Genomic DNA, 57671 nt, shown 5'->3' on the forward strand with positions numbered 1-57671 from the left:
ACAGGCGACAACGTAGAAATCGTAGGATTAGCAGAAGAAGCAAGAACAGTAGTAGTAACAGGAGTAGAAATGTTTAGAAAATTATTAGATGAAGCACAAGCAGGAGATAACATAGGAGCACTTCTAAGAGGAGTACAAAGAGCAGAAATTGAAAGAGGCCAAGTATTAGCAAAGCCAAAATCAATAAAACCACATCTAAAATTTGAATCAGAAGTATATGTATTATCAAAAGAAGAAGGTGGAAGACATACACCATTCTTTAACGGATACAGACCACAATTCTATTTTAGAACAACAGACGTAACAGGAGACATAGCATTAGAAGAAGGCACAGAAATGGTAATGCCAGGAGACAATGCAAAGTTTACAATAGAACTAATTACACCAATCGCAATAGAAGAAGGATTAAGATTCTCAATTCGTGAAGGTGGAAGAACTGTAGGATCAGGAGTTGTAACTAAAGTTCTTGCTTAATTAAAATTAAAAAACAATATGTAGGGGAACCTAATTTAGGTCCCCCTATGATAACTAAAAAAAACTTAAGTTTTTTAAAAAAAAAGCTTGAGTTTTTAGTGGTTATGTTATAAAATATGTTAGTGTTCATTTTTAGACATTGCGATGATGCAAAAGGTGGCTGTTAAAAACAGGAAATTTTTGCTGAGAATGTCCGGTTTCAAATCGGGCGACTAGAATTGTAGTAGATTTTATTTTTTAATAAAACTACAACACACCAGGAGGTGTGTATCGGCAATTCTGAGTCGCATGTATTACAAATAGCATGCGATAGAGGGAGGGAACAAAATGTCAAATAACGGTAAACAAAAAATTAGAATTAGGTTAAAAGCTTATGATCACGAGCTACTAGATACTTCAGCTCAAAAAATTGTTGAGACTGCAAAGAGAACAGGTGCAACAGTATCTGGACCTGTGCCATTACCAACAGAAAAAGAAATAATAACTATATTAAGAGCAGTTCATAAGTACAAAGACTCTAGAGAGCAATTTGAACAAAGAACTCACAAGAGACTAATTGATATCTTAAATCCTAATCAAAAAACTGTAGATTCACTTATGAAATTGAATTTACCAGCTGGAGTAGATATAGAAATTAGGTCATAATTACTTAATATGATTACATTGTGTAATCCGCTGTAAGATAATAGGAGGTGTAGTAATGAAAAACATGATAGGAAGAAAAATTGGGATGACTCAAATTTTCAAAGAAGATGGATCTGTAGTTCCTGTAACAGTTGTTGAAGCTGGACCATTAGTGGTTGTTCAAAAGAAAACTGTTGAAATAGATGGATATAATGCAATCCAAGTTGGATTTGCTAACATAAAGGAACAAAGAATAAACAAACCTTTAAAGGGACATTTTAACAAGGGAAACATTGAGTATAAAAAATATTTAATGGAATTTAAAGTAGAAAACCCAGATGAATACCAAATAGGTCAAGAAATAAAAGCAGATGTATTTGCAGAGGCAGATATGGTAGATGTTACGGGTGTTTCTAAAGGTAAAGGTACTGCTGGTGTTATAAAGAGACATGGCTTTGGTAGAGGTAGAATGTCCCATGGTTCTAAATTCCACAGAAGACCAGGTGGTTTGTCAGCTGGTACTTACCCAGGTAGAGTATTTAAAGGTCATAGAATGGCTGGAAGAATGGGTAATGAAAAAGTAACAATACAAAACCTTGAAGTTGTTCGTGTAGATGTAGAAAAGAATTTAATCCTGATAAAAGGCGCAATACCTGGACCTAAAAAAGGAATAGTAACTATTAAGGCGACGGTTAAAAAGCAATAATTCAGGCGGAAAGGAGGATGTAAAATGCCTAAAGTAAATGTTTATAACATGTTAGGAGAACAAGTAGGTGAAATTGAATTAAGCGACAATATATTTGGAATCGAAGTAAACCAACATGTAGTTTATGAAGTTGTAAAAAACCAACTTGCAAATAAGAGACAAGGTACACAATCCACTAAAACTAGAGCAGAAGTAAGAGGCGGTGGTAGAAAACCTTGGAAACAAAAAGGTACTGGTAGAGCAAGACAAGGAAGTACAAACGCACCACATTTCACAGGTGGTGGAGTTACATTTGGACCAAAGCCAAGAGATTACAGTTATAAGGTGCCTAAGAAAGTTAGAAGACTTGCACTAAAATCAGCTTTAACTTCAAAAGTTCTAAACAATGAAATAATTGTAATTGATGAAATAAACTTTGATACTCCTAAAACTAAAGATATGGCTAACTTCTTAACTAAAATCAATGCTGATAAGAAAGCTCTAATCGTTATGGGAGAAAGAAATACAAATGTAATTAGATCAGCAAACAATATCCCAAATGTAGCAACTGCTCTTGTTAATACAATAAATGTTTATGATATATTAAAATACAATTCATTTATTATAACTAAAGATGCAGTAAGTAAAGTGGAGGAGGTGTATGCATAATGCGTAATCCACACGATATTATCATCAGACCAATAATAACTGAGAGAAGTATGGATGATATGGCATACGGCAAATATACTTTTGTGGTTGATAAAAAAACTAATAAGGCTGAAGTAAAAAAAGCTGTAGAAACTATATTCGGTGTAACAGTTGAAAAAGTAAGCACTATGAATATGCTTGGTAAAATCAAGAGACAAGGTGCTCATTCTGGTAAAAGACCAGATTGGAAAAAAGCTATAGTAAAATTAACTGAAGACTCTAAGAGAATAGAATTCTTCGAAGGAATGGAATAGAAGTTTTATAGAAGGAGGGAAAAACAATGAGCATTAGAAAATTTAAACCAACTTCCCCTGCACTTAGACAAATGACAGTTTCTTCATTTGAAGAAATCACAAAAACAGAGCCTGAAAAGTCACTAGTTGTTAATTTAAATAGAAGTGGTGGAAGAAACTCTCAAGGCCGAATTACTATTCGTCACAGAGGTGGTGGAGCTAAGAGAAAATATAGAATAATAGATTTCAAAAGAGATAAAGATGGAATACCAGGTCGTGTAGCTGCTATTGAATATGATCCTAATAGAACAGCAAACATTGCTCTTATATTTTATGTTGATGGTGAGAAAAGATATATACTTGCTCCACATAAATTAAATGTAGGAGATATGATAGAATCTGGAGAAAAAGCAGATATTAAAATTGGTAATTCTTTAAAACTAAAAGATATACCAGTAGGTACAACTGTTCACAATGTTGAATTGAAACCTGGAAAAGGTGCACAACTTGTTAGATCAGCAGGAGCATCTGCTCAATTAATGGCAAAAGAAGGGGAATTCGCACAACTTAGACTTCCTTCAGGAGAATTTAGACTAGTTAGAATTGATTGTAGAGCTACTATAGGTCAAGTTGGAAATTTATCTCATGAACTTATTACTATCGGTAAAGCTGGTAGAAGTAGACATATGGGTATTAGACCTACTGTTAGAGGTACTGCAATGAACCCTGTTGACCATCCACACGGAGGTGGAGAAGGTAGAGCACCTATTGGTATGGCTGCACCATCAACTCCATGGGGTAAACCAGCACTGGGACTTAAGACTAGAAAGAAAAGCAAGAAATCAAACAAATATATCGTAAGAAGAAGGACTAAGTAGTTTAATATCTGAAAGGAGGAGTAATCATGGGTAGATCTCTTAAAAAAGGACCCTTTTGTGATGATCATCTTCTAAAAAAAGTAGAAGAGCTAAACAAAAGCAATGAAAAGAAAGTTATAAAAACATGGTCACGTCGTTCAACTATATTTCCAGATATGGTTAACCATACAATAGCTGTACATGACGGAAGAAAACATGTTCCCATATATATTACTGAGGATATGGTAGGCCACAAACTAGGTGAATTTGTTTCAACGAGAACTTTTAGATCTCATATTGATAAAAACGAAAGATCATCTGGTGTAAGATAGAGAAGAAGGAGGGAAATATAGTGGAAGCTAGAGCTATAGCGAAATATATACGAATTTCACCTTTAAAGGTAAACTTCATATGTAGAGAAATTACAGGCAAGCAAGTAGACGAAGCCTTAGCGATCTTGAAGTTTACACCTAAAAGAGGAGCGAAAGTTCTTGAAAAGGTTCTAAACTCTGCAGTTGCAAATGCTGAAAACAATTTTAATATGGATAGAGATAGCCTTTATGTATCAGAAGCTTTTGCTAATGATGGTCCACATATGAAAAGATGGAGACCAAAAGCGAAAGGTATGGCTTATCCAATAATAAAAAGAAGTAGTCATATAGGAGTAGTAGTTAAAGAAAGAGATTAGAAAAGGAGGGATAGTTAATGGGTCAAAAAGTTAACCCACACGGTCTAAGGGTCGGCATAGTTAAAGACTGGGATTCCAAATGGTATGCAGATAAGAAAACATTTAATGAATATTTAGTAGAAGACCATAAAATTCGTGAGTTCGTTAAGAAGAAACTATTTATCTCTGGTATTTCTAAAATTGAAATAGAGAGAGCAGCTAATAGAATTAAACTTACAGTATTCACTGCAAAACCAGGAATGGTAATAGGTAAAGGTGGTTCTGGAGTAGAAGAACTAAGATTAGATATTGAAAGAATGACTAAAAAATCTGTAGTTGTAAATGTTGAAGAAATAAAAATTCCGGAGTTAGATGCTCAATTAGTTGCTGAAAACATTGCATCTCAACTTGAAAGAAGAGTTTCATTTAGAAGAGCAATGAAACAAGCAATACAAAGAACTATGAGATTTGGTGGAAAAGGAATTAAAACTCAAGTTGCAGGAAGAGTTGGTGGAGCAGATATGGCGAGAACTGAAGGCTATAGTGAAGGATCAATACCTCTGCAAACCCTAAGAGCAGATATAGATTATGGATTTGCTGAAGCAAATACTACCTTCGGTAAAATTGGTGTAAAAGTATGGCTATATAAAGGCGAAATTCTTCCTACTAAAAAGGTTGCAAAAGTAGAAGAAAATATTGAAAAATAGATTAAATGCCGTAGGAAGGAGGAAAATAAAATGTTAATGCCTAAAAGAGTAAAATATCGTAGAGTTCATAGAGGAAGAATGAAAGGTAAGGCAACTCGTGGTAATACAATTACTTATGGTGAGTTTGGTCTACAAGCTCTAGAGCCAACTTGGATTACTTCCAATCAAATAGAAGCAGCAAGAAGAGCTATGACAAGATATGTTAAGAGGGGCGGTAATGTTTGGATAAAGGTATTCCCAGACAAACCAGTTACAGAAAAACCTGCTGAAACACGTATGGGTTCTGGAAAAGGTTCACCTGAATATTGGGTAGCAGTAGTAAAACCAGGTAGAATATTATTTGAAATGGGTGGAGTATCTGAAGAAGATGCTAGAGAAGCAATGAGACTAGCTGCACATAAATTGTCAATAAAGACAAAGTTTGTTACTCGTGAAGAAGCGCAGGAAAAGGGTGGTGAAGCTAATGAAAGTTAAGGAAGTACGCCAATTATCAGAGGTGGAATTAAATAATAAGTTATCAGAATTAAAAACTGAATTATTCAACTTGAGATTTCAATTGGCTACTGGTCAATTAGACAATCCTTTGAGAATAAAAACAGTGAGAAAAGATATAGCTCGTGTGAAGACAATAGTTAGAGAACGAGAACTAGGCATAGGAAAGGAGGTTTAATCTTAGATGGAAAGAGGAAATCGTAAGGTTAGAATGGGCACTGTTGTAAGCGATAAAATGGATAAAACCGTGGTCGTTGCTGTTGAAACTTTCGTAACACATCCCTTGTATAAGAAACAACTAAAGCATACCACTAAGTTTAAAGCTCATGATGAAAATAATGAGTGTGGAATTGGTGACGTTGTTAGAATAATGGAAACAAGACCACTTAGCAAGGATAAAAGATGGAGAGTCGTAAATATAGTAGAAAAGGCTAAATAATTTTTTAACCTAGGAAGGAGGTATTCGAATGATTCAAACGGAAAGCCGTATGAGGATAGCTGATAATTCGGGCGCTAAAGAAGTATTAGTTATCAGAGTATTAGGTGGAACAAATAAGAAATATGCTAGAGTTGGAGATATAGTAATTTGTACCGTTAAAACAGCAACACCCGGTGGAGTTGTTAAAAAGGGTGATGTAATTAAAGCAGTAGTTGTAAGAACAAAATATGGTGTGAGAAGAAACGACGGATCTTATATCAAATTTGATGATAATGCAGCTGTTGTTATAAAAGATGACAAGAACCCAGTAGGCACTCGTATATTTGGACCTGTTACTAGGGAACTTAGAAGAGGAAACTTTATGAAAATAATATCCTTAGCACCGGAAGTACTATAGGAGGAGGTGTAAAGCATGCATGTAAAGAGTGGAGATACAGTAGTTGTTATTGCTGGAAAAGATAAAGGAAAAAAAGGCAAAGTATTAAAAGCGTTTCCTAAAGAAAATAGAGTTGTGGTTGAAAGCGTAAACATGCTTACTAAACATAAAAAAGCCCAAGGTCCTCAATCACCTGGTGGAATAATTAAATTTGAAGGAACAATTAATGCTTCAAATGTTATGCACTTTTGTGAGAAAGACAAAGCTGGCGTTAGAGTAGGTTATAATATATTAGCAGATGGCAAAAAAGTAAGAGTTTGCAAGAAATGTGGAGAAGTTCTAGATAAATAGTCTAATGTAGAGGGGAGGTAATAGGAATGGCTTCCAGATTGAAGGAAAAGTATACTAATGAAGTAGTAAAAGCACTAATGGAAAAATTTCAATATGAAAATATCATGCAAGTTCCAAGACTTGAAAAAGTGATAATTAATATGGGCGTTGGTGAAGCAAGAGATAATCCTAAAATACTTGAATCAGCCGTAAAGGAATTAGAAATTATTGCTGGACAAAAAGCTGTTGTTACAAAGGCTAAAAAGTCAATAGCAAATTTCAAATTACGTGAAGGTATGAATGTAGGTACTAAAGTTACTCTAAGAGGAGAAAGAATGTATGAATTCTTAGATAAACTAATGAATATTGCATTACCAAGAGTAAGAGACTTTAGAGGAGTAAGCGACACTTCTTTTGATGGTAGAGGAAACTATGCACTAGGAATCAAAGAGCAATTAATATTCCCAGAAATTGAATACGATAAAATAGACTCTATTAGAGGACTAGATATTGTAATAGTTACCACAGCGGAAACAGATGAAGAAGCAAAAGCATTCTTAGCACAAATGGGTATGCCCTTTAAAAAGTAAAGAAGGAGGGAAAAAATTTTGGCAAAGAAATCTATGGTTGTAAAACAACAAAAAAAACAAAAATTCAGTAGTAGAGAATATACTAGATGCAAAATATGCGGAAGACCACATGCTGTATTGAGAAAATATGGAATCTGCCGTATTTGTTTTAGAGAATTAGCATATAAAGGTCAAATACCTGGAGTTAGAAAAGCTAGCTGGTAGTAAGAGCTTATGAAAGGAGGTAACTAAATTATGATGACAGACCCAATCGCAGATATGTTAACGAGAATAAGAAATGGAAATAATGCTAAGCATGATTCCGTTGATGTTCCTGCTTCAAACATTAAGAAACAATTAGCTCAAATCCTATTAAATGAAGGATTCATTAAAGGCTTTGATGTAATAGATGATGAGAAACAAGGCATTATAAGAGTAGATTTAAAATATGGGAAACAAAAAGAAAAAGTAATTTCTGGAATCAAAAGAATTTCTAAACCAGGACTTAGAGTTTATGTAAAAGGTGACGAAGTTCCTAGAGTTTTAGGTGGGCTTGGAATTGCAATTCTTTCTACATCCCAAGGGATTATGACTGATAAAGTTGCTAGAAAAGAAGGTATAGGCGGAGAAGTTATTTGTTATGTATGGTAATAAATAATTAGATTACATGAAGGAGGTGCACTCATGTCAAGAATAGGATTAAAACCAATTGATATTCCATCTGGCGTTGAGATTAAAATAGATGATAACAATTTAGTAGAAGTAAAGGGTCCAAAAGGACAATTATCAGAAAAGATAAATTCTGAAATGACAATAAAAATAGAAGATGGTGTGCTTACAGTAGCTAGACCAACAGAGAACAAAAAGCATAGATCACTTCATGGTTTATCAAGAACTTTAATTTCGAACATGATAGTAGGAGTTACAGAGGGATATGCTAAAACATTAGAAATTGAAGGAACTGGATATAGAGCAGCTAAACAAGGAAGCAAATTAGTGCTTACATTAGGATACTCACATCCATTAGAACTTGAAGACCCAGCAGGTATTGAAGTAGAAGTTCCTGCACAAAATAGAATTATCGTAAAAGGTATCAACAAACAACAAGTTGGTAACTATGCAGCAAACATCAGAGATTATAGAAAACCTGAACCTTATAAAGGTAAAGGAATTAGATATTCAGGCGAAATAGTAAGACGTAAGGTTGGTAAGACTGGTAAGTAGAAGGGAGTGAATAATATTGCTAAAGAAAGTAAATAAGAATGAAAATAGACAAGCAAGACATGAGAGAGTTAGAAAAAAAATTAGTGGAACTCCTTCTAGACCAAGACTAAATATATTTAGAAGTGGCAACCACATGTATGCACAACTAATTGATGACTCAATCGGCAATACATTAGTTTCAGCTTCTACGCTAGATAAATCTGCAGACCTTACTTCCACATGTAATAAAGAAGCTGCTAAATATGTTGGAGAAACAATAGCTAAAAGAGCCTTAGAAAAAGGAATCGAAGAAGTAGTGTTTGATAGAAGCGGATATATTTATCACGGAAGAGTTAAAGAACTTGCTGAAGCAGCAAGAGGAGCTGGACTTAAATTCTAGTAGAGGAGGGGAATCAATGGAACGTTCATATAAAGCTGGAAACGAAGTAGAATTAAAAGAAAGAGTTGTTAGTATCAACCGTGTAACTAAGGTTGTAAAAGGCGGTAGAAACTTTAGATTCAGTGCTTTAGTTGTAGTAGGAGACGAAAATGGTAATGTTGGCGTTGGAATGGCTAAGGCATTAGAAGTACCTGAAGCAATTAGAAAAGCAATCCAAGATGCTAGAAAACATATGGTATCAGTTCCACTTGTTGGGACAACAATACCTCATGAGATAATTGGAGAATTTGGAGCAGGAAGAGTATTACTTAAACCATCTAAAGAAGGTACTGGAGTTATAGCAGGAGGAGCAGTTCGTGCTGTATGTGAATTAGCTGGAATAAGAGATATAAGAACAAAATGTTTAGGAACAAACAATCCTAGAAATGTCGTAAATGCTACATTAGCAGCTCTTAAAGGACTTAAGAGAGCAGAAGATGTTGCGAAATTAAGAGGAAAAACTGTAGAAGAAATATATGGTTAGGGGGGATTAAAGGTGGCTATGATTAAAATTAAGTTAGTTAAAAGCCTCATCGGGAAACCTGAAACCCACAAGAGAACAATAGAGGCTCTAGGATTTAAAAAGATTGGTCAGGTAGTGGAAAAGAATGATACCCCTCAAATTAGAGGTATGATACATCAAGTAGACTACATGGTTGAAGTATTAGATTAAGCTAAAAGGAGGTGTACCTATGAAACTAAATGATTTAAGACCAAATGCTGGTGGAGGAACTAAGACTAAGAAAAGACTTGGTAGAGGTATCGGTTCTGGTCTTGGCAAAACATCAGGTAAAGGTCATAAAGGTCAAAACGCAAGATCTGGTGGAGGAGTTAGACCAGGGTTTGAAGGTGGACAAATGCCATTGTTTAGAAGGATTCCAAAGCGTGGCTTTACAAATATATTTGCAAAAGAATATGCAATAGTTAACATTGAAGAATTAAATAGATTTACAGAAAATACTGTTGTTACTCCAGAACTTTTATTTAACGAAGGAATAGTTAAAAAAGGAAAAGCAATAGATGGAGTTAAGATACTTGGAGACGGAGAACTTAGCATCAAGCTTACTGTACAGGCACAAAAATTTAGTAAAACTGCCGCTGAGAAGATTGAAGCTGCAGGAGGAAAGGCAGAGGTGATATAAATGCTTTCAACCTTAAGGAATGCCTGGAGAGTACCAGAGATCAGAAAGAAAATTATATTCACATTATTAATGCTATTAGTTTTCAGACTAGGCTCTAGTATACCAGTGCCATACATGAATAAACAAGTTATAGCGGATATTTTTCAAGCATCTAAAGGTGGGATCTTGCAATTCCTTGACTTAATGGGCGGTGGAACATTTAGTAGCTTCAGTATCTTTGCTACTAATATTTATCCATATATTACTGCTTCAATTGTCATTCAATTACTGACTATAGCTATTCCTAGATTAGAAGAATTAGCTAAGGAAGGCGAAGAAGGCAAAAAGAAAATTACTAGATATACAAGATATGCTGCTATAGGATTAGCATTAATCCAAGCAATAGGTTATACCTATGGACTATTTAGTTCAGCATTAATGACTACAAGTAAAATTCAAGATGCGATAGTAATATTATCAATGGTAGCTGGTACTGCATTTTTAATGTGGATTGGAGATATGATAACAGAAAAGGGTATAGGAAATGGTATATCACTTATAATCTTTATTGGTATAATATCTAAATTACCAACAACAATGATAAACACATTTAACTTAATAAAAATAGGTCAACTAAATATAATAAAAGCATTAATTTTCGGTATAGTATTTTTAGCAATTATTGCTTTTGTTGTTGCATTACAAGAAGGGGAAAGAAGAATCCCTGTGCAATATGCTAAAAGGGTAGTTGGAAGAAAGATGTATGGCGGTCAATCTACACATATACCTATTAAAGTATCAATGTCTGGAGTTATGCCAGTAATATTTGCTTCGTCTTTGCTAGCATTTCCACAGACTATTGCCTTGTTTACTAAAGGTGGAGTATCAACATGGATTGAAAAATGGTTAACTCCACAAGGTAGCGTAGGTATTTGGATATACTCCATACTAAATATCATATTAATTATGTTCTTTACTTATTTCTATACAGCTATTCAATTTAATACTGTAGAATATTCAAAGAACTTACAACAAAATGGTGGATTTATTCCAGGTATTAGACCAGGAAGACCAACATCAGAACATTTAAACAGAACTGTAAATAGAATTACCTTTGTAGGTGGTTTAGCATTAGCAATTTTAGCTTCTTTACCTATTATATTGTCCAAGATATTTAACATGGACGTTAACTTTGGTGGAACAGCTGTTATTATAGTTGTCGGTGTTGCTTTAGAAACAGTTAAGCAAATCGAAGCTCAAATGTTAATGAGACATTATAAAGGATTCTTAAATTAAGCTATAGGAGACGATTATTGTGCGACTGATTTTACTAGGACCACCTGGTGTAGGAAAAGGTACTCAAGCATCAGCTATAGTTCAAAAATACAATATACCACATATATCAACAGGTGATATATTCAGAGCAAACATAAAAGAAGGCACTGAATTAGGAAAAGAGGCTAAAAGTTACATGGATAAAGGCCTTTTAGTACCTGATGATCTTGTGGTTTCAATTGTGAAAGATAGATTATCTAAAGAAGACTGCAAAGATGGATTTCTACTAGATGGATTTCCAAGAACAATTTATCAAGCAGATGCATTAGGCAAAGAGCTTAATGAAATGAGTATAAAACTTGATAAAGTTGTTAATATTGATGCAGATAAGGAAATTTTAATTGAAAGAGCTATTGGCAGAAGAATTTGCAAAAAATGTGGAGCTACTTATCATATTACATTTAATCCACCTAAGAGTGATAATATCTGTGATTTTGATGGGGAAGACTTATTCCAAAGAGATGATGATGTTAGAGAAACAGTGGCTACTAGGATAGAAGTATATCTAAAAGAGACACAACCTCTAATTGATTATTATCAAGGAAAAGGGCTAATACTTAATGTAAATGGAACTAGACCAATAGACGAAATCTTTGCAACTATAGTAAAAGCTTTAGAGAACTAAAACAATATACACTGTGTTAAGCAGCTCAAAAAACTATTATAAAGAGGTGAATTTATAATGGATTTAAGTAACCACATAAGCATTGGTCAAGTGGTTAAGTCGAGAGCTGGAAGGGATAAAGGAAGAATTTTCCTAGTCATTAATATAATCGATGAGAAAAATGTATTGATTGTAGATGGGGACTTGAGAAAATTAGATAATCCAAAACAGAAAAAATTAAAACATTTAATTATATACAACACTGTTGTATCAGAATTAAGCTATCAATTAGACAATAATATTGAGATTAATAATGCATATATTAGAAAAATATTAGAACCTTTCAATAAGAGTTTCTAAATTTGTGTGAACAGGAGGTTCGAAAACCTAATGCCTAAAGATGATGTTATTGAAGTTGAAGGTACAGTAGTAGATGCTTTACCTAATGCTATTTTTAAAGTAAAACTAGAAAATGGTCATGAAATACTGGGACATATTTCTGGTAAACTAAGGATGAATTATATAAGGATACTTCCTGGAGATAAAGTAACAATAGAACTGTCACCCTACGATTTGACTAGAGGCAGAATAACCTGGCGAAACAAGTAGCATAGGAGGGATTTAAATGAAGATTAGACCATCAGTTAAAAAGATGTGTGAGAAATGCAAAATAATTAAAAGACATGGAAAAGTCATGATTATTTGCGAAAATCCAAGGCACAAACAAAAACAAGGTTAATTATTTAATTATAATACGCAGCTGCTTATGTATATGTAGATTTTATAGGAGGTGTAAACATTAATGGCTAGAATATCAGGTGTTGACTTACCGAGAGATAAGAGAGTCGAAGTTGGTCTAACTTATATCTTTGGAATTGGGAGACCAAGATCAAATGAAATTTTAATAAAAGCTGGTGTTAATCCAAACACTAGAGTAAAAGATTTAACAGAATCTGAAGTAGCAAGCCTAAGAGCTGTTATAGATGGTTACCATGTAGAAGGTGACCTAAGAAGAGAAATAGCTTTAAATATTAAAAGACTTAGAGAAATCAACTGTTATAGAGGAATTAGACATAGAAGAGGACTTCCAGTAAGGGGTCAAAGAACTAAGACTAATGCAAGAACGAGAAAAGGTCCTAAGAGATTAGTGGCTAAAAAAGGTAAGAAGTAGGAAAAGGAGGGGAAATAAGTGGCAGTTAAAAAAGGCAAAGTGACTCGTGTTAGAAGAAGAGAGCGTAAGAACATTGAGAGAGGTCAAGCACATATCTCATCAACATTTAACAATACAATGGTTACCTTAACTGATATGCAAGGAAATGTATTGTCATGGGCAAGTGCTGGACAGTTAGGCTTTAGAGGTTCTAGAAAATCCACTCCTTTCGCAGCACAACAAGCAGCTGAGGAAGCAGCTAAAAAAGCTATGGAACATGGCTTGAAGAGTGTAGAAGTATTCGTTAAAGGACCTGGATCAGGAAGAGAAGCAGCTATTAGATCATTACAAGCAACAGGACTAGAAGTAAATATGATTAAAGATGTTACTCCAATTCCTCACAATGGTTGTAGACCACCAAAAAGAAGAAGAGTATAATAGGAGGTGTAAATAGATGGGAAGATATACAGGTCCAGTTTGTAGACTATGTCGTAGAGAAGGTATGAAATTATTTCTTAAGGGAGATAGATGTTACACTGATCAATGCGCAATAGTAAAAAGAAATTATGCACCAGGACAACATGGACAATCAAGAAAAAAAGTAACTGAATATGGAATGCAACTTAGAGAAAAACAAAAAGTTCGTAGATTCTATGGTATTTCTGAATCTCAAATGGTAAAATATTTCAATATGGCAGATAAATCTAAGGGTAAAACAGGTGATAACCTACTTAAAACTCTTGAACTTAGATTAGACAATGTAGTATATAGAATGGGCTTTGGTTCATCAAGAGCAGAAGCTAGACAATTAGTTACACATGGTCATTTCTTAGTAAATGGTTCTAAATTTGATATACCTTCAGCACTTCTTTCTGTTGGAGATGTTGTTCAGGTAAAAGAAAGAACTAAAGGTAGTGAAAAAATTAAAGGGTTAATAGATAATCATAATGGAAACACTGTTAAATGGATAAGTATGGATCTTGATCAATTAAAGGGTAGCATAGTAGCTGAGCCAACTAGAGAGGATATAGATATTCCAGTAGAAGAACACTTAATCGTTGAGTTATATTCTAAATAATAGTATTCAAAACAAAATCAGTTGCCCTCATACTTTAACAAACCAAATTTTAAGGAGGGTTAATGTTAATGATAGAAATTGAAAAACCAAGAATTGAAATTCTAGAATTGAGCGATGATGAATCTTATGGAAAGTTTATGGTAGAGCCTCTTGAGAGAGGTTATGGCATTACTTTAGGAAATTCACTAAGAAGGGTATTATTATCTTCATTACCTGGTGCAGCTGTATCCTCAATTAAAGTTCAAGGAGTGCTGCATGAATTTTCTACTATACCAGGTGTATTAGAAGATGTACCAGAAATAATATTGAATATCAAAGGTATTGCTGCACGATCATATTCTGATGAGCCAGTTACATTAAGAATAGAGGCTCAAGGGGCTCAGACTATAACTGCAGGAGATATTATTACAGGTTCAGATGTTGAAATTATAAATCAAGACCATCATATTGCTACCATAAATGAAGATAGTAATCTATACATGGAACTTGAGCTTATGAAAGGTAGAGGTTATGTAGTAGCTGATAAAAACAAGAAGGATGGTCAACCAGTAGGTATCATACCTGTTGATTCAGCTTTTACACCAGTAAGTAAGGTCAATTTCAATGTAGAGAACACTAGAGTAGGTCAAATAACAGACTATGACAGGTTAGTACTAGAGGTATGGACAAATGGAACTATGGGCGCAGATGAAGCTACTTCCTTAGGAGCAAAAATACTTACAGAACACCTAAACCTTTTTATTGGGCTAACTGATCATGTCAGTGAAGTTGAAATAATGGTAGAAAAAGAAGAGGACAAGAAAGAGAAAGTTCTAGAGATGACAGTTGAAGAATTGGATCTTTCTGTTCGTAGCTATAATTGTTTAAAGAGAGCAACTATAAATACAGTTGAAGAGTTAACTCTAAAGACTGAAGAAGATATGATGAAAGTGAGAAATCTTGGTAAGAAATCCCTTGAGGAAGTACAAAGAAAACTTGCTGAATTAGGATTAGGCCTTAAAAAATCTGATGAGTAACAAGGCATGAAGGAGGGATAAATGTGACAACTTTAAGAAAACTTGGTCGCCCTACAGATCATAGAAAAGCAATGCTTAGAAATCTAGTAACATCCTTGTTAAGAAGCGAAAGAATAGAAACAACAGTTACAAGAGCTAAGGAAACAAAAAGAATGGCAGAAAGAATGATTACCTTAGCAAAAAGAGGAGACTTACATGCTAGAAGACAAGTTTTAGCTTATGTATATGATGAAGATGTAGTAACAAAACTATTTGAAGAAATTGGACCAAAATACAAGGACAGAAACGGTGGCTATACTAGAATAATGAAGGTTGGACCTCGCCGTGGAGACGGAGCTGAAATTGCAATATTAGAATTAGTATAAAAAGTAGGGGATTAAGTTAAAGCTTAGTCCCTTTTCTTATGACCTAACACAGCGAAGGTACTGAGCTGATGTAGGTCAAACGCAATGAGCACCAAATCTATACGACCGATAGGGAGTAAATAGATTTGAGTTGCGAAACTGAGGGAAATGACCTAAATCTATAATAATGTGAATTGAAGATTGAATTAGGGGTATTCTTATGTTATATTAGATAATGGAAATAATAAAAGGTCGAGGGATAAAAATGGATAATATAATGATTCAAATTGAAGATGTAACATATGAGTATAAATCCTTAATTGATGAAAGCGTTCAGCAAGCAGTTAAAAATATAAGCCTAGAAGTAAAAAAAGGAGAATTTTTAGTGGTACTTGGTCATAATGGATCAGGCAAATCCACTTTAGCAAAACTCATGAATGGTCTAATACTGCCTACTAGGGGTAAGGTTTATGTCATGGGTATGGATACTGCAGACAATGATAAAATCTGGAACATAAGAGAAAAAGCAGGGATGGTATTTCAAAATCCAGATAATCAAATAGTTGCAACTATTGTAGAAGAAGATGTAGCCTTTGGTCCTGAAAATCTTGGTGTGCCACCTTTGGAAATAAGAAAAAGAGTAGATGAATCCTTAGCCATAGTAGAGATGTCAGAGTATAAAAAGCACGCACCACACCTATTATCTGGGGGACAAAAACAAAGGGTAGCTATAGCTGGAATACTGGCTATGGAGCCAGATTGCATTATTTTTGATGAGCCAACTGCCATGTTAGATCCAACAGGTAGAATAGAAGTCATGAATACAATAAAGAAATTAAATAAAGATGAAAATAAAACAATAGTTTTGATTACTCATTATATGGATGAAGCAGTTGAAGGAGATAGAATTCTTGTAATGGAAAAAGGGGAAATAGTTATGAGAGGAACTCCAAAAGAAGTATTCAAGCAAGTAGAAAAATTAAAAGAACTAGGACTAGATGTACCTCAAGTAACAGAATTAGCGCATGAACTCCGAAAAGAAGGATTAGAATTAAATGGAGATGTTTTATCAATAGATGAGTTGGTGGAATTACTATGATAATGAAAATAAATAACTTAAACTATATATATAATCCTAACACACCCTTTGAAAAAAAAGCCTTAGATAATATTAATGTAGAAATAAACCAAGGCGAGTTCATTGGGTTAATAGGGCATACAGGCTCTGGGAAATCTACTTTAGTGCAACATTTGAACGGTTTAATGAAGCCCACATCAGGAAGTATAATAATAGAGGATGTAAATATCACTGAAAAAGATGCGAACCTTAGATTAGTCAGGCAGAAGGTTGGGTTAGTATTTCAATATCCTGAACATCAACTATTTGAAGAAACCATATATAAGGATATTGCTTTTGGACCTAAAAACTTAGGTTTAAATGAAGAAGAAATCTTAATTAGAGTCAAAGAATCTATGGAGCAGGTAGGCTTAGATTTTGAAAGCCTAAAAGACAGATCCCCCTTCGAACTTTCAGGTGGACAGAAAAGAAGAGTAGCAATAGCAGGGGTACTTGCTATGAAACCTAAGATATTAGTATTAGATGAACCAACAGCTGGATTAGATCCTAATGGAAGAGATGAAATTTTAGGGGAGATAAGAAAGCTCTATGAAAAAGAAGGCATAACCATTATACTAGTATCCCATAGTATGGAAGATGTAGCGAAACTAGTTAATCGAATATTAGTCATGCATAGAGGGAAGTTAGCCATGGATGACGAAACTAGAGAGGTATTTAAAAGAGCAGATGAATTAGAACAATTAGGATTAGGAGTACCACAGATAACAAAGTTTATGAAGATATATAAGGACAAGGGTAATGATGTAAAAGACACTATCTTAACTGTAGAAGAGGCAAAAGAAGAAATAATAAAGTATTTAAGGAGAAAGAAAGATGCTTAAAGATATAACCATAGGTCAATTTTTTCCTGGGGATACAATAATTCATAGATTGGACCCAAGAATAAAAATAATTATAGTATCATTATTCATAGCATCCCTATTTTTTGTAGATAGTTTTATACCATATATATTTGTCTTAGGATTTATACTTGCTGTAGTTAATATATCAAAGGTGCCACTTAAGTTTATATTAAAGGGATTAAAACCACTTTTATTTATTATATTGATAACTTTCATCATAAATGTTTTAATGACTAAAGGAGAAGTATTAGTAGAATTTGGTCCATTGGTCATAACTAAAGAAGGATTGTATCTTGCGGTATTTATGGCATTAAGACTTGTATTTCTTATAACAGGTACATCGCTCCTTACATTAACTACATCCCCAATTGCTCTAACTGATGGAATAGAAAAACTCTTATCCCCATTTAAAAAGATTGGACTACCAGCTCATGAACTAGCTATGATGATGACAATTGCTTTACGATTTATACCTACCTTACTTGAAGAAACTGATAAAATAATGAAGGCTCAAATGGCAAGAGGAGCAGATTTTGAATCAGGCAATATACTAAGTAGAGCTAAAAATCTAGTACCCTTATTAGTACCATTGTTTATAAATGCATTTAGGAGGGCAGATGAGCTTGCAACTGCCATGGAGGCACGATGCTATAGAGGTGGAGACAACAGAACTAGACTAAATGAATTGAAACTAAAAAGATTAGATATAGTATCTTTAATATCTATGACAATATTTTTTGGACTTATTATTTATACTAGATATATATAGGAGTAATTATGAAAAATATTAAGCTTACCATTGAATATGAAGGTACAAATTATTCTGGATGGCAAAGGCAGAATAATTGTATAACGATACAAGGAAAATTAGAAGAAGCCCTAGAGCAAATGACCAAAGAGAAGATAAACCTCCTGGGATCAGGTAGAACTGATGGTAAAGTCCATGCACTAGGTCAGGTAGCAAATTTCTTTACCAATTCAAATATTCCAGGGGATAGATATAAATATGCATTAAAATATCTATTACCTGAAGATATTAGTATAGTTGAATCAGAAGAAGTAGATTTAAACTTTCATTCAAGATTTAGTGCCACTAAAAAAAGATATAAATACATTGTTTATAATGGCAAATTGCCAAAGGCCATATATAGGAATTTTTCTTATCATGTATCGCATAATCTTGACATAAATGCAATGAGAGAAGCTTCAAAGCACTTCATTGGGACTCATGATTTTTGTTCTTTTATGACATCTCATGCAAATGTACACAGTACAATTAGAACAATTAACGAAATAAAAATTGAAAAAAGCAATAATTTAATAGAATTTACTATAGAAGGAAATAGCTTTCTCCACAATATGGTAAGAATAATGGTAGGAACCTTAATTTTTGTTGGCATTGGCAGATTTGATAAATCTGAAATACCGAGAATAATATTGGAAAAAAATAGAAAAGCAGCAGGGCCTACAGCCCAACCACAAGGGTTATTTTTAGAAAAAGTTTATTACTCTTAAAAACATCTTGACATAGATGGTTACTTGTATTAGAATAGATTAGAGTGTTTTAAAAAAGACCCGGAAACTTTTTTAATATTGACTGCTCAACTGTTGGTATAAGGAGGGAAATTGATGAAAAGCTTTATGGCTAAGACAAACGAAATTGATAGAAAATGGTATGTAATAGATGCTGAAGGTAAGGTGCTAGGAAGACTAGCTACAGAAGTAGCTAATATATTGAGTGGAAAAAACAAACCAATATATACTCCTCATGTAGACACAGGAGATTTTGTTATCATTATCAACGCAGACAAAATTAAATTAACAGGTAAAAAATTGGATCAAAAGCATTATGTATATCATACAGGACATCCAGGCGGATTAAAGGAAATACCATATAGAAGATTAATAGTTGATAAACCAGAATTAATTATTCAACTAGCAGTAAAAGGAATGCTTCCAAAAAGTAGCCTTGGTAGAAATATGATTAAAAAATTAAAAGTATATAGTGGAGCTGAGCATAATCACGAAGCTCAACAACCTGAAATATATGAAATTTAATGCTCACGAGAAAGGAGGACTGTAAGTGGCTAATATACAATTTATTGGAACAGGAAGAAGAAAGACTTCCATAGCTAGAGTAAGATTAGTACCAGGAAATGGTAATATTACTATAAATAAAAGAGACATAAACGAATATTTTGACTATGAAACATTAAGAGTAATTGCAAAAGAACCTTTAGTTATCTCTGAAACAGCAGATAAATATGATGTTTTTGTAAATGTTGAAGGTGGAGGATTTACAGGTCAAGCAGGTGCGATTAGACATGGTATCGCGAGAGCACTAATAGAGTCTGACCAAGAATTGAGACCAATACTTAAAAAAGCAGGACATTTAACTAGAGATTCAAGAATGAAAGAAAGAAAGAAATACGGCTTGAAAAAAGCAAGAAGATCACCACAATTCTCAAAGAGATAATATTTACGAAATACAAAATCTCTCAAACATTTATGTTTGGGGGATTTTTTTATGCTTTTCCACGATATGAGCCATACTTTTAGTGTAAAACCTACAAAAGGGTGAGATGGTACTAATCTCCCTCACTTTGGATGCTTGCCTGTTTTTGCGGTTATCATCTTATATAATGTTTCGTGTCGAAAAAATCATGTTTCATGCATCGGACGGTTTTTTTCGAGAAACATCAGCTACAATGAAAACACGATAGTAAAACAAAAAATCAAGGAGGAAAAATAATGAAAAAACGAATTATGGGCATACTACTCACCCTGTGCATGGTACTCTCCATACTGCCGATGACGGCTTTCGCCGGATGTCCCATGGATGTGTTGATCGGAACAAATGAGCCATGGGCGATGACGAGAACCTTTGTCGTAGGCGATGCCTTTGACGGAATAGGGGAGATTTATGAACATAAAAAAGGTGGAATCATCTCCCATACCAAAAATAGGGAGTGGTGGGCAAATGGCGTTCAAATAAGGCAGGGCGACGTTTTCAAGCAGGTAGGGATGTATGAAATGATCATGCGATCGGGTAATATTGTGGCAACGCCATATAATTTTGAAGTTGTCCCTCGCTTAGACCACGGATGGCAAAATGTCAGTGAACTTACACTTATCACACCGCCGAAAACCACCTATCGCCAAGGGGCGGATCCTTTTGACCCAAGGGACATTGTCGTACGGGTTACTTTTAGGAACGGTCAGACACAGGATTTGGGCCACGAGGATTTAATGATTTTCGCAGGTTCCCGGGGTATGCGAAGTTACAAAGACGGGGTACGGGTTCTTCAAGGCTTCCGCTTTTTTGAAGCAGGAGAAAAAGATTTTATTGTAAAAGTGGCAAGTAAGCAGTTAACAATTCCATTTACAGTTACACCTTTTGTTACTTCTGTAGAATTAACTCAGCAACCTCAGAAAGGCGGCAACCGCACAGATACAACGATTCGTTCAAGCGACTTTGAAGTCCGTGCCACCTTCATAGACGGTAGTTCACAGCTTATTAACGGCGACTGCCTCCGTATATTAGGAAACGGCAACCGACTTTTTTTCGGCGGAGAGTACGATTTCGGCACAAGTCCGGTTACAGTAAATATAACTATGGGTAATTTTTCTAAAAAATGCGTACTTCATACTGTAGCAGGGCTTAACATCCTGTCATTCCCTAAAAAAACCACCTATAGTATAGGAGAGGGATTTGACATTACAGGTTTTAATGCAGTCATAAATGATAAGGGTAAAGATATAAATGTAAATGATAGAATTACATTCTATATGGATAACGTGCAACTGACCCAGGGAAGGGGGTTCACAACTGCAAGAAAAAACAGAATAGTGGAAGTAAGGTACGCCGGTAGAAAGGTGGGAGAATATACCATTCATGTATATGACAAGACTGAATCTCTTCAATCTGCACCAGTATCTGCTCCGATAAAATCACCCGCAGCAGCTGTAACAGTACCAGAAGTAAAAGTTCTTAATAACAAAGAATATGGCGGTGCACCTTACCGTGACAAGCCAGATGGCAAAGTTTTAGGTACAATCCCACAAGGTACAAAGGTTTTATTATTGGAGAAAAGAAATGACGGATATGCATGGGTTCGATGGAATGGCATGGAATATTATGTTTGGGCTGAAAGAATAGAAATTCCTTCTTCTGCATCAACAACATCAAAAGCCCCAAATGCTAATGCTATTGTATTAGAATCCGGAGATTACTATATGAAGATTGGCGATAGATATATTTATCCTGCAGGAGGAAATAATTACTGGCTTGAGCTTTCAGATAAGAAGCCCCAAAAACCATTTAGCGTTAAACTTATTAAGAACAGTGCTGACCGTGGATCTGAATACACAATCATGTATGACAGTCGCTATGTGTATATGGAAACAAGCTGCCCGACATCTATGCAATTGCACTCCAATAATGTACCCCATTCTTGGAGAATCAACACATATTCTAAATTCAGTACAATCAGGGATTACAAAAATCAATCGCTACTTGTAAACACTTTTGGAGGAGCAGTATTCGTTGCTTCCATCAGTGGTTCTGCTCCTGAATTAGGCAAAATCGTTTTCATCAAAGCTGATTAACCCCTAAATTCATGTTTCATGCAGTGGGCGTGGATTTATTATCCTTCCTCTGGCCATTTTTAAACTTCTGATTCATAAATTAAGGGATGAACACCACTTTTATCGATGTGAAGCTTGAAACCTGGCCTGCGGACGGAAGACCCATAACCGAGAAAAGACTGTAGAAAAAGCATACGAAGCGTCATAAGCAACTTACACAAGATTTACACATGGTTAGTGATATGCGCCATTGAAATATCAATATTATAGTGCTAAGGATATTGAAAACACCATTGTATATAGTGTGTTTTGGACTATTTAATTCAGTACATCAATTATGTAAGAGATAATATTTATAATATTAAAGTCAAAGAGTCACATAAATGTGGCTCTTTTATTCTGCTTAGAACATGCTATGATAAAAATGCACCCTGTCATTTATATGACAGGGTGCATTTTAAAATTATTATAAACTTAAGTATTCTTTATATTTGATTATTATATTGTTAAAAATTATCGATCTTCATCCTTTATCATTGCAACCATTCTGCCCTTTATTCCACCATCTTTTAGTTTATCAAGACCTTCTGCAATTTCATCAAAACCAATTTCAATTATTTCAGGTTGAAGATCTCCTGAGGCAATAAGCTTATAAACTTCAGCTATATCTTGAGCTGAACCGCCATTACTGCCCACAACTTCAGCTTGTTTAGTAATTAGAGTCATAATATTGAGAGTAGTTTCTAGTTTTGCCATACCTACAACAACAACACGACCGCGTTTCTTAACAACTTCAAGAGCTTGCGCCGTTGATTCACCTGAACCAGCAAAATCTATAATAACATCTAGATCAAATTGAGCCAATTGGTCTACACTTTCAACTACTTCTTTGCATCCTAAAGCAAGAGCTTTTTCACGAGCTACAGGATTTCTTGATGAAGCATAAACTTCACAACCTTTAAGAACAGCTATACGAGCACCAATTTGTCCTAATCCGCCTATACCAATCATACCAACCTTCATACCTGCTTCTACCTTACCAATATTAACTACAGCGTGGTAAGAAGTCATTCCAGCATCTGTTGCAGCAGCTGCCTCAGCAAAATTTACTCCCTCAGGTACGGGAACTAACATTTCAGCTGGAACTGCTGATTTTGTAGCATAACCTCCATCTCTACCATAGCTTGGCCCAGTTCCGTCTGACGCAAACATAGGACAAACACCAACTTTATCTCCTACTTTATATCCTTCAACTCCAGGGCCTATTTCACTTATAACTCCTGCAAATTCATGGCCAAGTATACATGGTCGTTTAGTTATAAGACCTAGCCATCCTTCATCTTCTAAAGCACCTACATCTGAATGACACAAGCCTGTTGCCATAACATCCAAAACAACATATCCTTCTTTTGCTATGGGATCTTCCTTTTTAATTAATGTTAGTGGTTCATGTGTAGTAGTAAATTGCCAACCTTTCATAATAAACCTCCTAAGATATTTATTTTGCTAACTCCTTGTTAATTATATATTTAACGAAAAATATAAACAATAGACAAAAATGCTAAGTGAAGGAAACATAAAAAACACTTTTGTCAATAATCAATTTATGCACGGTCAGAAATGATAAATTTAAAATTATCAATATATAGTGTTAGTAACCTTGATATTAGTACTATATATAATGTATTTAAGAAATATTAGTTTCGTACATCAATTCTCAAAGAGATAATCAAAAGCACTGGACTAGCAGTGCTTTTTCTTATGTTTATTTTTTACTATGGAATATACTCAATATAATTGCAATATATTTCTATAGGAGGGGGTAGAATGAGAATAATAATAATTAGGAAGAAGTATCTGCTCTTGTTTATAATGATTATATTTATGATTATTGGTTATAGACATATATCACAAAAAGGAAGAAAAGCTATACCTGTAACTTATTTACCGATTTCTAACAAAATAATAGTTATAGACCCTGGACATGGAGGGGTAGACCCTGGAGCAGTCAGTAAAAATGGTGTTAAAGAAGATGAAATCAATTTGATAATAGCTTTAAAACTAAAGAGATTAATAGAGCAAAGTGGTGGAATAGTTATTATGACTAGAGAGACAGATAAAGGATTATATACCTCGGAGTCAAAAACACTTAGGCAAATGAAAACAGAAGATTTGCATAATAGAAAGAAGCTTATAGATGCTAGTGAAAGTGATGTATTTATATCAATACATTTAAATAGCTTTATCAGATCAACATATTATGGTGCTCAAACTTTTTATAAAGAGGATTCAAAGGAAAGTGAAAATTTTGCATTAACTATACAAAAAGAACTAAGAAATATATTAGATAAGGAAAACAATAGGCAGCCACAACATAGAGACGATGTATTTCTCTTAAATGAAGTTAGCATTCCTTCAGTATTAGTAGAATGTGGATTTCTCTCAAATAGCAAAGAAGAGGAACTATTAATAGATGAAACATATCAAGAAAAAATTGCTTGGTCAATATATATTGGTTTGATGAATTATTTTAGTCAAGCAGATATAGATTAATAAATTTATATGTTAATAAAATCTGTGGATATAACTTATTGATTGTGAATATCAATTAGATAAAATTGAAAATACACTATAATTCATATTTATAAGAAGGACTATGGTTTACATAAATTATCCACCGACGATTGTGGATAATGTGGATAAAGTGGACTATATAAAAGGAAGGGTTATTAAACCCTTCCTTTTATGAAATCTATTTTAATACAAGATCTGCATCTTTTAAGTGCTTAATAATATCTAGATGTTGAGGGCATACAGATTCGCAAGCACCGCATTCAACACATTTACTGGCATCTATTTCTTGTTCAATATATCTGCTATAGCTATCCTTTGATACAGTCTCAGTACCATAGACATATATATTATTATATAATTCAAAGATGTTTGGTATAGAAACTTTCTGTGGACAAGGTAAGCAGTATTCACAGCTTGTACATCCTACTTTCACATTCTTTTCATATAAAGCAGTTACTTCATCAACGATCTTTAGCTCTTGATCAGTCAAGGAATTAGGAATTGCATCATTAGCAGTCTTTACATTTTCAATTACATGATCCATAGTTGACATTCCAGATAATACAACAGATACCTCCTCAAAATTATAAATCCATTTTAAAGCCCATTCAGCGGGAGATCTTTTAATATTACTCTTATTCCAAATAGCTGATATTTCTTCAGAAGCATTTGACAATTTTCCACCTTTAATAGGCTCCATTATCACTAAGGATATTTCTTTTTCGGCAGCATATCTCATACCCTCAAGTCCTGTCTGATATTGGCGATCCATGTAGTTTAATTGAATCTGACAAAAATCCCAAGGATACGAGTCTACAATAGTTTTAAAGATGTCTAAATTATCGTGAAATGAAAATCCTGCGTATTTTATCTTTCCTTTTCTCTTTGCTTCATCAAGGAACCCTAAAACATTTAATTCATAGATTTTATTCCAAGTCTTTTCTGACAATGAATGAAGAAGATAAAAATCAATATAATCAGTTTGAAGTCTTTTAAGCTGTTCATCTAAGTAATTCTCAAAATCCTCATATGAATTAGTCAACCATGCTGGTAGTTTAGTAGCTAAATATACTTTTTCCCTATAACCTTTACTTAATACCTCTCCAACAAATTCTTCACTATTTCCCTTATGGTATGGATAAGCGGTATCAATATAATTTATACCATTATCAATTCCATAGATTAGCATCTTGCTAGCTAAGTCTTTGTCAATCTTACCAGAATCACCTTCTAATATTGGAAATCTCATGCATCCAAAGCCCAATTTGGATACTTTTAGCTTGTCCTTTGTAAAATAACAGTATTGCATATTTTTTCCTCCTCTTGTATAATTAAATCGATACTACTAATATTATACAATTAAAATTATCTAAACTAAAGGAGTTTATTTTTACTTTATAAGGGTAACATACATGTAGTGTCAAATTATAGGAAGGAGTGGTTAAATGGAAGCAAAGAAGACCCCATTATATGATGAACATGTGAAATTGGGAGGTAAAGTAGTTGATTATGCAGGCTGGTTCCTTCCAGTGCAATACGAAGGCTTAGTAGCAGAACATGAAGCAGTTAGAAATGCAGCAGGTTTATTTGATGTATCTCACATGGGTGAAATTACAGTAAAAGGAAAGGATGCTTTAGCATATGTAGACTATCTTATGACAAATGATATAACTAAGATAGTAGACAATCAAGTAATCTATACTTTTATGTGTATGCCAAATGGAGGAGTAGTGGATGATTTATTAGTTTACAGGTTTGATAACAATGATTTTTACTTAGTTGTAAATGCTTCAAACGCTGATAAAGATTTTAAATGGATGCTTGATCAAAAGGGTAACTTCGATGTAGAAATAACTAACATTTCCGACAGTGTGGGAGAAGTTGCAATACAAGGACCTCTAGCTCAGCAAATATTACAAAAACTAACGAAGACAGATTTAAATAAAATCACATTCTTTACATTAGATAGAAATGTTGATATCAATGGAGTAGAATGCATGGTATCAAGAACTGGATATACTGGAGAAGATGGTTTTGAAGTATATACAACTAATGAAGGAATAGTAAAAGTATGGAATGACATAATGGAAGCTGGAAAAGAAGAAGGAATTAAACCAACAGGATTAGGATGTAGAGATACTCTTAGATTTGAAGCATCATTACCATTATATGGACATGAAATGTCTGAAGAAATCAACCCATTAGAAGCTGGATTCAAATACTTTGTAAAGCTTGATAAGGAAGGGGATTTTATAGGTAAAGAAGCTCTGAATAAACTATGGAGCGATGGTCTTAAGAGAAAATTAGCTGGATTTGAAATGATCGATAGAGGAATTCCAAGAGAAGGATATGAAATACAAAAAGATGGAGTAACAATAGGTCATGTAACTACAGGCTATATGTCCCCTACTCTAAAGAAAAATATTGGTAATGCACTAATTTCAACAGAATTTACTGAGTTAGGTACAGAAGTTGATATAATAATAAGAAACAAACCAGCTAAAGCTAAAATAGTAAGCAAGAAATTCTTAAAAAAATAAAAAATTAGGAGGGTTAATAATGAAAGTAGTTAAAGATTTATTTTACACAAATGATCATGAATGGGTTAAAGTTGAAGGTAATGTTGGGGTTATAGGTATAGCAGATTATGCACAACATCATTTAGGAGACATAGTTTATGTAGAACTACCTGAAGTTGATGATGAAATTGCTAAAGGAGATTCATTTGCAGCTATAGAATCAGTTAAAGCAGCATCAGACATTTATATGCCAGTTGGTGGAAAAGTAATAGAAATAAATGAAGAATTAATTGATGATCCAGCTCTTTTAAATGCAGATGCATATGAAAACTGGATGATTAAAGTAGAGATATCAGATAAGGCTGAACTAGATGAATTAATGACAAGTGAGGACTACGAAAAGTTTTTAGCTGAGGAGGAATAAAATATGTATCCATACATTCCAACGACTCACGAAGATGAACAGGAAATGTTAAAGTCCATAGGACTTAATTCATTAGATGATTTATTTAGTGATATTCCAGAGGATATGCGTTTAAATAGGGAATTGAAGCTACCTAAGTCAAAGAGTGAATTAGAAGTTAAAAATTATCTAACTTCTTTAGCAAATAAAAACTGTTCACTAAGTGAATTGACTTGTTTCCTTGGAGCAGGAGCATATGATCATTATATTCCATCAGTAGTAGACCATATTATTTCAAGATCAGAATATTATACATCATATACACCTTATCAACCTGAGATAAGCCAAGGAACATTACAATATATATTTGAGTTTCAAACATTAATAGCTAACCTTACAGGAATGGATATAGCAAATGCTTCACTTTATGATGGTGGAACTGCTGTTGTAGAAGCTGCTTTAATGGCTGCTGCATCTTCTAAGAAAGATGAGATAATCATATCTAAGACTGTAAGACCAGAGTCAATACAAATCCTTAAAACATATGCTCATGTTCAAAACCTAAAGGTTATTGAAATAGATATGAAAGATGGAGTTACTGACCTTGAAGAATTAGATAAACATGTAAATGATAATACTGCAGCTGTAATAGTTCAAAGCCCAAACTTCTTTGGAATTATTGAGGACTTAAAAGCTACAGGAGAAATTGCTCATAAGGCTAAAAAAGCTAGCTTCATTGCTTCAGTTGACCCAATTTCCCTTGGTATATTAAAGAAACCAGGAGAATTAGGAGTTGATGTAGTAGTAGGAGAAGGTCAAGGCTTGGGTATACCCGTTGCATTTGGTGGACCATATCTAGGATTTATGGCTACTAAGAGTGATTATATGAGAAAATTACCAGGTAGAGTAGTAGGGGAGACTGTAGATAAGAATGGAAAGAGATCTTATGTACTAACACTTACAGCTCGTGAACAACATATCAGAAGAGAAAAAGCTACTTCTAATATTTGTTCTAACCAAGGTTTAAATGTACTTGCAGCTACTGTATATATGGTTACTTTAGGCAAAGAAGGACTAAAAGAAGTTGCTATGCAAAGTACAAAGAAGGCTCATTATGCTTTTGAGCAACTTACCAAATCAGGTAAATATAAGCCACTTTTTGATAAACCTTTCTTTAAAGAATTTGCTATAACATCTGATATTGATGCTGATAGTATAAATATGAAGCTTAGAAAAGAAAATATAGTAGGCGGATATCACCTAGGGAAGGATTATTCCCAGTTTAAAAATGCTGTGTTATATGCAGTGACAGAGAAGAGGACTAAGGAAGAAATAGACAAATTAAGTAGTGTATTGGAGGGGATAAAATGAGAAAGTATGATAAGCTAATATTCGAATTGTCTAAATCAGGAAGAAAAGCTTATAACCTTCCAGAATTAGATGTAGAAGATAAATGTATAAAGAATTTTATTCCAGAAGAATTTTTATCTGATACTGAACTTAATTTTCCTGAGTTATCTGAAGTTGATGTAATTAGACATTATACAAACCTATCAAATAAAAACTATGGACTAGATACAGGATTTTATCCACTAGGTTCATGTACAATGAAATATAACCCAAAGATCAATGAAGATACAGCTAGATTAGATGGATTTGCTAATGTGCATCCATTACAAATGGAATCTTGTACTCAAGGTTCATTACAATTATTATATGAACTAGATAAATCTTTGGCAGAAATAGCAGGTATGGATAAGATGAGCTTACAGCCAGCTGCTGGTGCTCATGGAGAATTAACTGGTATCATGGTTATAAAAGCATATCATGAAAAGAATGGAGACTTTAATAGAAACAAGATTATAGTTCCTGATTCAGCTCATGGTACAAACCCTGCTACTGCAGCTATGGCAGGATATAAGATTGTAGAAGTTAAATCAACAAAAGATGGTTTAGTTGATTTAGAGGCACTAAAGGCTGTTGTAGGAGACGATACTGCAGGTTTGATGCTTACAAATCCAAATACCCTAGGAATATTTGATAAGAATATTAAAGAAATAGCTAAAATTGTTCATGATGCAGGGGGACAATTATACTATGATGGGGCTAATGCCAATGCTATTCTTGGTCATGCAAGACCTGGAGACATGGGCTTTGATGTAGTTCACTTTAACCTTCACAAAACATTCTCTACACCTCACGGTGGTGGAGGACCAGGTGCAGGACCAATTGGAGTTAAGAAACATCTAGTAGAATTTTTACCAGTACCATTAGTAGAAAAAGATGAAGATAGATATTATCTAGACTATAATCTACCTAATACTATAGGTAAAGTTAAAGATTTCTATGGCCATTTTGGTATATTAGTTAGAGCCTACACCTATATCCTTACAATGGGTAGTGATGGACTTAAAAAAGCTAGTGAAATAGCTGTACTAAATGCTAACTATATGGCTAATAAACTAAAAGATTATTACTATCTACCTATAGATACTTTATTCAAACATGAATTTGTACTAGGCGGATTAAAAGATACACTTTCAGAAGTAAGCACTTTGGATATAGCTAAGAGATTACTTGATCATGGCTATCATCCACCAACAGTTTACTTCCCACTAATCATTAACCAAGCAATAATGATAGAGCCAACAGAGTCAGAATCCAAAGAAACAATGGATGAATTCATTGAAGCTATGATTAGTATTTCAAAAGAGGCAAGCGAAGATCCAGAAAAGGTTAAAGCTGCCCCTCTTAACACTGTAGTAAGTAGGCCAGATGAGACAAGAGCAGCAAGAACTCCTGTGCTAAAATACGAAGGGTAGGTGTACACCATTTGACTAAGACTATTGCAGTTATAGGTGCTGGTCCAGGAGGCTATGTAGCAGCAATACGAGGAGCTCAATTAGGTGCAAATGTAATTCTAATAGAGAATAGGGAGGTAGGAGGTACATGCCTTAACAGAGGCTGTATCCCTACCAAAACTTATTTTAGAAATGCAGAAATTATGTCCAATTTTAAAAGAGCAGCTGAATTTGGTATAGAAGTTGGCCAATTTAAAATGGACGGAAAAGCACTTCAAGAGAGAAAAAATAAAGTAGTTAATACATTGGTATCTGGTATTGAACAACTTATTTCCTCATATAAAAACATAGAGTTTCTTGATGGAACTGGAAATATAATAGATAAAAACACTGTATCTGTAGAATTAAAAGATGGAACTACTAAAGAAGTAACTGTAGATAATATAGTTATTGCTACAGGATCTAAACCTCAAATGACTGAAACAAAAGGAGTAGACTTAGAGGGAGTAATCACTTCAGATGACCTCCTGGAAATGGAAGAAATTCCAGAGACTCTAGTTGTAGTAGGTGGAGGAGTAATAGGCTTAGAGTTTGCTAGTATATATCAAGAGCTAGGATCACATGTTATCCTTCTAGCATCTAGAATACTAAAAGATGCTGATAAGGAGATTTCAAGAAGACTTACTCCTATGCTAAAGAAACAAGGAATCGAAGCTTATTTAGATATAAGAGCCAAAGAGATTACGAAAGAAGGAAATAAACTTAAGGTCTTAGCTAAATACAAAGAAAAAGATGAAGAAATAGAAGTAATAGGAGACAAAGTACTTATTGCTTCAGGTAGGGGTCCTGTGTTTGATGGATTAAACCTTGACAAAATAGGTATTAAATATGATGATAAAGGCGTTATAGTAAATGAAGAGTTTGAAACTTCAGTACCAGGCATATATGCCATAGGGGATGTAAACAGAGGAGTACAATTAGCTCATGTTGCATCTGCCCAAGGTGAATATGTAATGGAGAAAATAATGGGACATACTCCAGATGTTAATCTAGATATATACCCTAACTGTGTATTTACTATGACAGAAGTAGCTCATGTTGGTTATACTGAGGAAGAGCTTAAAGAAAAACAAATACCATATAAGGCTAGCAAGTTTATGTTTGGAGCCAATGGTAAGGCTTTATCCCTAGGTGAAGGAGAAGGTATAGTAAAAATTCTTGCTGGAGCTGAAGATAAGAAAGTTCTAGGAGTTCATATACTAGGACCTCATGCAAATGATTTAATTGCAGAAGGTGCTCTAGCCATGGCAAATGGTTTAGATATCCATAGTATTACGAGAACAATACATGCCCATCCAACTCTTTCAGAAGCATTCTTTGAAGCTACATTAGGAATAGAAGATAAAGCGATTCACATAGCACCACCAAGAAAAAGAAAATAATGGGACAAGGGGACAGGAACCTTGTCCTATTTGTCATTATAGGGCATTGAATATATCAGTCTAATAGGGGTGAGAAGATGAATAAAAATACAAAAATAGTTATTCTAAGCTTAATGCTTATATTATTTTGTATTTTAGGATTTATGGTAAAAGGCAGTAGTGAAGGTATTCTTTTTGATGTAAGTATAATTGAATATATCCATAATAATACTAATCCAATAGTATTATCTATTATGAAATTCATTTCATTTATAGGCTCTGAAAACTTTTTAATACCAGTTACTGCTATGGTTATAGCCTATTCTTTGATTAAAAAGAATTATTATATTTCCAAATTATTATTACTAGCAACCCTAGGAAGTTCATTATTAAACAGTTTACTAAAGCAAATCTTCCGAAGAACCAGGCCTATAGAGTATTTTTTGGTGGAACAAGGAGGATTAAGTTTCCCAAGTGCGCATTCTATGGTTACAATGACTCTTTATTCTACAATAGCATTTTTATTGGCGAAAAAAGCACAAGATAAGAAGAAAAAAGAGCTGATACATATTATAGCATTTGTCATGATTTGTCTCATGGGAATTAGTAGAATTTATTTAGGTGTTCACTGGCCAACGGATGTAATAGGTGGATATTTAGCAGGTTATATATTTTATTATTTAAGTATTAGCTTAGTTAAGAAATAAACTAAATCATATTTTTCTTCACCTACATATAATCCATTGCATATTCTAAAGTACTAAAGAATATGGGAGGGATATTATGGACATCCAACTGAATGCTTTACATTATGTATATCTATTATTTACCCTTTTAATCTTAGGGGTAATGATTAGAAAGAGAGACACTACTTTAGTATGTATACTAGGAATATTTATACTAGGAATCATAGCTACATCTTCATTATCACAAGGAATAATGGGGGTATTTAACTCTTTTATCTATGCCATAGTTGAATTAATGGGAACAATCCTTATTATCTCAGTAATAGTCGCCATGAGTACAATTCTTACAAAGACTGGTGTAAACGAGATAATGGTTTCACCTTTTACAAAATTAATTAAAAGTCCTACATTAGCCTACTGGGTTATAGGAATACTTATGATGATAATATCTTGGTTCTTCTGGCCATCTCCAGCAGTAGCTTTAATAGGTGCTGTTATGTTACCAGTAGCAGTTAGTGCAGGGCTACCAGCTTTAGGTGTAGCCATGGCAATGAACTTATTTGGGCATGGAATAGCATTATCAGGAGATTTTATTATACAAGGAGCTCCAAGACTTACAGCAGATGCAGCAGGCATACCAGTAGGAGAAGTTATTTCTGCAAGTATACCTCTGGTAATAGTCATGGGGGCAGTTACAACTATAATAGCCTTCATAATATTAAAAAAGGATTTAAAATCTGGAAAACTTAAAGTGAGTAAAGAGAACAGAAGTAGAAGAATAATAGATGAGGATAAAAGTATAAAAGAGATATTGAGTAATAAGACTAAAAAAAATCTAGCCATATTTATCCCAGTATTATTTGCTATAGATGTTGCAGTTATGTTTATTGCTGATCTTCAAGGGGGAGATGCTACGGCATTAATAGGTGGAACTGCTATATTTATTCTTATAATTGTTTCTATCTTAACTCACAAAGGCAAAGCCCTAGAGGAGATAACCAAATATTTAGTAACAGGTCTCAAATTTGGATTTGAAATATTTGGCCCAGTTATACCAATAGCAGCATTTTTCTATTTAGGTGATGAAGGCTTTATAAAAGTTATAGGAGAATTTTTACCTCAAGGTTCTCAGGGATTGGTCAATGATTTAGGTATAGCATTAGCAAATACAGTACCACTAAATGCAGGAGTAGGAGCTGTCACCCTTACAACAGTAGGTGCTATAACCGGCCTAGATGGCTCAGGTTTCTCCGGAATATCCTTAGCTGGATCAGTGGCTAGATTATTTGGTGCAGCCATAGGTAAAGGCATAGCAACCCTTACAGCACTTGGTCAAATAGCGGGCATATGGGTAGGTGGTGGGACACTAATACCTTGGGCAGTAATCCCAGCAGCTGCAATATGCGGAGTAGATCCATTTGAATTAACAAGAAGAAACTTTGTACCAGTAGTGGTTGGATTAGTTGTGACGACTATAGTAGCAATGTTTATTATGTAAAAAAAGGTAGCTGACATTCATGCCAGCTACTATAATTTTATCCCAATATATCCATACTCTTTTCTTCAATAAATTGATTAGTATACAGATTATAATAATAACCCTTCTTCTTAATCAATTCCTTATGATTTCCTGATTCTTGGATTTTACCATCTCTTATAACCAATATCTTATCTGCATTTCTTATGGTAGATAATCTATGAGCTATTACGAAGGATGTTCTACCTTCCAATACAGTATTTATAGCATTTTGAATAACTTGCTCTGTTTCTGTATCAATAGATGAAGTAGCTTCATCTAAGACAAATAACTTAGGATTTCTAACTATTGCCCGGGCAAAAGATATAAGCTGCTTTTGTCCAGTAGATAATAGGCCTCCGCCTTCACCAACTTCTGTTTCATAGCCTTTTTCAGTTTCCATTATAAAGTCATGAGCATCAACTAATTTACTTGCCTCGATTATTTCTTCTTCAGTAGCTTCTAGATTACCATATTGGATATTTTCACGAATAGTACCACTGAATAGATGTGGAGCTTGTAATACATATCCTAGATTTTCATGTATCCAATTTTGTGGCATATCTTTGTAATTTATACCGTCAATTAATATTTCGCCAGCAGTAGGCTCATAGAATCTACAAAATAGATTAACTATGGTAGATTTTCCTGATCCAGTTTCACCAACTAAAGCTATGGTCTCACCTGGATTAACCTTCAGGTTAAATTTATCCAGTATTGTTTCTCCATCCTTATAGGAGAAAGATACATCTTTGAATTCAACTGATCCTTTGATTGTAGGCCAAAGTTCTCTCTTGGGATTAAATAAGTCACCATACTTTTCCATTACCTCATCACTATCTACTATGGATGGAACTTCGTTTAATAGGGAGAATACCCTCTCAGCAGAAGCTTGAGCAGATTGCAATTCTGCAAATATTACAGCTATTTGTCTAACAGGCTCAAAGAATTGAGAGCTATAAGATATAAAAGCTACTAAAGTTCCGTAGGATATAACATCCAACATAAGCGAGTTTCCACCAAAAGTTAAAGCCATAGCAGTTCCTACACTTCCTAATGCAATAACAATAGGTAAGTATATTGAAGATATAATAGTAGCTCTGATACATTTATCCCTCATGGAAGTAGTTATTTCAGAGAATTCATGTAGATTAATTTCCTCTCTAACTAAAGTCTTTGTAGTTTTAGCACCTTGTATATCTTCATTATAGGCTGCTGTAATTTTAGAATTAACTTTTCTAACATCTCTTTGAGCATTTAATATTCTTTTTTGAAAGTAAAAGCTAGTAATTACTAGAAATGGTAGTACGGATAAAGTTAACAAAGCTAATTTTGGATTTAATCTTACCATTGCAATGGTTACTGCACTCATCATAGAGAATCCCCAAGCGAGGTCTACTAAGGACCAGGATATTGTCTCTGATAACCTATTTATATCAGAAGTCATTCTGGACATTAACCATCCCACAGCTTTATCATCATAATAAGATAATGGTAGAAGTTGTAGCTTTTCAAATCCTATTTTCCTAATATCATAAGCCATTTTAGTTTCTAATTTACCAGCTAATGCTATAAATAAGAATACCGTTATAGATAGAGCTGCCACTGCTAAAATATAAATAAAAGCAAACTTCTCTATACCAACCATAGTCTTATTCTCTACAAAATTGTCTATAGCATATTTTGTCAACAATGGAAATACAGAATCTAATAATCCAAGACCAATGGTTATTAGAGTTAATACAGCAAATTGTTTCTTATATGGTTTTAGATATTTAAAGAAATTTTTCCATATATTAATTTGAATTTTATCGTAAATAATATTATCTTGTTCCATAAAAACACCTCCTATGCGTCTATTGCTTCGTCGTCTAAGGAATTTTGTATAGTATATACTCTCTTATACAATCCTTCTTCATTAATTAAACTATCGTGAGTTCCTCTTTGAATAATTTTACCTCTATCTATTACTAGTATCATATCTGCTTCTGATACAGTTGAGATTCTATGAGATATAATTATAGTTGTAGCCTTGTTTTTTCTAGTATTTAAAGCCTTTCTAATGGAAATATCAGTTTCCGTATCCACAGCAGATAAAGAATCATCGAATACAACAATAGGGCTATTATTGATTATTGTTCTAGCAATTGCCATTCTCTGTTTCTGTCCACCAGATAGAGAAACCCCTCGTTCTCCTACTAGAGTTTCATATCCTAATTCAAAGGAATTAATATCCTCATGAATAGAGGCTATCTTCGCTGCTTCATATACTTTTTCATCAGTCATACCTGGATAAGCCAATTTAATATTATCCTTTATTGTCTTAGCATAGAGGAAAGGTTCTTGTAATACCAAACCAACATTTTTTCTTATCCAAGACTTATCAATAGTATTTAATTCAACTCCATCAAATTTTATAGAGCCTTTATTATATTCATAAAGCCTTGGTAATAAATGGACTAAAGAGCTTTTTCCAGAACCTGTAGGTCCTATTAATGCAATAGTTTGACCAGTGTTTACACTAAATGAAAGATCCGATAAAACAGGTTTATCTTCTTCGTATTGAAAACAAACATTTTCAAACTCTATATTACCTTTAATATCAGGTCTTGAATTATTTTCTTCTAATAATTCTATAGGTGTCTCAAGAATTTCTTCAACCCTATTTAAAGAAACAAAAGCTTTACCCATATCTGTTAGGGTTCTACCCATCTGTCGAACAGGCCATACAAGCATATTGATATAGGAAACAAATGCTACAAATACACCTAGTGACAATTCCCCTTTATAAGATAGATAACTACCAACTACAGCAACAAAACCTACTTGAGTCATACTAAGAAAATCAGATATTCCCCAATATATTGATAGATTTTTGATTAGCTTATATGTCAACTTTTGATAATCAAAATTTCTTTCATCAAATTTATCAACCTCAAATTTTTGTCTTGAAAAAGCTTTTACAACTCTTACCCCGGTTAAGTTCTCCTGAAGTGTAGTAGTCATTCTAGCTTCAGCTTCATCTGATGCAGTAAAATCTTTTTTTACTTTTTTAAAGAATATAAGTGCAAATGAAAATGTAATAGGTAATATCAATACAGATGCAAAAGTCAGCTTTATATTCATACTGAACATTATAGAGATTACTAAGGCTATCATAAATACTGAACCTACAATTTCCATTAGTTGGATTGCTATAAATCTTTTAATAGTATCTACATCAGAAGTACATTTTTGTATAAGCTCGCCAGTTTCAGATTTCACATGATAATCATAAGGCAATCTCTGAATATGATCATAGAGCTTATCTCTCATTTTTTTAGTTGTACCTTCTGCAGCTTTACTAGATAAGGTATTCTTTAAGTACAAGAATATCCCCCTTACAATAGTAACAGAAAGTAATAATATACCTATTATCCAGAGTTTTTCCCTAAGTATATCTCTTCCCCCGAAGATATTTACAGTCCTTTGAATAATTGAAGATTTAATAGATTCTTCTCTAATTATATTATCAAAGGTGGTGCTTAGGATTAGAGGGGTAACGGTAGTTAGTATTTGAGATATTATAATAGAAATTATTCCAAATAGATAAATAAGTCTGTACCCTTCCATAAATTTTAGTAGTTTTTTAAATTCCCTCATTTTTTCCCTCCTTAATTAAAAAAACCATAGGTAGTATCCTATGGTTAATTACTAATATATTAAGACGGCATAATCCTAGTAAAATATAAAAAACCATAGGCGAACACACCTATGGCATCAAATACAACAGTTAAAAACTAACAGTTTTCCTTAGGTCGTGCTACAAATTTTATAAAATTTTCATTCATTTTTACCACATAATCTAATCTGATCATCTTCACGACCTCCTTTCTTATATTTGCCAATAATAACATTATATACAACTGGATATAAATAGCAAGCTTTTTTTGAAAATATTATTTAAAATTTAACATAAATATTATATATATTCAATTTTCATCCCTTAGGGTATAATATAGAATGATAAAACATACTGAGGAGAGAACAAATGATTAGAATACAAGATATAAAATTAAATCTAAAAGAGGATAAGAGTAAGTTAAAGGAAGAAATACTAAAGGCACTAAATATAAAAGAGGAATACATAATATCTTATAGTATTTTCAAAGAATCAATAGATGCTAGAAAGAAAAATGATATTCATTTTGTATATACAGTAGATGTAGAAGTATCAAATGAAGATAAGATATTGAAGAAATCAAAAAACAAAAAAATATCTATTAGTCCAATTATTTCTTATGACTATGTAAATAAAGGAGAAAAGAATATTAGCAAAAGACCAGTTATAGTTGGTATGGGACCAGCAGGATTATTTGCAGGGCTCATTTTAGCACAAATGGGTTATAAGCCTATATTACTTGAGAGAGGTAAAGCTGTAGAAGAGAGAGCTATAGATGTTGAATTGTTTTGGAATACTGGAAAATTAAATACTGAGTCCAATGTACAATTTGGAGAAGGTGGAGCAGGAACCTTTTCAGATGGAAAACTAAACACCCTAATTAAAGATCCTAGAAGTCGTAAGGTCCTAGAAGAATTTGTAGTAGCTGGAGCTCCAGAAGATATTTTGTACAAGAATAAACCCCATATTGGAACTGATATACTTAGAAATGTCGTTGCAAATATACGAAAGACTATAATTTCTCTAGGTGGAGAAGTAAGATTTCAATCTAAAGTCACTGATTTAATTATTGAAGATGAAAAGGTGACAGGAGTTATAGTAAATAATAATGATACAATATATACAGATATTTTAATTCTGGCACTAGGGCATAGTGCTAGAGATACATTTCAGATGCTATATAATAGACAGCTTAGCTTAGTACAAAAAGCATTCTCCATAGGAGTACGAATTGAACATCCACAGGAAATTATCGATAAATCACAATATGGTGATTTCGCTAAGGATTCCAAACTAGGAGCTGCAGATTATAAATTATCTGGACATTTTGATAATGGAAGATCTGCCTATACCTTCTGTATGTGCCCTGGTGGAGAAGTAGTAGCAGCTGCATCAGAAGAAAACAGACTTGTGACAAATGGAATGAGCTATCATGCAAGGGATAAAGAAAATGCAAATAGTGCTTTATTAGTTGGTATCACTCCAGAGGATTTTGGAAGTCCACATCCACTAGCTGGTGTAGAATTTCAGAGAAGATTGGAAGAGCAGGCATTTCAGACAGGTGGTGGAGATTATACAGCTCCAGCTCAACTAGTAGGAGATTTTTTGAGAGATATACCATCTGAAAAACTTGGTATTGTTAAAGCAACTTATGCTCCAAAAATAAAGCTAACAGATCTTAGAGAATGTTTGCCAGGCTATGTCGTAGAGACTATAAAAAAAGCATTGCCTGAGTTTAATAAAAAAATAGAAGGCTTTGCGCATCCAGATGCAATAATGACAGGAGTGGAGTCCAGGAGCTCATCCCCTGTGAGAATTCAGAGAGATAACAATTATGAAAGCAATATAAAAGGCATATATCCAGTAGGCGAAGGAGCTGGGTATGCTGGAGGAATTATTTCTGCTGCAGTAGATGGAATAAGAATAGCAGAGCAAATAGCAAGTGAATAAATATAATATAAGCCTCAGTCACTGATTATATCAATGGCTTGAGGCTTATAATTACTTGTTTATATGTTTTGAAAACCAACTGCTGCCCTTTTTATCTACTATCTTATGAAAAGAATCAATTTGAACATCATTTTCTTCACACCATCCTAGTATATCTAACTCAAATTCGCAGGGGATTTTCGCTGCAGTCCCACAGCTGGAACTAACTTGCCTAGGTACGGGCATCAATTTAATATCAATAGATTTACTTTTCATAAGTTTTTCAAATATTAAAGCATGCTGAGTAATATGAAATGTAACTACACAATAAAAATCCTGCAAAAGATCACCTATTTCTTAATATTGATTTCAAATTCTTCATTATTTTTGTCTACATTTACATTATACCCTTTACCAGTTACAAATCTAGTGATATTTTCAGCTGCAACATAAGTATCTACTAGAACTTTAAAACTAGAATTTGGATTTTTATCTATTTCTTTCTTAGTCATAATAACCGGCTCAGGACAGGATCTACCTCTAGCATCGATAATATTAGCCATTATTAGCAACCCCCTTAGTTTGAGATTTTGACTTTGTTGTACTTAATATTACACCATAAGCTACAGCTAATACAAATACAATACCAATTATTACAGCAATTCTACCATTTGCAGTTGTACCAGCACCAGATGAAGCTAATCCAAAGTTATGAGCAAATGCAGCTCCTATAATAAGGCCAATTACTGTAATTCCTGCATCGGTGTCCCCTTGGCTAGCAAGTACAGTCTGTCTAATAGGGCAACCACCAAGTAAAACTGAACAAAGACCTACAAGTGTCATACCTAAGAAGTTCCATAGATTCTCAGTATGTGCCACAGGTTGACCTTCAAAACCAAGATTGAATGAATCAAAGTTTAATATCAGATTTCCAACTAAAGCACATACGAAAAGTCCAATTAGACCCCATAAGAAATGAGAATCCTTAATTAATATAATATCTCTAAATCCACCAGCTGTACAAATTCTGCTCCTTTGAAGAGCTATACCAACTATTGCGCCTAAGACTAAGGAAATAATCACTGGTGCAGCCATAGAGCCAGGTCCTTCAGTACTAAATAATATGAAAGCAGGTTTAATAACTAAGAAAATAAGTAGAACAATTGCAAATATAGGGAAAATAAATCCTGCTACTTTTCCTTGGTCAATGCTCTTACCAAGGGTATATCCTTTTTTTAGAAACTGAACACCTATGAAAATACCAGATACATATCCTGCAAGACCTACTAATGCATTTAAATCTCCATTTGCTAATCTTAGTACCATTCTCAATGGACAACCTAGGAATACGAGGGCACCGATCATTAAAAAGAAACCTAAGACAAATCTAATTAATGGAGAAGAACCACCTTTTACCTTAAAGTCACCTGTTAAATAAGAAATAGCAAAAGCACCAAAGATTATACCAATAATTTCAGGTCTGATATATTGCACTACTTCTGCTCTATGAAGACCTAAAGCACCAGCAATATCCCTCCAAAAGCAAGCAATACAAATACCCATGTTTCCTGGATTACCTAATTTCATTAGGATAGCTCCAATAAGTCCAATGATACCACCATAAATAAACATCTTGCGTTTACCACCCATAAAAAAACCTCCCTTGAAAAATATTTATCAATCTCAATTTGATTATATATAATTTAATTAAAAGATAACAATAAAAAATATCTATAGTAAAAATTTTACTATAGATATTTTTTACAAAATATGGAATTAGTGACAATAAGTTTTCTATTCTAATAAACAATCTTCCAGCAAATCTACATCAATTATTTGTAATTTGTTCTTATAATAATCAATAATACCATCATCTTTCATATTTGCAAGTTCTCTTGACAAGGAAGGGCGAGGGATATTTAATAGTTCAGCCATCTTTTTCCTACAGAATGGTAGTATTAAATTCTTGCTCTGTTGTTTGCTATATTCATTTAGAATAACATTTGCAATTTTTTTACGAACAGTATCATAGGAAAGATTAGTCATTCTATTATTAAGCATTAATATCCTGTTTGACAGTACAGAGACAAAGTTATTTAGCACCTTATCATTAGCCATCATAAGCTTTATAATATCATCTTTGTTGATATACATTATCTTTGAATCAGTAGATGAGATTATTGTAGCTGGATATTTATGAGTTCCAGAGAAGACAAGGGCTTCTCCAAATACATTCCCAGCTTCAAAATTGTTTATAGTAACAATTTTACCAGAGGGAAAGGGTTTATGAATTTCTACACTTCCATTGAGAATAATACCTAAGCTATGACAATCATCTTCTTCAATTGCAATAACATCATTTTTTTCGTAATTCGTTATATTATATTGTACTGTACTGAGCAAAATACTTATTTCATCAACAGCAACATTTTTAAATAATATTGATTTATTTAAACTATCTAGATATTTTTCCATAAAAGTCTCCTTTCTAAATATTTAGAAAAAGATTGTTCAATTTATAATATACCATAAATTATATTAATTAACAGCGTTAATCTTTACACTAATAATGAATTAATCTAATTACTTTAAAATAATAAATAAAAATAGGTTTTTTTATTAAAATAATGGGTAAATAAAAGTCGACATATAATATTAGGGAGGTAGAAGGCAAAATGACTTAATTCATTTTTACTCTATTTACTTATAGGAGATAAAAGTTCTTACTAAAATCAAAAAGGAGTTTCGCAATGAATAAAATTATGCTAATTAACAGACTAAATCCCCAAGATTATACTGAAGAAAAGAAAAAAATATTTTTTTCATTAGGTGGTATGAACATACCTAAAGTTGAAAATAAAATTATTGATGCACTACACAATTCTGGGATAATAGGATTAAATGATTTGGTATTAAAATACAATGGAATAGAATTAAATATTACAACACAACAAATACCTAATGTTGTTAAGCTTCTATGCAAGGAGAATATTTCAATATACAGCATATATCAATTTTACAATCCAGATTTATAATATACCAGCTATCCAATAATTGATGTAGATTAATATTCCTAAGAGGTGAGACCATGAAAAATATTACTAGTGTCAGAAAGATACTAATACTATCCTTGATTATTGTTTTTGCTATAGCAGGGCTTATTCTGTATGCAAATTTCTCTATAGATCAAAAGACAAATTTGTTATCGAGCAATATTCAAGAAAAGATAACTAGATTGGTTGAACTGTCAACTGTAAAATACAATTATACTAATATAGTAGAATATGAAGATAAAAAACAATTAAGTGGCGTAGATATACCGTTTACAATTAAGAAATTTATTTTGAAATATAGTGGATACATAAAAGCAGGAATAGATTTAAATACCATTGAAATTGACATGAAAGATAAAGATACAATTGAAGTAACAATGAACAATGCAGAAATATTTGAAAATGTAATATCTGAAGAAGATGTTTACTTCTATGATGAAAGGGATTCAATATTTAATAAGTTAAGCTTTGAGGATCTTTATACGGTATTAATAGAGGAAAAAGAAAAAATGAAGAAAGAAGTATTGGATAAAGGCATATTAAATGATGCAGAAAATAATGGCGGAGAAATCATTAAATCATTATTAGAAGGTATGGGATTTGAAAATATATCAATTAAATATAGATAGAGTTAAATTACCCCCTCGAGAACATGAAAATACTTACTATATACTCTATTATTTTTCAATAGGGTATATTTTTTACGGTATAATCAAAATAATCAAATGAAGATTTCTATAAATAACTTTAGAATAGTAATATGTTTGTTTCATATGATATAATTTATGGAGCAAAGCATAATGAAAAAATCAACAGTGAGCTATAAGGAGGATTAGAATATGGGAATTTTAGGAGGATTATTAAAGGGGGCTGGACAGGTTGTAGGAACTACATCTGAAATGGTATTAAAAACAACAGGTCAACTAATAGGGACTGTTGCTGATGGATTAGGAGCTAACGACCTAGCTAATATATCAAGAGATATTGGAAGTGGCTTAGGAGAGGTTTCAAATAAGGTATTCAAAACAACAGGCAATGTGGCGGGAAAGGTTGTTGATACTGCTATTAATGTTACTACAGATATTGGCGGAGGTGTAGGTGAATTTATTGCAGAAGGTTGTGGTGCAGATAATGATAGAATTGAGAAAGCGAAAAATATTGGAAAGATCGTTGGAGGTGCAGCTGGGGGATTAATTGTAGGAGATGTATTAGGAGGAGTTATTTGTAGTGTAGCAGGTGCCACTATGACAGCTAGTACTAGTACAGCAATATCCACATTAGATGGAATTGCAAAGAGCAACGCAGTAATAGCACAAATTGGAGGTGGATCTTTGGCAGCAGGTGGAGGGGGTATAGCAGCAGGGCAAGCAATTTTAAATAGTATAAATGCTACATGTTCAATCACTGGTGGAATCCAAGGAATAGATGGTAAAAAAAGTATCTGTAATAAGGAAATTGAAGATATTAAATATTAAATGTATATTTATTTTTAACTATTACAGGAGGATAATTTATGCAGGAAAATTTTAGACATAAACTCAAGGGATTAATAGAAAATAACCTTATCGATATTATAGGAAATTATAGCAAATTTAATGAAATACTGAAATCACTACAAAATGAATATAAAAAGGAAAGTTTTATTATATTAAGTTCCTATGAAGAAAATATACATCAAGAGATTATTCTAGCAAAAGGAATAGAGAATAATACATTATTATTTCAACGATTAATCAATGTACTACAAGATAACATGGGATTTTCTAAGGAAACTTCTGAATGGGTAGTTGAAACCTGGTTCTATATCCTTAATGTGAATATGAGTGGTGACCAATATAAAGATAATATTAATAGCAACGAAGTAGCTAATCCATTTACCTTAATTAAGGATGTTTTTGAGACGGAGGAGGAATATATTACTCGAATTATTGAATCCAATCCCCTCGAGATAGGGACTGCGGTATTTAACATAAAAGGGTATGATATTGAAACTGGCAGGTTTCCGATAAGTATAGATATGAGTATTAAAACAGAAGGAATGAGAATATTCTCTTCTGATGGATACATAATTGTCAACCGGGATATAGCAAGAAGCATATATGTTTCTGAAGATCCTATATTAGCTTATCTCAAATTTGGTTTTGATAAGTTTGGCATATACGCGGATAAGGTGGAATTGAGATGGAGAAATTATGCCATTCCTGTAAGCAATATAAAGGTAGAATTAGTAATCGAGGGTGGAAAGAATTGGAGCAATATATTAGCTGATTCAAATGGGTTGTTAAATACAGACATAGGATATCCTAGATATCATAATAAGTTAGAATATAATGGGTGGAATATATTTACTCACTCCACTGGCCCTGAAGTATTATGCAGAACTATACATGAAAAAAAGACAAGTGAATATTTCAATATTTATAAATCTAGAATTAATGGAAATGAAGTGTATAAATTAAACTCTTATGAATCTGGGATCATTGCAGTTAATAACGGAATAATTAACTACATAAATAAAAACTTTCATGGAAGATTATTTACAGTTGATATCAATGGGGAAAATCAAGGGGCCATTAGTAATGGCAGAATTAGAAACTATGCAGTAGATAAATCAGGGAGATATATTTATTATGTAGAGCATGAAAATTTAAATGATACATGGCCCCAAAATCTATATAGGGTTAGCTATGATGGAAATACTAAGGAATTCCTATTTTCAAAGCATAAGGATATATCAATATTACAAATTAAGGATAATTTCTTGTACTATAGTGTAGGTAAGGAATTTTATATAATGAATTTAAGTACAAAACAAATACTTCAAAGTATTACTTTTCCAAATGTCATTTTAGAAAAAAAACCTGGGGCTATTTTTCTTGATATAAAATGTGATTCTAATTATAAATCATTCTATTTTACTTATAGTGATTGGGGGATAATAGATAATACTTATGGAACGATTCCAAGATTTATCCATAGGGTAAATGTTCTATAAAAATTAAATCTGTTCATTGCACAATCAATAAAAAACTATAACATTATACATAAGACAAGTATTATGATTAATATATTAAAGTAATCATAATACTTGTCTTTTCATATTTGGCAGGTAGTTAGCCTATAATGAAAATGAAACTACATTAGAAACATATCCTATAGCTACTGGCAAGCCTAGTTCACCTACTCCTCTAGGTACATTTAAGATTGTTGAAAAGGCCAAATTGGGTGAGGGATTCGGAACAATATGGATGAGGATTAATGTACCCTGGGGTACATGGTAGTTTGGAATACGGAGCAATAAAGATACCCGAATAGGACTAAGTCATATTCGGGTATCTTTTATTGCTTAACTTGACTAGTTAATAATTGTATTTAATGTTATTATTTGAATTAAATTTATTGATGAAATCTACTATATTAATACCGCTTATATATAGAGTTAATGGATCTAAACTATCTATCAGGATAGCTTTAGATTCAGATTTATTTCTAATATAGTCAAGTACATTTAGAACCCATGTCTTATCTTTAGTTGAATAGGTTTTCATGTTCGTAGAATTTATTTCATCTAAAAACATAACCCAATCTTGACCTTGAACAAATCCCCTAAAGATACTTGGTCCAGAATTAATCAAACCATTATTATCTTCTCCATATGGAGAAAAATTATCTATCCGTCTATTTTCTCCATTTTTATATAATGTTATATAAATGTGACCACCATGATCCTTAATATAACCTTCAGAAACTGCTATTACCTCTAGATCTTTTATACCTGCTGATTCAAATATTGCAGCTGCATTTGACGCTGAGTACATACAATTTGATGACTTAGTTAGCCATGTATCATCAATATTTGTATATATTAATTCAGATTGTCCCCACAAAGTTAAAGCAGATATAGTTGAATATTCATCATATCTACCTGTGTTTGTCTTTTCATGGAAGTCATTTACTACCATGCTAGAAATAGTATTTAGGTCTTCATTTTCTAACTCTTTAGCCATACTAGCATAGTGAGCTGTAACAGGAGAGATAAAATTAGCATTTTTAGCTACTACAAAATATACAAATCCTGTGTCTAACTCTCTCATTTGGTTTTTTCCTTCATCATAGACTGTAAATTGGTTTCTATCTATGAAATCTTGTCTTCGAAGAAATGCAGTGTAAATTTTTGAACTATGATATTTTATTTTGATTTCTTCCACTTCATTTTTTATCTCCGTGGATCTTTTCAATATATTTATCAATTCTATTTCCTTTTTTGTTAGATCAGGTAATGAAGCATGATCGGATGCATAAGTATTGACTAAACTATCAATAGTATCATCCTTATTAGTATCATCTCTATCCATTAAAGGATACCATACATAATCCTCATTGTAGATTAAAACAACTTTTTCAGATATTTGGCTAGATTCTATACCATTGCATTCTAACAGCTTGTTGTCAGACCACACATACGCATTTCCTCTTTCAGTCATTAAAATGTATGGGTTATTCTTTTTTATATCCTTTTCTTGAAAGTACACAATTTCAGCCATATTTATAGGAACCATTTTCATATCATTGGGTTGAAGAGCAGTAGCTAATCCATACATTCTAATATCTATATAATTTAAAATAGGTTGACCTGAGTAGAACTCTTTATAGTCCATTTTTTCAAATTCTTTTACATCTATATCTGACCATAGAAGAGAATCTTCCGATAGAGTGCCTGAGAATATCATACTAAGAAGATTTTCTCTTTCTTGAAAGTTCTTTGTTTTATTTTCAAAGTAAGCTTTCATACCTGGTTGAGATCTTAGAATCTTTTCATAAGCTAATCTATCTGCTTGTAAATATATTTCAGGATGTTTGACAGCCATACTTCTAGATACATAGATTCCATACTTGTACTGTGGTTGACTTAGAGCCTTGGTAGCTACATCTTCCCAAGCCTTATAATGAATTTCTTGTGCTAGTGATTCGCTTTTTATTATTACAGAGTTACTTTTACTATTCCATGTCACTTGCCCATTAAAAGCTTCTATAACAGGTCTTATTGGCAAATAAGTTCTACCGTCTTTTGTAACAGAAACTGTATCTATTACTATCTTTTCATCATTTCGAAATATATAATTTTTACCTATAGGTACTTTTATAACTATATTATCCTTTTCTGCAACAGCCATATTGTTTACATTGTCCCAAGCAACCTTTGCTCCGAATTTCTCCAAAGTTATTCTAAATGGAACCAAGGTTCTATTATTTTTATCCACAAAAGGATAACCAGAGCTATTATTAAATCCAACCATATCACCATTTATAGATATCTGAGTACCTGTTGCTTGAACTAATGATGTAGGAACTGAAAAACTTAATAATAAAATCAGTAATAATACAAAACTAATCTTTTTCATTTTCTATCTCCTCTCTAGCATGTCATGGTAAAGTTATGCATATAAGGGTATTATAGCATATAATGTAAATATTGGGACATATACATTATAGGTTTTTCAAGCCCCCCACAATATGTAATTATTATGTAATTAAAATGGTTTTATAAGTTTTATTTATATGATTATTGCATATTAATGTATTTAAGGGGGGGATAGAATGAATAAAGATACTAAACTGTTTATTTTAATGGTTATTTTAATACTTTTTTTCTTAGTAGTAGGGAATTACATATACAGATATTCAACTATGAAAAAGATAAGTTTAGAAGATGTATATCTAAAAGATAAAAAGCCTAACTATACTATATTAATTGAAGTAGATATGAAACGACTAACATTAATAGATAATGAAAATGAAACTATATTAAAAACATATCCTATAGCTACTGGCAAGCCTAGTTCACCTACTCCTCTAGGTACCTTTAAAATTGTTGAAAAGGCCAAATGGGGTGAGGGATTCGGAACAAGATGGATGGGGATTAATGTCCCCTGGGGTAAATATGGAATTCATGGAACGAATAAACCTGGATCTATTGGAGCTAATTTATCGGCAGGCTGCGTTCGCATGAGAAATCAAGATGTAGAGGAACTTTATTCAATGGTAAAACATAATACTATAGTTACTATATCAAATGGGCTATATGGACCTTTTGGTCAAGGTTTCAGAGAATTGAGGCCAGGAGATAGAGGTGCAGATGTCCTTGAGGTTCAAAAGAGACTCGAGCAAAAAGGATATTATGAAGGTGCTTTAGATGGAATTTATGGAGAAGGAATGAAAAAATCATTGATTACATTTTTAAAGGATAATAATTTAGAAATAACTGATAAGATAAGTACAAAAATATTCAATAGCTTAGATATTTTTTTAATGGAATAATAGATAATTGATTAGATTTTTGTCATTTGGGTAAATAAGGTAGTAGAGATAACAAGATTACTTAAATGAATTATCAAATATTAGGAGGTATATTATGGCATCAGAAAAATTACTAAAAGGTTTAAATGATCAATTTAATTTTGAATTATTATCAGGATATTATTACATGGCAATGGCAGCTTACTGTTCCAACGAAAATATGAATGGATTTGCCCATTTTCTAATAGAGCAAGGTAAAGAAGAATATGAACATGCTATGAAATTCTATGGTTTTATCAATGATATGGATGGAAGAGTAATAGCTCAAGCTATGTCAGAGCCTAAAAATGATTACAAATCATTCTTAGAAGTATTTGAAACAGCTCTTCATCATGAGAAATTAGTTACTTCAAGAATTAATAATTTGCTAGATATAGCAACAGAAGAGAAATGTTATCCAACTATTCAATTCTTACAATGGTTTGTGGAAGAACAATTAGAAGAAGAAAATAGTATTAAGGATATCATATTTAAGTTAAAAGGCATTAAAGATAATTTCCAAGGACTATATTTATTAGATAAAGAATTGGGAGCAAGATAGTAAATTAAAATTTATTAAATTGAAATAAAAAAGATAGGTCATTTGACCTATCTTTTTTAGAACTTCCTACTTCATAGTTCCACTCATATTTTGTTGTGCCATCTCAACTAATTTTTTTGTCATATATCCACCAACGTAACCATTTTGTCTTGATGGTAAATTACCTTTATCTAATGAATCGTAGTTCGCCATACCTAATTCTGAAGCGATTTCTAATTTCATTTGGTCAAGAGCTTGACGAGCACCTGGTACAACTATTCTGTTACTTCCAGTATTATTGTTATTTGTCATTTTTTATTTCTCCTCTCAAAATTAATTTTGTAAAACTTTGGTGTAGTAGTATTATGTGTATAAATAAATTTAATAATCATGTAATATTATGAATTGGTGAATAATAATTCCAGTTTTGTCATAAATGTGAACTTCTTTAAACCATATTTTTGTCTTTATAAAAGCAAATAGGCATTAGTGAGATTTAAAGAATTTCTTTTTTGTATTTATAAAAATATTAAAACATGTTATAATAAGACGTCTTTAAATATGTAGAGGAGGAATAATAATTTGGAACAATTATTAGAAGGTGTAACCAGTCTTGAATGGAAACAAATACTTATGTTTATCGTTGGTGGCGTACTTATTTACTTAGCAATTAAGAAAGATTATGAGCCAATGTTGTTATTGCCTATAGGATTTGGAGCTATATTGGCAAATTTACCGGTAGTTGCAGGTATCCCAGGTATAGCTAGTGATGAAGGAATTTTGGGAATTCTTAAGAATGCAGGAATTTTAAATGAATTATTTCCAGCATTAATGTTTATAGCCGTTGGAGCAATGATAGATTTTGCACCATTACTTCAGATGCCATCTATGCTTTTTTTTGGAGCAGCAGCACAATTTGGAATATTTATGACAATAATATTCGCGTACTTATTAGGATTTGATATTAAAGAAGCAGCATCCATAGGTATTATAGGAGCAGCTGATGGACCTACATCTATATTTGTTGCAACCAGGTTTGCCAAGCATTTATTGGGACCGATATCTGTAGCAGCCTACTCATATATGTCTTTAGTGCCAATGATTCAGCCTGTGGTAGTTAAGGCTTTAACAACTAAAGAAGAAAGAAAGATAAGAATGGAATATAAAGAAGTTAAAATATCTAAGACTGTAAAGATAATATTTCCAATAGCAGTGACCATAGTTGCAGGAATTATTGCCCCTATGTCAGCTACTTTAATTGGATGCTTGATGTTTGGAAATCTTATTAGAGAATCTGGCGTACTAGAGAGATTATCTCAATCAGCTCAAAATGAACTAGCTAACTTAGTTACCTTACTTTTAGGTATAACAATTGGTTCTACAATGACAGCAGAAGCATTTATCAATGTAGATACATTAATGATAATGGGGCTTGGTTTAGTTGCATTTGTATTTGATACTGCAGGTGGAGTATTATTTGCGAAATTCTTGAACTTATTTGTTAAGAAAAAGTACAACCCTATGATTGGTGCTGCAGGTATTTCCGCTTTTCCTATGTCATCAAGGGTAATACAAAAGTTAGCAACAGAAGCAGATCCTACGAATTTCATTTTAATGCAAGCTGTATCTGCCAATGTAGCTGGACAAATAGGCTCTATTATTGCAGGTAGTGTTGTATTGATATTATTATCTTAGGAGGGACACTATGTTATTGAATTTGATGCTTTATGGAATGGGCACTACATTTTTCGTTTTGATATTATTTTATTTTGTTATAAAAGGATTAACTAAACTATTTCCAGTAAAATAATGAGAAACCCCTTTTTTAGGGGTTTTTTTTAATTCTTGTAACTAAACTGACACTTCCTCATAAAATATAGAGAACAGAACTTTTTAGGAGGAGAAAAAATGGATAGAGATTATGAAAATAAAGAAAGACCATGTTGTCCTGGTGAGCTAGCAAGGGCTTGTGTGCCTTTTCAAATTATGAATGAAGTGTTTAGTCCAAGAGAAGCATTGAGAGCTGGTACTTTATTTCCAGAGCTAGTTAAACCAAATTTTACAACTGGGATAGGAGATAAGGAAAGAGGGGGTAGATGCCATGGATAGAGCACAAATGGATTTACTTGTTGAAATAATGGAATCATCATTTATACTAGATGAGACATCTCTATATTTAGATACCCATCCAAATGATGAAAGAGCTTTGAGGATGCATAATAATGCTTCACAAAGATATTTTGAATTGAAAAATATGTATCAGGCAAGATATGGTCCTCTAATGAACAGAGAGATGAGCAGATATCCTTGGGCTTATATTGATGGACCTTGGCCTTGGGAAATAAATTTTACTAATTTTTAAAGGAGGATCGTTATGTGGTTTTATGAAAAGAATTTACAATATCCAGTAAGAGTAGATACAACAAATCCAGCATTAGCTGCCATGATACTAGAACAATTTGGAGGACCAGATGGAGAATTATCAGCAGGAGTACGATATCTGTCGCAAAGATGGACTATGCCAACCAATCAAGGTAAGGCTATATTAACTGATATTGGTACAGAAGAATTAGCACATTGGGAAATGATAGGCACTTTAGTTTGGAGATTAGTCAAAGATGCTCCAGTATCTCAAATAAAAGGCACACCTTTTGAAGCTCATTATGTAAATCATGGTAAAAGCCCATTTCCACATAATGCTGGAGGGCAGGCTTGGACAGCAGGTTATATTCAATCAAAAGATGATCCAATAGCAGATTTGCACGAGAATATGGCAGCAGAAGAAAAAGCAAGAGCAACTTATGAATGGTTAATTCGTGTCAGCGATGATCCAGGAGTAACAGATACTTTAAGGTTCTTAAGAGAAAGAGAAGTAGTGCATTTTCAAAGATTTGGTGAAACCTTGGGAATTGTACAGGAATATATAGATAGCAAAAAGTTTTACTAAATTACAATATTATATAGACAAGAGGGACACTGAGTCCCTTTTTTCATGCTTGGGATTAATATAAAAATATAATTCATTTTATAGAAGTAAGTATTATTTTATACTAGATCTCATTTTCCCTTAATTTTTTTGTGCTTTAATTGACAAAGCTATAATAATATGTTATTGTATAACTATACGGGTACGGGGTATGAGTAAATGAGAATATGAAATATTGTATTTAATTAAAAGGGGGAGTAAAAATGGGTAAAAAAATTGCTATCATTGGTGGAGTTGCTGGAGGTGCATCAGCTTTAGCTAGGCTTAGAAGGCTCGATGAAGATGCGGAAATAGTTTTATTTGAAAGAGGTGAATATGTTTCCTTTGCTAATTGTGGGTTGCCTTACTATATTGGTGGAACCATAGAAAATAGGGATTCCCTACTAGTTCAAACTCCTGAAGGGATTATGGAAAGATTTAATGTTGATGTAAGAATTAAATCAGAAGTTACAAAAATAATTAAAGAAGATAAAAAGGTTTTAGTTAAGAACTTACAAAACAATGAGACATACGAAGAAACCTATGACTACCTTATTTTATCACCAGGATCAACACCACTAAAACCACCAATACCAGGTATTGAATCACCTAATATCTTTAGTCTTTGGAATATACCAGATACAGATACAATAAAATCATATATTGATGAGAAAAAACCAAAGACAGCCATAGTGGTAGGTGGAGGATTTATTGGTCTTGAAATGGCTGAAAATCTACATGAACTAGGATTAAAGGTTTCCATAGTTGAGATGTTGGATCAGGTAATGGCACCCATAGACTACGAGATGGCACAAATTGTTCATGAACATTTAAAATTAAAAGGAGTAGACCTAAGACTAAAGGATGGAGTAAGCAAATTTGAATATAAAGACGGAGTAACTACTATTACACTACAATCTGGTGCAACTGTAGAAGGAGATATGATAATTTTATCCATAGGTATTAGACCTAATGGAGAATTAGCTAAAGAAGCAGGATTAGAAGTAAATCAAAGAGGTGGAGTTGTTGTAGATAGATATTTAAGGACTGATGATGATTTCATCTATGCTATAGGAGATGTCATTGAGGTAAAGGACTATGTGAATAAAAATCAAACTATGATTCCTTTAGCAGGCCCAGCAAATAAGCAAGGTAGAATAGTTGCAAATAATATATTGGGTGAAAAAAATGAATATAAAGGAACTCAAGGCACAAGTATTGCAAAGGTTTTTGATATTGCAGTCGCTAGTACAGGTACTAATGAAAAAACATTAAATAGGCTTGGTAAGGAATATAAGAAGGACTATCTAATTTCTGTGATTCATGCTAACTCTAATGCAGGATATTACCCAGGGGCATTACCAATGACTATAAAGTTAATATTTGATTTAGAGGGTAAAGTACTGGGTTCACAAATTGTAGGATATGAAGGTGTAGATAAGAGAATAGATGTAATAGCTACAGCTATTAGGTTTGGGGGAAGTGTTGCTGATTTGGCTGAATTAGAGTTGGCTTATGCACCACCATATTCCTCAGCCAAGGATCCAGTAAATATGATAGGATTTGTAGCAGAAAACCAATTAAAGAAAAAAGTAGATGTAATCCTTTGGAGAGAATTGCAAGACCTAGACATGGAAGATAACATTATTTTAGATGTAAGAGAAGAGGAAGAGCTGCAAATCGGATGTATAGAAGGAGCCATTAATATTCCTTTGGGACAGCTTCGAGAAAGACTTGGAGAATTAGATAAAAGCAAATCCTATGTATTATATTGTGCTGTTGGACTTAGGGGATATATAGCTACTAGAATACTTTCACAAAATGGGTTTCAGGCTAAAAATCTAGCAGGCGGTTTTACAACATATAAGAATATGTATCTTCAAGATGATAATGGTCAAGAAGGTGGAGAAGACCAAAAGGGACCTCAAGGATTTAGTGATTCTGGGGTACAAAAGGTGGAAAAAAAAACTAAAGAATCAGAACCGATAAAGACTAGAATAGCTGGAACAGGTGATGTATTTAAATTAAATGCATGTGGTTTATCATGTCCAGGTCCAATTGTACAAGTGAATGAAAACTTAAAAAACCTTAATGATGGAGATATACTAGAAGTAATGGCAACGGATCCAGGGTTTTTGAATGATATAAAAGCTTGGTGTAAAAACACTGGCAATACTTTAATAAAAACAGAAAATGCAGACAAAAAATTTATTGCTCTTATTGAAAAAAGATCAAAAGCTGAAAAACAATTTGTAGGTGAAGTAGAATCAGTAAAAGATGGAAAGAATATTATTGTATTTAGTGGAGATTTAGATAAGGCAATTGCTTCATTCATTATAGCTAATGGTGCAAGAGCAATGGATAAAGATGTGACAATGTTTTTTACATTTTGGGGATTAAATATTATTAAAAAGCAAACTCATGTAAAAACAAATAAGAATTTTATGGCAAAGATGTTTAGTATGATGTTGCCAAAGAATAGTAAAAAGCTTAGTCTTTCTAAGATGAATATGGCAGGAATGGGACCAAAAATGATAAGAATGGTTATGAAGGGAAAAAACATATCTTCATTAGAAGAATTAATTGAAGAAGGAATGAAGTCAGGAATAAAAATGGTAGCATGTCAAATGTCCATGGATGTAATGGGAGTCTCAAAAGAAGAATTATTAGAAGGTGTGGAAATTGGTGGAGTAGCAACAATGCTAGATGCATCCGATGATTCAAATATGAGTCTATTCATATAGCCAAGCGGGACACAACTCCTGTTCCTCTGTCCCAAATTTAATTTGTAAAAAAAGGTAGAATACTAGAATGTAATATAAGGCAGAATACTAGCATGTAAAGAATGCTAGTATTCTTTTTTCTTTTTTATGAAAATATTTTCATTATTACATTTAAATAAGAAAAGTTTTTACATTGGATTGATATATTGGAAAGGGTATTATTTAGATAATAAATGAACTAAGGAGGAGTCGTGATGGATTCACCACAAAACAAACAAAATGTAAGTCTCTATGGATGGTTAGTCTGGGGAATACTTGTAACTATTTATCTAATAGTTTTTTTTCATAGGCTTTCAGTTGGAGTAATTACAGGGGATCTTGTAGAAACCTTTGGAATGAGTGCTACACAAATTGCAAACTTAGGTGCTATGTACTTTTATGCATATACTATAATGCAAATTCCTTCTGGTATTCTGGCTGACCGTTTAGGTCCTAAGAAAACAGTTATAGTAGGTTGTATAGTTGCAGCTATTGGCTCAATAATATTTTCATTTGCTGCCAATATACCCATGGCATACTTCGGTAGACTTCTAGTTGGGCTAGGAGTATCAGTAGTATTTTTATGTATATTAAAGATTCAAGCTAACTGGTTTCCAGCTAAAAAATTTGCTACCATGAGCGGTATTACAAGCTTCATAGGAGGTATGGGAGGTGTTCTTGCACAGGGTCCTCTTATAGCAATAGTAAATATGATAGGATGGAGAAGTTCCTTTCTTGTTATAGGTGTAATAACATTAGTACTAGTTGTTATTACAGCAATATTTGTTAAAAACACACCTACTGAAAAAGGATTACCTGAGGTTAATCCTCAACAGACTCAGCCTATTGGAGAAAAGGAAAGCATTTTATCACAATTATTAGAAGTACTTAAGAATCCAAGGATTTGGGCTCCCGCTATTGCCTTTGGTGGTATAAATGGAAGTTTCATGTTATTTGCTGGAACTTTTGGAGTTTCATATATTAGCAATGTATATAGTCTAAATAATACTTCTGCTGCTAATTACATTTCAATAATGTTAGTAGGTTCAGGTATAGCATGTTTATTGATTGGGAGGATATCTGATTCCATACGAAAAAGAAAGTTACCTATGGTAATACTTGCCATAGCTGCAGTTGTGGCATGGATAATATTGGTATTTGTAAGACCGCCTATATGGTTCATGTATGTATTTATACTTTTAGCTGGTTCAGCTTCATCAATTGGAGTTTTATGTTGGTCCGTAGGTAAAGAAGTAAGCAACCCAAGACTTGCTGGAATGGCAATGTCTATAGTAAATGTATGTGGATTCCTTTTTGCAGCACTTCTTCCAGTAATAAGTGGAAGGATAATTGATACAAATATTACAAGAGGGTTATCTCCAGATATGGCTTATGTGAGGGCTTTTATAGTTCCTACAGTTTCTACCATTATATCTTTAGTTTTTGCATTACTATCTAGAGAAACCAAATGTGAGAATATTTATAGTAAGTAGAGAGGAGTGTTGTAAATGTCAAATATACTAGAGAAGGCTAAATCAATAGAAGATTATATAATTAAGTTTAGAAGAGACTTCCACGAAAATCCTGAACTTAGTGGACAAGAATTTAAGACTCAAGAGAAAATTATGAAGGAATTAGAAGTATTAGGAATACCTTATAAAAAAGCAGGGAACACCTCTTTAATAGCTACATTAAAAGGCGGAAAAAGTGGAAAAACAGTAGCTTTAAGAGGCGATATAGATGCTCTTCCAATTAAAGAGGAATCAGGAGTTGAATTTGCATCAAAGGTGCCTGGATTAATGCATGCTTGTGGACATGATAGTCATACTGCAATGCTACTTGGTGCAGCAAAGCTCTTATCTGAAATGAAGGATGAAATACAGGGTGAAGTAAGATTTTTCTTTCAAGAAGGAGAAGAAATATTTACAGGAGCAAAGAAAATCATAGAAGCAGGTGGAATGGAAGGCGTAGATGCATGTCTTGGTATTCACAATCTGCCAGCTATAGAAGTTGGACATGTAGATGTATCACCAGGCTATAGGTCTGCAGGCTGTGACACTATATATGTTAAGTTTGAGGGAGTATCAGGTCATGGTTCAGCCCCACACCTTGCAAAGGATACAGTTCATCCTGCGTGTCTATTCGTCACAGACCTTCAAGGAATAGTCGCTAAAAATGTTAATCCTCAAGAGCCTATAGTAGTTTCTGTAGGAAGATTCCAGGGAGGAACAAAGGCAAATATCATATCTAAGTATACAGAACTTGATATTTCTATGAGATACTTTGATGAAAATACTAGAAAAACAGTCCATGAAGCTATAAAGAGACATGCTAAAGCAATAGCAGATACCTATGAAATTAAGGTAGATGTAATCATAGAGGACAGTACTCTAAGTGTATATAATGATGACGAATTATCAGTTTTAGCGAAGAAAACCTCCTCCACTATTTTTGGGGAAGATAAAATTGTATCCATACCTAAGATG

General features: G+C 33.1%; 72 protein-coding genes and 1 pseudogene (1 of these 73 running past the window's edge). 63 read left to right on the forward strand and 10 right to left on the reverse strand.

Annotation, left to right across the window (positions count from 1 at the left end):
* The 39 genes from RIN63_RS13685 to RIN63_RS13875 form a co-directional block, all read left to right on the forward strand.
* Positions 1–474 (forward strand): EF-Tu/IF-2/RF-3 family GTPase (locus RIN63_RS13685; protein ID WP_310445306.1); only part of this gene is annotated, 474 nt, incomplete at its 5' end.
* A gap of 327 nt (positions 475–801) precedes the next feature.
* Positions 802–1119, forward strand: a complete 318-nt coding sequence (rpsJ, locus tag RIN63_RS13690; protein WP_310445307.1) for a 30S ribosomal protein S10 — start codon at positions 802–804, stop codon at positions 1117–1119.
* 55 nt (positions 1120–1174) lie between these two features.
* Entirely contained in the window at positions 1175–1804 is a 630-nt protein-coding gene (rplC, locus tag RIN63_RS13695) for a 50S ribosomal protein L3 (protein ID WP_310445308.1), read from the forward strand.
* Positions 1805–1828: 24 nt separating this feature from the next.
* Positions 1829–2452, forward strand: a complete 624-nt coding sequence (gene rplD / locus RIN63_RS13700; RefSeq protein ID WP_310445309.1) for a 50S ribosomal protein L4 — start codon at positions 1829–1831, stop codon at positions 2450–2452.
* Positions 2452–2745, forward strand: coding sequence for a 50S ribosomal protein L23 (gene rplW, locus RIN63_RS13705; RefSeq protein WP_310445310.1), 294 nt, complete (start codon positions 2452–2454; stop codon positions 2743–2745). Before rplD ends, rplW begins: the two co-directional genes overlap by 1 nt.
* A gap of 26 nt (positions 2746–2771) precedes the next feature.
* Entirely contained in the window at positions 2772–3602 is an 831-nt protein-coding gene (gene rplB / locus RIN63_RS13710; RefSeq protein ID WP_310445311.1) for a 50S ribosomal protein L2, read from the forward strand.
* Between the two features lie 26 nt (positions 3603–3628).
* Positions 3629–3913 (forward strand): 30S ribosomal protein S19, encoded by a 285-nt coding sequence (rpsS, locus tag RIN63_RS13715; RefSeq protein ID WP_310445312.1) that lies wholly within the window; start codon positions 3629–3631, stop codon positions 3911–3913.
* 20 nt (positions 3914–3933) lie between these two features.
* A complete protein-coding gene (gene rplV / locus RIN63_RS13720) occupies positions 3934–4269 on the forward strand; it encodes a 50S ribosomal protein L22 (protein ID WP_310445313.1) in 336 nt (111 codons plus the stop codon).
* 17 nt (positions 4270–4286) lie between these two features.
* Positions 4287–4955, forward strand: a complete 669-nt coding sequence (gene rpsC / locus RIN63_RS13725; RefSeq protein WP_310445314.1) for a 30S ribosomal protein S3 — start codon at positions 4287–4289, stop codon at positions 4953–4955.
* Between the two features lie 30 nt (positions 4956–4985).
* Entirely contained in the window at positions 4986–5429 is a 444-nt protein-coding gene (rplP, locus tag RIN63_RS13730) for a 50S ribosomal protein L16 (RefSeq protein WP_310445315.1), read from the forward strand.
* Positions 5419–5625: a 50S ribosomal protein L29 gene (gene rpmC / locus RIN63_RS13735; protein WP_310445316.1), complete on the forward strand. Its 207-nt coding sequence runs from the start codon at positions 5419–5421 to the stop codon at positions 5623–5625. Before rplP ends, rpmC begins: the two co-directional genes overlap by 11 nt.
* Positions 5626–5631: 6 nt before the next feature.
* Entirely contained in the window at positions 5632–5886 is a 255-nt protein-coding gene (gene rpsQ / locus RIN63_RS13740; RefSeq protein WP_310445317.1) for a 30S ribosomal protein S17, read from the forward strand.
* Positions 5887–5914: 28 nt separating this feature from the next.
* Positions 5915–6283, forward strand: a complete 369-nt coding sequence (rplN, locus tag RIN63_RS13745; protein WP_310445318.1) for a 50S ribosomal protein L14 — start codon at positions 5915–5917, stop codon at positions 6281–6283.
* 15 nt (positions 6284–6298) lie between these two features.
* Complete coding sequence (gene rplX / locus RIN63_RS13750; protein ID WP_310445319.1) at positions 6299–6613, forward strand: 50S ribosomal protein L24; 315 nt, start codon at positions 6299–6301, stop codon at positions 6611–6613.
* A 26-nt stretch (positions 6614–6639) separates the two neighbouring features.
* Positions 6640–7182 (forward strand): 50S ribosomal protein L5, encoded by a 543-nt coding sequence (rplE, locus tag RIN63_RS13755; protein ID WP_310445320.1) that lies wholly within the window; start codon positions 6640–6642, stop codon positions 7180–7182.
* An 18-nt stretch (positions 7183–7200) separates the two neighbouring features.
* The gene (locus RIN63_RS13760) at positions 7201–7386 is read left to right on the forward strand and encodes a type Z 30S ribosomal protein S14 (RefSeq protein ID WP_310445321.1); all 186 of its coding nucleotides are present in this window, start codon (positions 7201–7203) and stop codon (positions 7384–7386) included.
* Positions 7387–7416: 30 nt separating this feature from the next.
* Complete coding sequence (gene rpsH / locus RIN63_RS13765) at positions 7417–7812, forward strand: 30S ribosomal protein S8 (protein WP_310445322.1); 396 nt, start codon at positions 7417–7419, stop codon at positions 7810–7812.
* A gap of 33 nt (positions 7813–7845) precedes the next feature.
* Complete coding sequence (gene rplF, locus RIN63_RS13770) at positions 7846–8385, forward strand: 50S ribosomal protein L6 (RefSeq protein ID WP_310445323.1); 540 nt, start codon at positions 7846–7848, stop codon at positions 8383–8385.
* Between the two features lie 16 nt (positions 8386–8401).
* Positions 8402–8764, forward strand: coding sequence for a 50S ribosomal protein L18 (gene rplR / locus RIN63_RS13775; RefSeq protein WP_310445324.1), 363 nt, complete (start codon positions 8402–8404; stop codon positions 8762–8764).
* A 16-nt stretch (positions 8765–8780) separates the two neighbouring features.
* Positions 8781–9287, forward strand: a complete 507-nt coding sequence (gene rpsE, locus RIN63_RS13780) for a 30S ribosomal protein S5 (RefSeq protein WP_310445325.1) — start codon at positions 8781–8783, stop codon at positions 9285–9287.
* Between the two features lie 12 nt (positions 9288–9299).
* Positions 9300–9476 (forward strand): 50S ribosomal protein L30, encoded by a 177-nt coding sequence (rpmD, locus tag RIN63_RS13785; protein ID WP_310445326.1) that lies wholly within the window; start codon positions 9300–9302, stop codon positions 9474–9476.
* A 19-nt stretch (positions 9477–9495) separates the two neighbouring features.
* Positions 9496–9945 (forward strand): 50S ribosomal protein L15, encoded by a 450-nt coding sequence (gene rplO, locus RIN63_RS13790; RefSeq protein ID WP_310445327.1) that lies wholly within the window; start codon positions 9496–9498, stop codon positions 9943–9945.
* Positions 9946–11220: a preprotein translocase subunit SecY gene (gene secY, locus RIN63_RS13795; RefSeq protein WP_310445328.1), complete on the forward strand. Its 1275-nt coding sequence runs from the start codon at positions 9946–9948 to the stop codon at positions 11218–11220. It abuts the gene before it with no gap.
* 19 nt (positions 11221–11239) lie between these two features.
* Positions 11240–11884 (forward strand): adenylate kinase, encoded by a 645-nt coding sequence (locus tag RIN63_RS13800; protein WP_310445329.1) that lies wholly within the window; start codon positions 11240–11242, stop codon positions 11882–11884.
* 57 nt (positions 11885–11941) lie between these two features.
* Positions 11942–12223: a KOW domain-containing RNA-binding protein gene (locus tag RIN63_RS13805; RefSeq protein WP_310445330.1), complete on the forward strand. Its 282-nt coding sequence runs from the start codon at positions 11942–11944 to the stop codon at positions 12221–12223.
* Positions 12224–12253: 30 nt separating this feature from the next.
* Positions 12254–12472, forward strand: coding sequence for a translation initiation factor IF-1 (gene infA / locus RIN63_RS13810; protein WP_310445331.1), 219 nt, complete (start codon positions 12254–12256; stop codon positions 12470–12472).
* A 16-nt stretch (positions 12473–12488) separates the two neighbouring features.
* Positions 12489–12602 carry a 50S ribosomal protein L36 gene (rpmJ, locus tag RIN63_RS13815; RefSeq protein ID WP_310445332.1) on the forward strand — a complete coding sequence of 38 codons (114 nt, stop codon included), beginning with the start codon at positions 12489–12491 and terminating at the stop codon, positions 12600–12602.
* Between the two features lie 63 nt (positions 12603–12665).
* Positions 12666–13034 carry a 30S ribosomal protein S13 gene (gene rpsM / locus RIN63_RS13820; RefSeq protein WP_310445333.1) on the forward strand — a complete coding sequence of 123 codons (369 nt, stop codon included), beginning with the start codon at positions 12666–12668 and terminating at the stop codon, positions 13032–13034.
* An 18-nt stretch (positions 13035–13052) separates the two neighbouring features.
* Entirely contained in the window at positions 13053–13451 is a 399-nt protein-coding gene (rpsK, locus tag RIN63_RS13825; RefSeq protein ID WP_310445334.1) for a 30S ribosomal protein S11, read from the forward strand.
* Positions 13452–13467: 16 nt separating this feature from the next.
* A complete protein-coding gene (gene rpsD, locus RIN63_RS13830) occupies positions 13468–14091 on the forward strand; it encodes a 30S ribosomal protein S4 (protein ID WP_310445335.1) in 624 nt (207 codons plus the stop codon).
* Positions 14092–14159: 68 nt separating this feature from the next.
* Positions 14160–15107, forward strand: a complete 948-nt coding sequence (locus tag RIN63_RS13835) for a DNA-directed RNA polymerase subunit alpha (protein WP_310445336.1) — start codon at positions 14160–14162, stop codon at positions 15105–15107.
* Between the two features lie 23 nt (positions 15108–15130).
* The gene (gene rplQ, locus RIN63_RS13840) at positions 15131–15472 is read left to right on the forward strand and encodes a 50S ribosomal protein L17 (protein WP_310445337.1); all 342 of its coding nucleotides are present in this window, start codon (positions 15131–15133) and stop codon (positions 15470–15472) included.
* Between the two features lie 244 nt (positions 15473–15716).
* A complete protein-coding gene (locus tag RIN63_RS13845; RefSeq protein ID WP_310445338.1) occupies positions 15717–16550 on the forward strand; it encodes an energy-coupling factor transporter ATPase in 834 nt (277 codons plus the stop codon).
* A complete protein-coding gene (locus RIN63_RS13850) occupies positions 16547–17410 on the forward strand; it encodes an energy-coupling factor transporter ATPase (protein ID WP_310445339.1) in 864 nt (287 codons plus the stop codon). The genes RIN63_RS13845 and RIN63_RS13850 overlap by 4 nt, the downstream gene beginning before the upstream one ends.
* Entirely contained in the window at positions 17403–18200 is a 798-nt protein-coding gene (locus RIN63_RS13855) for an energy-coupling factor transporter transmembrane component T (protein WP_310445340.1), read from the forward strand. The genes RIN63_RS13850 and RIN63_RS13855 overlap by 8 nt, the downstream gene beginning before the upstream one ends.
* Positions 18201–18208: 8 nt before the next feature.
* A complete protein-coding gene (gene truA / locus RIN63_RS13860) occupies positions 18209–18946 on the forward strand; it encodes a tRNA pseudouridine(38-40) synthase TruA (protein ID WP_310445341.1) in 738 nt (245 codons plus the stop codon).
* A gap of 114 nt (positions 18947–19060) precedes the next feature.
* A complete protein-coding gene (gene rplM, locus RIN63_RS13865) occupies positions 19061–19489 on the forward strand; it encodes a 50S ribosomal protein L13 (RefSeq protein ID WP_310445342.1) in 429 nt (142 codons plus the stop codon).
* 25 nt (positions 19490–19514) lie between these two features.
* Complete coding sequence (gene rpsI / locus RIN63_RS13870) at positions 19515–19907, forward strand: 30S ribosomal protein S9 (protein ID WP_310445343.1); 393 nt, start codon at positions 19515–19517, stop codon at positions 19905–19907.
* Between the two features lie 275 nt (positions 19908–20182).
* On the forward strand, positions 20183–22039 hold the full coding sequence (locus RIN63_RS13875; RefSeq protein ID WP_310445344.1) for a hypothetical protein: 1857 nt from the start codon (positions 20183–20185) through the stop codon (positions 22037–22039).
* A gap of 492 nt (positions 22040–22531) precedes the next feature.
* Here the strand turns inward: RIN63_RS13875 and RIN63_RS13880 are convergent, their stop codons facing one another.
* Entirely contained in the window at positions 22532–23497 is a 966-nt protein-coding gene (locus tag RIN63_RS13880; protein WP_310445345.1) for a zinc-binding dehydrogenase, read from the reverse strand.
* 348 nt (positions 23498–23845) lie between these two features.
* Here RIN63_RS13880 and cwlD point away from each other — a divergent pair, with 348 nt between their 5' ends.
* The gene (gene cwlD, locus RIN63_RS13885; RefSeq protein ID WP_310445346.1) at positions 23846–24571 is read left to right on the forward strand and encodes an N-acetylmuramoyl-L-alanine amidase CwlD; all 726 of its coding nucleotides are present in this window, start codon (positions 23846–23848) and stop codon (positions 24569–24571) included.
* A gap of 199 nt (positions 24572–24770) precedes the next feature.
* Here cwlD and RIN63_RS13890 read toward each other — a convergent pair whose 3' ends face one another.
* A complete protein-coding gene (locus RIN63_RS13890; protein ID WP_310445347.1) occupies positions 24771–25901 on the reverse strand; it encodes an aldo/keto reductase in 1131 nt (376 codons plus the stop codon).
* 136 nt (positions 25902–26037) lie between these two features.
* On the opposite strand from RIN63_RS13890, the gene gcvT reads away from it, so the two are divergent.
* From gcvT to RIN63_RS13925, 7 genes are all read left to right on the forward strand, one after another.
* Positions 26038–27132, forward strand: a complete 1095-nt coding sequence (gene gcvT, locus RIN63_RS13895; protein ID WP_310445348.1) for a glycine cleavage system aminomethyltransferase GcvT — start codon at positions 26038–26040, stop codon at positions 27130–27132.
* A gap of 19 nt (positions 27133–27151) precedes the next feature.
* Positions 27152–27535, forward strand: a complete 384-nt coding sequence (gcvH, locus tag RIN63_RS13900; RefSeq protein ID WP_310445349.1) for a glycine cleavage system protein GcvH — start codon at positions 27152–27154, stop codon at positions 27533–27535.
* A gap of 3 nt (positions 27536–27538) precedes the next feature.
* Complete coding sequence (gene gcvPA / locus RIN63_RS13905; RefSeq protein ID WP_310445350.1) at positions 27539–28885, forward strand: aminomethyl-transferring glycine dehydrogenase subunit GcvPA; 1347 nt, start codon at positions 27539–27541, stop codon at positions 28883–28885.
* On the forward strand, positions 28882–30336 hold the full coding sequence (gene gcvPB / locus RIN63_RS13910) for an aminomethyl-transferring glycine dehydrogenase subunit GcvPB (RefSeq protein ID WP_310445351.1): 1455 nt from the start codon (positions 28882–28884) through the stop codon (positions 30334–30336). The genes gcvPA and gcvPB overlap by 4 nt, the downstream gene beginning before the upstream one ends.
* An 11-nt stretch (positions 30337–30347) precedes the next feature.
* Positions 30348–31757 (forward strand): dihydrolipoyl dehydrogenase, encoded by a 1410-nt coding sequence (gene lpdA, locus RIN63_RS13915; protein ID WP_310445352.1) that lies wholly within the window; start codon positions 30348–30350, stop codon positions 31755–31757.
* 77 nt (positions 31758–31834) lie between these two features.
* Positions 31835–32443, forward strand: coding sequence for a phosphatase PAP2 family protein (locus RIN63_RS13920; protein WP_310445353.1), 609 nt, complete (start codon positions 31835–31837; stop codon positions 32441–32443).
* A gap of 76 nt (positions 32444–32519) precedes the next feature.
* A complete protein-coding gene (locus RIN63_RS13925; RefSeq protein ID WP_310445354.1) occupies positions 32520–33920 on the forward strand; it encodes a hypothetical protein in 1401 nt (466 codons plus the stop codon).
* Positions 33921–33957: 37 nt separating this feature from the next.
* On the opposite strand, the gene RIN63_RS13930 is transcribed toward RIN63_RS13925, so the two are convergent.
* Positions 33958–35775, reverse strand: a complete 1818-nt coding sequence (locus RIN63_RS13930; RefSeq protein WP_310445355.1) for an ABC transporter ATP-binding protein — start codon at positions 35773–35775, stop codon at positions 33958–33960.
* Positions 35776–35786: 11 nt separating this feature from the next.
* On the reverse strand, positions 35787–37580 hold the full coding sequence (locus RIN63_RS13935; protein ID WP_310445356.1) for an ABC transporter ATP-binding protein: 1794 nt from the start codon (positions 37578–37580) through the stop codon (positions 35787–35789).
* Between the two features lie 388 nt (positions 37581–37968).
* On the opposite strand from RIN63_RS13935, the gene RIN63_RS13940 reads away from it, so the two are divergent.
* Positions 37969–39549: an FAD-dependent protein gene (locus RIN63_RS13940; protein ID WP_310445357.1), complete on the forward strand. Its 1581-nt coding sequence runs from the start codon at positions 37969–37971 to the stop codon at positions 39547–39549.
* A gap of 51 nt (positions 39550–39600) precedes the next feature.
* Here the strand turns inward: RIN63_RS13940 and RIN63_RS13945 are convergent, their stop codons facing one another.
* The 4 genes from RIN63_RS13945 to RIN63_RS13960 form a co-directional block, all read right to left on the reverse strand.
* Positions 39601–39870 carry a DUF3343 domain-containing protein gene (locus tag RIN63_RS13945; RefSeq protein ID WP_310445358.1) on the reverse strand — a complete coding sequence of 90 codons (270 nt, stop codon included), beginning with the start codon at positions 39868–39870 and terminating at the stop codon, positions 39601–39603.
* An 8-nt stretch (positions 39871–39878) separates the two neighbouring features.
* Positions 39879–40091, reverse strand: coding sequence for a sulfurtransferase TusA family protein (locus RIN63_RS13950; RefSeq protein ID WP_310445359.1), 213 nt, complete (start codon positions 40089–40091; stop codon positions 39879–39881).
* Positions 40084–41178 (reverse strand): YedE family putative selenium transporter, encoded by a 1095-nt coding sequence (gene yedE / locus RIN63_RS13955; RefSeq protein WP_310445360.1) that lies wholly within the window; start codon positions 41176–41178, stop codon positions 40084–40086. Before yedE ends, RIN63_RS13950 begins: the two co-directional genes overlap by 8 nt.
* 144 nt (positions 41179–41322) lie before the next feature.
* A complete protein-coding gene (locus RIN63_RS13960) occupies positions 41323–42003 on the reverse strand; it encodes a Crp/Fnr family transcriptional regulator (RefSeq protein WP_310445361.1) in 681 nt (226 codons plus the stop codon).
* Between the two features lie 275 nt (positions 42004–42278).
* Between RIN63_RS13960 and RIN63_RS13965 the strand changes: the two genes are divergently transcribed.
* From RIN63_RS13965 to RIN63_RS13985, 5 genes and pseudogenes are all read left to right on the forward strand, one after another.
* A complete protein-coding gene (locus tag RIN63_RS13965; RefSeq protein WP_310445362.1) occupies positions 42279–42563 on the forward strand; it encodes a hypothetical protein in 285 nt (94 codons plus the stop codon).
* A 53-nt stretch (positions 42564–42616) separates the two neighbouring features.
* The gene (locus RIN63_RS13970) at positions 42617–43210 is read left to right on the forward strand and encodes a DUF4230 domain-containing protein (RefSeq protein ID WP_310445363.1); all 594 of its coding nucleotides are present in this window, start codon (positions 42617–42619) and stop codon (positions 43208–43210) included.
* A gap of 210 nt (positions 43211–43420) precedes the next feature.
* The gene (locus RIN63_RS13975) at positions 43421–44056 is read left to right on the forward strand and encodes a hypothetical protein (protein ID WP_310445364.1); all 636 of its coding nucleotides are present in this window, start codon (positions 43421–43423) and stop codon (positions 44054–44056) included.
* Positions 44057–44094: 38 nt separating this feature from the next.
* Positions 44095–45576, forward strand: a complete 1482-nt coding sequence (locus tag RIN63_RS13980) for a DUF5050 domain-containing protein (protein WP_310445365.1) — start codon at positions 44095–44097, stop codon at positions 45574–45576.
* A gap of 136 nt (positions 45577–45712) precedes the next feature.
* Positions 45713–45862, forward strand: a pseudogene (locus tag RIN63_RS13985) (L,D-transpeptidase); the annotation flags it as partial.
* A gap of 78 nt (positions 45863–45940) precedes the next feature.
* On the opposite strand, the gene RIN63_RS13990 reads toward RIN63_RS13985, so the two are convergent.
* On the reverse strand, positions 45941–47983 hold the full coding sequence (locus tag RIN63_RS13990; RefSeq protein WP_310445366.1) for a copper amine oxidase N-terminal domain-containing protein: 2043 nt from the start codon (positions 47981–47983) through the stop codon (positions 45941–45943).
* A gap of 196 nt (positions 47984–48179) precedes the next feature.
* Between RIN63_RS13990 and RIN63_RS13995 the strand changes: the two genes are divergently transcribed.
* Together RIN63_RS13995 and RIN63_RS14000 are read left to right on the forward strand one after the other, a co-directional pair.
* A complete protein-coding gene (locus RIN63_RS13995) occupies positions 48180–48899 on the forward strand; it encodes a L,D-transpeptidase family protein (RefSeq protein WP_310445367.1) in 720 nt (239 codons plus the stop codon).
* A gap of 94 nt (positions 48900–48993) precedes the next feature.
* Positions 48994–49479 (forward strand): ferritin, encoded by a 486-nt coding sequence (locus RIN63_RS14000; protein WP_310445368.1) that lies wholly within the window; start codon positions 48994–48996, stop codon positions 49477–49479.
* A gap of 66 nt (positions 49480–49545) precedes the next feature.
* Here RIN63_RS14000 and RIN63_RS14005 read toward each other — a convergent pair whose 3' ends face one another.
* On the reverse strand, positions 49546–49770 hold the full coding sequence (locus RIN63_RS14005; protein WP_310445369.1) for an alpha/beta-type small acid-soluble spore protein: 225 nt from the start codon (positions 49768–49770) through the stop codon (positions 49546–49548).
* A gap of 270 nt (positions 49771–50040) precedes the next feature.
* Here RIN63_RS14005 and RIN63_RS14010 point away from each other — a divergent pair, with 270 nt between their 5' ends.
* From RIN63_RS14010 to RIN63_RS14045, 8 genes are all read left to right on the forward strand, one after another.
* Complete coding sequence (locus RIN63_RS14010) at positions 50041–51153, forward strand: sodium ion-translocating decarboxylase subunit beta (protein WP_310445370.1); 1113 nt, start codon at positions 50041–50043, stop codon at positions 51151–51153.
* A gap of 10 nt (positions 51154–51163) precedes the next feature.
* On the forward strand, positions 51164–51268 hold the full coding sequence (locus RIN63_RS14015) for an OadG family protein (RefSeq protein ID WP_310445371.1): 105 nt from the start codon (positions 51164–51166) through the stop codon (positions 51266–51268).
* A gap of 98 nt (positions 51269–51366) precedes the next feature.
* Complete coding sequence (locus tag RIN63_RS14020) at positions 51367–51567, forward strand: spore coat associated protein CotJA (RefSeq protein WP_310445372.1); 201 nt, start codon at positions 51367–51369, stop codon at positions 51565–51567.
* Positions 51560–51820, forward strand: coding sequence for a spore coat protein CotJB (locus RIN63_RS14025; protein ID WP_310445373.1), 261 nt, complete (start codon positions 51560–51562; stop codon positions 51818–51820). Before RIN63_RS14020 ends, RIN63_RS14025 begins: the two co-directional genes overlap by 8 nt.
* A gap of 12 nt (positions 51821–51832) precedes the next feature.
* On the forward strand, positions 51833–52405 hold the full coding sequence (locus RIN63_RS14030; RefSeq protein ID WP_310445374.1) for a manganese catalase family protein: 573 nt from the start codon (positions 51833–51835) through the stop codon (positions 52403–52405).
* Positions 52406–52647: 242 nt separating this feature from the next.
* On the forward strand, positions 52648–55167 hold the full coding sequence (locus tag RIN63_RS14035; protein WP_310445375.1) for an FAD-dependent oxidoreductase: 2520 nt from the start codon (positions 52648–52650) through the stop codon (positions 55165–55167).
* 233 nt (positions 55168–55400) lie between these two features.
* Positions 55401–56678, forward strand: a complete 1278-nt coding sequence (locus tag RIN63_RS14040; RefSeq protein ID WP_310445376.1) for an MFS transporter — start codon at positions 55401–55403, stop codon at positions 56676–56678.
* A 15-nt stretch (positions 56679–56693) separates the two neighbouring features.
* Positions 56694–57671: the 5' portion of an amidohydrolase gene (locus tag RIN63_RS14045; protein ID WP_310445377.1), read on the forward strand. The gene runs 192 nt beyond the window's last position; the window shows 978 of its 1170 coding nt (coding positions 1–978); its start codon is at positions 56694–56696; its stop codon lies beyond the right edge, outside the window.

This window comes from Tissierella sp. (genome assembly GCF_031460495.1).
Lineage (GTDB): Bacteria > Bacillota > Clostridia > Tissierellales > Tissierellaceae > JAVKTS01.

What these genes read in the sequence shown, in the direction of transcription:
- rpsJ (WP_310445307.1), top strand. Translation starts at nt 802, where the DNA reads ATGTCAAATAACGGTAAACAAAAAATTAGAATTAGGTTAAAAGCTTAT.
- rplC (WP_310445308.1), top strand. Translation starts at nt 1,175, where the DNA reads ATGAAAAACATGATAGGAAGAAAAATTGGGATGACTCAAATTTTCAAA.
- rplD (WP_310445309.1), top strand. Translation starts at nt 1,829, where the DNA reads ATGCCTAAAGTAAATGTTTATAACATGTTAGGAGAACAAGTAGGTGAA.
- rplW (WP_310445310.1), top strand. Translation starts at nt 2,452, where the DNA reads ATGCGTAATCCACACGATATTATCATCAGACCAATAATAACTGAGAGA.
- rplB (WP_310445311.1), top strand. Translation starts at nt 2,772, where the DNA reads ATGAGCATTAGAAAATTTAAACCAACTTCCCCTGCACTTAGACAAATG.
- rpsS (WP_310445312.1), top strand. Translation starts at nt 3,629, where the DNA reads ATGGGTAGATCTCTTAAAAAAGGACCCTTTTGTGATGATCATCTTCTA.
- rpsC (WP_310445314.1), top strand. Translation starts at nt 4,287, where the DNA reads ATGGGTCAAAAAGTTAACCCACACGGTCTAAGGGTCGGCATAGTTAAA.
- rplP (WP_310445315.1), top strand. Translation starts at nt 4,986, where the DNA reads ATGTTAATGCCTAAAAGAGTAAAATATCGTAGAGTTCATAGAGGAAGA.
- rpmC (WP_310445316.1), top strand. Translation starts at nt 5,419, where the DNA reads ATGAAAGTTAAGGAAGTACGCCAATTATCAGAGGTGGAATTAAATAAT.
- rpsQ (WP_310445317.1), top strand. Translation starts at nt 5,632, where the DNA reads ATGGAAAGAGGAAATCGTAAGGTTAGAATGGGCACTGTTGTAAGCGAT.
- rplN (WP_310445318.1), top strand. Translation starts at nt 5,915, where the DNA reads ATGATTCAAACGGAAAGCCGTATGAGGATAGCTGATAATTCGGGCGCT.
- rplX (WP_310445319.1), top strand. Translation starts at nt 6,299, where the DNA reads ATGCATGTAAAGAGTGGAGATACAGTAGTTGTTATTGCTGGAAAAGAT.
- rplE (WP_310445320.1), top strand. Translation starts at nt 6,640, where the DNA reads ATGGCTTCCAGATTGAAGGAAAAGTATACTAATGAAGTAGTAAAAGCA.
- rpsH (WP_310445322.1), top strand. Translation starts at nt 7,417, where the DNA reads ATGATGACAGACCCAATCGCAGATATGTTAACGAGAATAAGAAATGGA.
- rplF (WP_310445323.1), top strand. Translation starts at nt 7,846, where the DNA reads ATGTCAAGAATAGGATTAAAACCAATTGATATTCCATCTGGCGTTGAG.
- rpsE (WP_310445325.1), top strand. Translation starts at nt 8,781, where the DNA reads ATGGAACGTTCATATAAAGCTGGAAACGAAGTAGAATTAAAAGAAAGA.
- rplO (WP_310445327.1), top strand. Translation starts at nt 9,496, where the DNA reads ATGAAACTAAATGATTTAAGACCAAATGCTGGTGGAGGAACTAAGACT.
- secY (WP_310445328.1), top strand. Translation starts at nt 9,946, where the DNA reads ATGCTTTCAACCTTAAGGAATGCCTGGAGAGTACCAGAGATCAGAAAG.
- RIN63_RS13805 (WP_310445330.1), top strand. Translation starts at nt 11,942, where the DNA reads ATGGATTTAAGTAACCACATAAGCATTGGTCAAGTGGTTAAGTCGAGA.
- infA (WP_310445331.1), top strand. Translation starts at nt 12,254, where the DNA reads ATGCCTAAAGATGATGTTATTGAAGTTGAAGGTACAGTAGTAGATGCT.
- rpmJ (WP_310445332.1), top strand. Translation starts at nt 12,489, where the DNA reads ATGAAGATTAGACCATCAGTTAAAAAGATGTGTGAGAAATGCAAAATA.
- rpsM (WP_310445333.1), top strand. Translation starts at nt 12,666, where the DNA reads ATGGCTAGAATATCAGGTGTTGACTTACCGAGAGATAAGAGAGTCGAA.
- rpsD (WP_310445335.1), top strand. Translation starts at nt 13,468, where the DNA reads ATGGGAAGATATACAGGTCCAGTTTGTAGACTATGTCGTAGAGAAGGT.
- RIN63_RS13835 (WP_310445336.1), top strand. Translation starts at nt 14,160, where the DNA reads ATGATAGAAATTGAAAAACCAAGAATTGAAATTCTAGAATTGAGCGAT.
- RIN63_RS13845 (WP_310445338.1), top strand. Translation starts at nt 15,717, where the DNA reads ATGGATAATATAATGATTCAAATTGAAGATGTAACATATGAGTATAAA.
- RIN63_RS13850 (WP_310445339.1), top strand. Translation starts at nt 16,547, where the DNA reads ATGATAATGAAAATAAATAACTTAAACTATATATATAATCCTAACACA.
- RIN63_RS13855 (WP_310445340.1), top strand. Translation starts at nt 17,403, where the DNA reads ATGCTTAAAGATATAACCATAGGTCAATTTTTTCCTGGGGATACAATA.
- truA (WP_310445341.1), top strand. Translation starts at nt 18,209, where the DNA reads ATGAAAAATATTAAGCTTACCATTGAATATGAAGGTACAAATTATTCT.
- rplM (WP_310445342.1), top strand. Translation starts at nt 19,061, where the DNA reads ATGAAAAGCTTTATGGCTAAGACAAACGAAATTGATAGAAAATGGTAT.
- RIN63_RS13875 (WP_310445344.1), top strand. Translation starts at nt 20,183, where the DNA reads ATGAAAAAACGAATTATGGGCATACTACTCACCCTGTGCATGGTACTC.
- RIN63_RS13880 (WP_310445345.1), bottom strand. Translation starts at nt 23,497, where the DNA reads ATGAAAGGTTGGCAATTTACTACTACACATGAACCACTAACATTAATT.
- cwlD (WP_310445346.1), top strand. Translation starts at nt 23,846, where the DNA reads ATGAGAATAATAATAATTAGGAAGAAGTATCTGCTCTTGTTTATAATG.
- RIN63_RS13890 (WP_310445347.1), bottom strand. Translation starts at nt 25,901, where the DNA reads ATGCAATACTGTTATTTTACAAAGGACAAGCTAAAAGTATCCAAATTG.
- gcvT (WP_310445348.1), top strand. Translation starts at nt 26,038, where the DNA reads ATGGAAGCAAAGAAGACCCCATTATATGATGAACATGTGAAATTGGGA.
- gcvH (WP_310445349.1), top strand. Translation starts at nt 27,152, where the DNA reads ATGAAAGTAGTTAAAGATTTATTTTACACAAATGATCATGAATGGGTT.
- gcvPA (WP_310445350.1), top strand. Translation starts at nt 27,539, where the DNA reads ATGTATCCATACATTCCAACGACTCACGAAGATGAACAGGAAATGTTA.
- gcvPB (WP_310445351.1), top strand. Translation starts at nt 28,882, where the DNA reads ATGAGAAAGTATGATAAGCTAATATTCGAATTGTCTAAATCAGGAAGA.
- RIN63_RS13920 (WP_310445353.1), top strand. Translation starts at nt 31,835, where the DNA reads ATGAATAAAAATACAAAAATAGTTATTCTAAGCTTAATGCTTATATTA.
- RIN63_RS13925 (WP_310445354.1), top strand. Translation starts at nt 32,520, where the DNA reads ATGGACATCCAACTGAATGCTTTACATTATGTATATCTATTATTTACC.
- RIN63_RS13930 (WP_310445355.1), bottom strand. Translation starts at nt 35,775, where the DNA reads ATGGAACAAGATAATATTATTTACGATAAAATTCAAATTAATATATGG.
- RIN63_RS13935 (WP_310445356.1), bottom strand. Translation starts at nt 37,580, where the DNA reads ATGAGGGAATTTAAAAAACTACTAAAATTTATGGAAGGGTACAGACTT.
- RIN63_RS13940 (WP_310445357.1), top strand. Translation starts at nt 37,969, where the DNA reads ATGATTAGAATACAAGATATAAAATTAAATCTAAAAGAGGATAAGAGT.
- RIN63_RS13950 (WP_310445359.1), bottom strand. Translation starts at nt 40,091, where the DNA reads ATGGCTAATATTATCGATGCTAGAGGTAGATCCTGTCCTGAGCCGGTT.
- yedE (WP_310445360.1), bottom strand. Translation starts at nt 41,178, where the DNA reads ATGGGTGGTAAACGCAAGATGTTTATTTATGGTGGTATCATTGGACTT.
- RIN63_RS13960 (WP_310445361.1), bottom strand. Translation starts at nt 42,003, where the DNA reads ATGGAAAAATATCTAGATAGTTTAAATAAATCAATATTATTTAAAAAT.
- RIN63_RS13965 (WP_310445362.1), top strand. Translation starts at nt 42,279, where the DNA reads ATGAATAAAATTATGCTAATTAACAGACTAAATCCCCAAGATTATACT.
- RIN63_RS13970 (WP_310445363.1), top strand. Translation starts at nt 42,617, where the DNA reads ATGAAAAATATTACTAGTGTCAGAAAGATACTAATACTATCCTTGATT.
- RIN63_RS13975 (WP_310445364.1), top strand. Translation starts at nt 43,421, where the DNA reads ATGGGAATTTTAGGAGGATTATTAAAGGGGGCTGGACAGGTTGTAGGA.
- RIN63_RS13980 (WP_310445365.1), top strand. Translation starts at nt 44,095, where the DNA reads ATGCAGGAAAATTTTAGACATAAACTCAAGGGATTAATAGAAAATAAC.
- RIN63_RS13990 (WP_310445366.1), bottom strand. Translation starts at nt 47,983, where the DNA reads ATGAAAAAGATTAGTTTTGTATTATTACTGATTTTATTATTAAGTTTT.
- RIN63_RS13995 (WP_310445367.1), top strand. Translation starts at nt 48,180, where the DNA reads ATGAATAAAGATACTAAACTGTTTATTTTAATGGTTATTTTAATACTT.
- RIN63_RS14000 (WP_310445368.1), top strand. Translation starts at nt 48,994, where the DNA reads ATGGCATCAGAAAAATTACTAAAAGGTTTAAATGATCAATTTAATTTT.
- RIN63_RS14005 (WP_310445369.1), bottom strand. Translation starts at nt 49,770, where the DNA reads ATGACAAATAACAATAATACTGGAAGTAACAGAATAGTTGTACCAGGT.
- RIN63_RS14015 (WP_310445371.1), top strand. Translation starts at nt 51,164, where the DNA reads ATGTTATTGAATTTGATGCTTTATGGAATGGGCACTACATTTTTCGTT.
- RIN63_RS14020 (WP_310445372.1), top strand. Translation starts at nt 51,367, where the DNA reads ATGGATAGAGATTATGAAAATAAAGAAAGACCATGTTGTCCTGGTGAG.
- RIN63_RS14025 (WP_310445373.1), top strand. Translation starts at nt 51,560, where the DNA reads ATGGATAGAGCACAAATGGATTTACTTGTTGAAATAATGGAATCATCA.
- RIN63_RS14030 (WP_310445374.1), top strand. Translation starts at nt 51,833, where the DNA reads ATGTGGTTTTATGAAAAGAATTTACAATATCCAGTAAGAGTAGATACA.
- RIN63_RS14035 (WP_310445375.1), top strand. Translation starts at nt 52,648, where the DNA reads ATGGGTAAAAAAATTGCTATCATTGGTGGAGTTGCTGGAGGTGCATCA.
- RIN63_RS14040 (WP_310445376.1), top strand. Translation starts at nt 55,401, where the DNA reads ATGGATTCACCACAAAACAAACAAAATGTAAGTCTCTATGGATGGTTA.